Origin of the sequence: Paenibacillus sp. FSL R5-0701 (genome assembly GCF_037973995.1) — a bacterium.
In the GTDB taxonomy this organism is placed as follows: domain Bacteria; phylum Bacillota; class Bacilli; order Paenibacillales; family Paenibacillaceae; genus Paenibacillus.
On the sequence record NZ_CP150230.1, the window covers coordinates 4,669,165 to 4,726,835 of the forward strand.

General features: G+C 47.0%; 48 protein-coding genes (2 of these 48 only partly in view). 12 read left to right on the forward strand and 36 right to left on the reverse strand.

Annotated elements, in window-relative coordinates; genetic code table 11:
- The 9 genes from priA to MKZ13_RS20650 all read right to left on the reverse strand — a co-directional run.
- Positions 1 to 1,916, reverse strand: partial view of a primosomal protein N' gene (gene priA / locus MKZ13_RS20610; RefSeq protein ID WP_047843685.1) — the 5' portion only. Its footprint begins 634 nt before the window's first position; 1,916 of the gene's 2,550 nt are visible here — the first part of the coding sequence; the start codon lies at positions 1,914 to 1,916; its stop codon lies beyond the left edge, outside the window.
- Between the two features lie 3 nt (positions 1,917 to 1,919).
- Positions 1,920 to 3,155, reverse strand: a complete 1,236-nt coding sequence (coaBC, locus tag MKZ13_RS20615; RefSeq protein ID WP_221825318.1) for a bifunctional phosphopantothenoylcysteine decarboxylase/phosphopantothenate--cysteine ligase CoaBC — start codon at positions 3,153 to 3,155, stop codon at positions 1,920 to 1,922.
- Positions 3,156 to 3,293: 138 nt separating this feature from the next.
- Entirely contained in the window at positions 3,294 to 3,506 is a 213-nt protein-coding gene (gene rpoZ / locus MKZ13_RS20620) for a DNA-directed RNA polymerase subunit omega (RefSeq protein WP_036614619.1), read from the reverse strand.
- 157 nt (positions 3,507 to 3,663) lie between these two features.
- A complete protein-coding gene (gmk, locus tag MKZ13_RS20625) occupies positions 3,664 to 4,236 on the reverse strand; it encodes a guanylate kinase (protein ID WP_024631121.1) in 573 nt (190 codons plus the stop codon).
- 13 nt (positions 4,237 to 4,249) lie between these two features.
- Positions 4,250 to 4,510 carry a DUF370 domain-containing protein gene (locus tag MKZ13_RS20630; protein ID WP_006209218.1) on the reverse strand — a complete coding sequence of 87 codons (261 nt, stop codon included), beginning with the start codon at positions 4,508 to 4,510 and terminating at the stop codon, positions 4,250 to 4,252.
- Positions 4,511 to 4,561: 51 nt separating this feature from the next.
- Positions 4,562 to 5,461, reverse strand: a complete 900-nt coding sequence (locus MKZ13_RS20635) for a YicC/YloC family endoribonuclease (RefSeq protein WP_339177810.1) — start codon at positions 5,459 to 5,461, stop codon at positions 4,562 to 4,564.
- A gap of 19 nt (positions 5,462 to 5,480) precedes the next feature.
- Positions 5,481 to 7,370 carry a bifunctional homocysteine S-methyltransferase/methylenetetrahydrofolate reductase gene (locus MKZ13_RS20640; RefSeq protein WP_339177812.1) on the reverse strand — a complete coding sequence of 630 codons (1,890 nt, stop codon included), beginning with the start codon at positions 7,368 to 7,370 and terminating at the stop codon, positions 5,481 to 5,483.
- A gap of 214 nt (positions 7,371 to 7,584) precedes the next feature.
- Positions 7,585 to 8,418, reverse strand: coding sequence for a diaminopimelate epimerase (gene dapF / locus MKZ13_RS20645; RefSeq protein WP_339185421.1), 834 nt, complete (start codon positions 8,416 to 8,418; stop codon positions 7,585 to 7,587).
- A gap of 183 nt (positions 8,419 to 8,601) precedes the next feature.
- On the reverse strand, positions 8,602 to 11,460 hold the full coding sequence (locus tag MKZ13_RS20650) for a cation-translocating P-type ATPase (protein WP_339177814.1): 2,859 nt from the start codon (positions 11,458 to 11,460) through the stop codon (positions 8,602 to 8,604).
- 356 nt (positions 11,461 to 11,816) lie between these two features.
- Here MKZ13_RS20650 and MKZ13_RS20655 point away from each other — a divergent pair, with 356 nt between their 5' ends.
- Together MKZ13_RS20655 and MKZ13_RS20660 are read left to right on the forward strand one after the other, a co-directional pair.
- Positions 11,817 to 13,589, forward strand: a complete 1,773-nt coding sequence (locus tag MKZ13_RS20655) for an NFACT RNA binding domain-containing protein (RefSeq protein WP_339185422.1) — start codon at positions 11,817 to 11,819, stop codon at positions 13,587 to 13,589.
- Positions 13,590 to 13,884: 295 nt separating this feature from the next.
- Positions 13,885 to 14,331 carry a GNAT family N-acetyltransferase gene (locus MKZ13_RS20660; protein WP_339177816.1) on the forward strand — a complete coding sequence of 149 codons (447 nt, stop codon included), beginning with the start codon at positions 13,885 to 13,887 and terminating at the stop codon, positions 14,329 to 14,331.
- A gap of 146 nt (positions 14,332 to 14,477) precedes the next feature.
- Here MKZ13_RS20660 and MKZ13_RS20665 read toward each other — a convergent pair whose 3' ends face one another.
- The 8 genes from MKZ13_RS20665 to MKZ13_RS20700 form a co-directional block, all read right to left on the reverse strand.
- A complete protein-coding gene (locus MKZ13_RS20665) occupies positions 14,478 to 15,341 on the reverse strand; it encodes a PHP domain-containing protein (protein WP_339177819.1) in 864 nt (287 codons plus the stop codon).
- Between the two features lie 66 nt (positions 15,342 to 15,407).
- Positions 15,408 to 16,331: a selenium metabolism-associated LysR family transcriptional regulator gene (locus MKZ13_RS20670; protein ID WP_221825328.1), complete on the reverse strand. Its 924-nt coding sequence runs from the start codon at positions 16,329 to 16,331 to the stop codon at positions 15,408 to 15,410.
- Positions 16,332 to 16,463: 132 nt separating this feature from the next.
- Complete coding sequence (locus MKZ13_RS20675; protein ID WP_017687436.1) at positions 16,464 to 16,901, reverse strand: hypothetical protein; 438 nt, start codon at positions 16,899 to 16,901, stop codon at positions 16,464 to 16,466.
- Positions 16,902 to 17,066: 165 nt separating this feature from the next.
- On the reverse strand, positions 17,067 to 17,330 hold the full coding sequence (locus MKZ13_RS20680) for a YlbG family protein (protein WP_026080981.1): 264 nt from the start codon (positions 17,328 to 17,330) through the stop codon (positions 17,067 to 17,069).
- 30 nt (positions 17,331 to 17,360) lie between these two features.
- Complete coding sequence (locus MKZ13_RS20685; RefSeq protein WP_036614642.1) at positions 17,361 to 17,798, reverse strand: YlbF family regulator; 438 nt, start codon at positions 17,796 to 17,798, stop codon at positions 17,361 to 17,363.
- 152 nt (positions 17,799 to 17,950) lie between these two features.
- Positions 17,951 to 19,669, reverse strand: coding sequence for a helicase-associated domain-containing protein (locus tag MKZ13_RS20690; protein WP_339177824.1), 1,719 nt, complete (start codon positions 19,667 to 19,669; stop codon positions 17,951 to 17,953).
- 36 nt (positions 19,670 to 19,705) lie between these two features.
- Positions 19,706 to 21,400, reverse strand: a complete 1,695-nt coding sequence (locus MKZ13_RS20695; protein ID WP_339177826.1) for a DNA repair helicase XPB — start codon at positions 21,398 to 21,400, stop codon at positions 19,706 to 19,708.
- A 194-nt stretch (positions 21,401 to 21,594) separates the two neighbouring features.
- Entirely contained in the window at positions 21,595 to 22,764 is a 1,170-nt protein-coding gene (locus MKZ13_RS20700; protein ID WP_076318910.1) for a M20 family metallopeptidase, read from the reverse strand.
- Positions 22,765 to 22,974: 210 nt separating this feature from the next.
- On the opposite strand from MKZ13_RS20700, the gene MKZ13_RS20705 reads away from it, so the two are divergent.
- Positions 22,975 to 23,322, forward strand: coding sequence for a YugN family protein (locus tag MKZ13_RS20705; protein ID WP_074095774.1), 348 nt, complete (start codon positions 22,975 to 22,977; stop codon positions 23,320 to 23,322).
- A 13-nt stretch (positions 23,323 to 23,335) separates the two neighbouring features.
- Positions 23,336 to 24,625 (forward strand): putative lipid II flippase FtsW, encoded by a 1,290-nt coding sequence (gene ftsW, locus MKZ13_RS20710; protein ID WP_339177830.1) that lies wholly within the window; start codon positions 23,336 to 23,338, stop codon positions 24,623 to 24,625.
- Between the two features lie 129 nt (positions 24,626 to 24,754).
- On the opposite strand, the gene MKZ13_RS20715 is transcribed toward ftsW, so the two are convergent.
- Positions 24,755 to 25,117, reverse strand: a complete 363-nt coding sequence (locus MKZ13_RS20715; RefSeq protein WP_017687428.1) for an Asp23/Gls24 family envelope stress response protein — start codon at positions 25,115 to 25,117, stop codon at positions 24,755 to 24,757.
- Positions 25,118 to 25,300: 183 nt separating this feature from the next.
- On the opposite strand from MKZ13_RS20715, the gene cax reads away from it, so the two are divergent.
- Entirely contained in the window at positions 25,301 to 26,371 is a 1,071-nt protein-coding gene (gene cax / locus MKZ13_RS20720; RefSeq protein WP_036674882.1) for a calcium/proton exchanger, read from the forward strand.
- A 234-nt stretch (positions 26,372 to 26,605) separates the two neighbouring features.
- On the opposite strand, the gene MKZ13_RS20725 is transcribed toward cax, so the two are convergent.
- The 5 genes from MKZ13_RS20725 to MKZ13_RS20745 form a co-directional block, all read right to left on the reverse strand.
- Entirely contained in the window at positions 26,606 to 26,899 is a 294-nt protein-coding gene (locus MKZ13_RS20725) for a YlaN family protein (protein ID WP_017687426.1), read from the reverse strand.
- Positions 26,900 to 27,124: 225 nt separating this feature from the next.
- A complete protein-coding gene (locus MKZ13_RS20730) occupies positions 27,125 to 27,370 on the reverse strand; it encodes an HPr family phosphocarrier protein (RefSeq protein ID WP_036614658.1) in 246 nt (81 codons plus the stop codon).
- A 96-nt stretch (positions 27,371 to 27,466) separates the two neighbouring features.
- On the reverse strand, positions 27,467 to 28,582 hold the full coding sequence (locus tag MKZ13_RS20735) for an aminopeptidase (protein ID WP_076211404.1): 1,116 nt from the start codon (positions 28,580 to 28,582) through the stop codon (positions 27,467 to 27,469).
- Between the two features lie 111 nt (positions 28,583 to 28,693).
- Positions 28,694 to 29,584, reverse strand: coding sequence for a hypothetical protein (locus MKZ13_RS20740; protein ID WP_339177833.1), 891 nt, complete (start codon positions 29,582 to 29,584; stop codon positions 28,694 to 28,696).
- A gap of 100 nt (positions 29,585 to 29,684) precedes the next feature.
- Positions 29,685 to 31,676: a GGDEF domain-containing protein gene (locus MKZ13_RS20745; RefSeq protein WP_339177835.1), complete on the reverse strand. Its 1,992-nt coding sequence runs from the start codon at positions 31,674 to 31,676 to the stop codon at positions 29,685 to 29,687.
- Between the two features lie 465 nt (positions 31,677 to 32,141).
- Here MKZ13_RS20745 and rpsD point away from each other — a divergent pair, with 465 nt between their 5' ends.
- From rpsD to MKZ13_RS20760, 3 genes are all read left to right on the forward strand, one after another.
- Positions 32,142 to 32,741 (forward strand): 30S ribosomal protein S4, encoded by a 600-nt coding sequence (gene rpsD / locus MKZ13_RS20750; RefSeq protein ID WP_062835377.1) that lies wholly within the window; start codon positions 32,142 to 32,144, stop codon positions 32,739 to 32,741.
- A gap of 188 nt (positions 32,742 to 32,929) precedes the next feature.
- Positions 32,930 to 35,035 (forward strand): methyl-accepting chemotaxis protein, encoded by a 2,106-nt coding sequence (locus MKZ13_RS20755; protein ID WP_339177838.1) that lies wholly within the window; start codon positions 32,930 to 32,932, stop codon positions 35,033 to 35,035.
- A gap of 229 nt (positions 35,036 to 35,264) precedes the next feature.
- Positions 35,265 to 38,360: a transglycosylase domain-containing protein gene (locus tag MKZ13_RS20760; RefSeq protein ID WP_339177842.1), complete on the forward strand. Its 3,096-nt coding sequence runs from the start codon at positions 35,265 to 35,267 to the stop codon at positions 38,358 to 38,360.
- Positions 38,361 to 38,600: 240 nt separating this feature from the next.
- Here the strand turns inward: MKZ13_RS20760 and acsA are convergent, their stop codons facing one another.
- A complete protein-coding gene (gene acsA, locus MKZ13_RS20765) occupies positions 38,601 to 40,325 on the reverse strand; it encodes an acetate--CoA ligase (RefSeq protein WP_339177847.1) in 1,725 nt (574 codons plus the stop codon).
- Positions 40,326 to 40,623: 298 nt separating this feature from the next.
- Here acsA and MKZ13_RS20770 point away from each other — a divergent pair, with 298 nt between their 5' ends.
- A complete protein-coding gene (locus tag MKZ13_RS20770; protein WP_101313583.1) occupies positions 40,624 to 41,256 on the forward strand; it encodes a GNAT family N-acetyltransferase in 633 nt (210 codons plus the stop codon).
- 110 nt (positions 41,257 to 41,366) lie between these two features.
- Here MKZ13_RS20770 and MKZ13_RS20775 read toward each other — a convergent pair whose 3' ends face one another.
- The 4 genes from MKZ13_RS20775 to MKZ13_RS20790 all read right to left on the reverse strand — a co-directional run bounded on the left by MKZ13_RS20775 (position 41,367) and on the right by MKZ13_RS20790 (position 44,180).
- Positions 41,367 to 42,062 (reverse strand): 5'-methylthioadenosine/adenosylhomocysteine nucleosidase, encoded by a 696-nt coding sequence (locus tag MKZ13_RS20775; protein WP_339177851.1) that lies wholly within the window; start codon positions 42,060 to 42,062, stop codon positions 41,367 to 41,369.
- Positions 42,063 to 42,190: 128 nt separating this feature from the next.
- Positions 42,191 to 43,204: a catabolite control protein A gene (gene ccpA / locus MKZ13_RS20780; RefSeq protein ID WP_169481547.1), complete on the reverse strand. Its 1,014-nt coding sequence runs from the start codon at positions 43,202 to 43,204 to the stop codon at positions 42,191 to 42,193.
- Between the two features lie 92 nt (positions 43,205 to 43,296).
- Positions 43,297 to 43,644, reverse strand: a complete 348-nt coding sequence (gene ytxJ / locus MKZ13_RS20785) for a bacillithiol system redox-active protein YtxJ (protein ID WP_215078203.1) — start codon at positions 43,642 to 43,644, stop codon at positions 43,297 to 43,299.
- A gap of 122 nt (positions 43,645 to 43,766) precedes the next feature.
- Positions 43,767 to 44,180 (reverse strand): hypothetical protein, encoded by a 414-nt coding sequence (locus MKZ13_RS20790; protein ID WP_237174437.1) that lies wholly within the window; start codon positions 44,178 to 44,180, stop codon positions 43,767 to 43,769.
- A 276-nt stretch (positions 44,181 to 44,456) separates the two neighbouring features.
- Here MKZ13_RS20790 and MKZ13_RS20795 point away from each other — a divergent pair, with 276 nt between their 5' ends.
- Positions 44,457 to 44,981: a type 1 glutamine amidotransferase domain-containing protein gene (locus tag MKZ13_RS20795; protein WP_036674874.1), complete on the forward strand. Its 525-nt coding sequence runs from the start codon at positions 44,457 to 44,459 to the stop codon at positions 44,979 to 44,981.
- Between the two features lie 120 nt (positions 44,982 to 45,101).
- Here MKZ13_RS20795 and ptsP read toward each other — a convergent pair whose 3' ends face one another.
- The 4 genes from ptsP to aroA all read right to left on the reverse strand — a co-directional run bounded on the left by ptsP (position 45,102) and on the right by aroA (position 50,726).
- Complete coding sequence (gene ptsP, locus MKZ13_RS20800) at positions 45,102 to 46,862, reverse strand: phosphoenolpyruvate--protein phosphotransferase (protein WP_339177856.1); 1,761 nt, start codon at positions 46,860 to 46,862, stop codon at positions 45,102 to 45,104.
- Positions 46,859 to 48,739: a glucose PTS transporter subunit IIA gene (locus MKZ13_RS20805; protein WP_221825358.1), complete on the reverse strand. Its 1,881-nt coding sequence runs from the start codon at positions 48,737 to 48,739 to the stop codon at positions 46,859 to 46,861. The genes ptsP and MKZ13_RS20805 overlap by 4 nt, the downstream gene beginning before the upstream one ends.
- A gap of 197 nt (positions 48,740 to 48,936) precedes the next feature.
- Positions 48,937 to 49,371 carry a CoA-binding protein gene (locus MKZ13_RS20810; protein WP_237174435.1) on the reverse strand — a complete coding sequence of 145 codons (435 nt, stop codon included), beginning with the start codon at positions 49,369 to 49,371 and terminating at the stop codon, positions 48,937 to 48,939.
- A 59-nt stretch (positions 49,372 to 49,430) separates the two neighbouring features.
- Complete coding sequence (gene aroA / locus MKZ13_RS20815) at positions 49,431 to 50,726, reverse strand: 3-phosphoshikimate 1-carboxyvinyltransferase (protein ID WP_017687408.1); 1,296 nt, start codon at positions 50,724 to 50,726, stop codon at positions 49,431 to 49,433.
- Between the two features lie 105 nt (positions 50,727 to 50,831).
- On the opposite strand from aroA, the gene MKZ13_RS20820 reads away from it, so the two are divergent.
- Positions 50,832 to 51,137 (forward strand): rhodanese-like domain-containing protein, encoded by a 306-nt coding sequence (locus tag MKZ13_RS20820; protein WP_017687407.1) that lies wholly within the window; start codon positions 50,832 to 50,834, stop codon positions 51,135 to 51,137.
- A 123-nt stretch (positions 51,138 to 51,260) separates the two neighbouring features.
- On the opposite strand, the gene MKZ13_RS20825 is transcribed toward MKZ13_RS20820, so the two are convergent.
- The 4 genes from MKZ13_RS20825 to MKZ13_RS20840 all read right to left on the reverse strand — a co-directional run bounded on the left by MKZ13_RS20825 (position 51,261) and on the right by MKZ13_RS20840 (position 56,090).
- Positions 51,261 to 51,770 (reverse strand): shikimate kinase, encoded by a 510-nt coding sequence (locus tag MKZ13_RS20825; protein WP_223868845.1) that lies wholly within the window; start codon positions 51,768 to 51,770, stop codon positions 51,261 to 51,263.
- Positions 51,771 to 52,362: 592 nt separating this feature from the next.
- Complete coding sequence (gene gndA, locus MKZ13_RS20830) at positions 52,363 to 53,772, reverse strand: NADP-dependent phosphogluconate dehydrogenase (protein ID WP_237174432.1); 1,410 nt, start codon at positions 53,770 to 53,772, stop codon at positions 52,363 to 52,365.
- A gap of 172 nt (positions 53,773 to 53,944) precedes the next feature.
- Positions 53,945 to 54,544, reverse strand: a complete 600-nt coding sequence (locus MKZ13_RS20835) for a hypothetical protein (RefSeq protein WP_036614719.1) — start codon at positions 54,542 to 54,544, stop codon at positions 53,945 to 53,947.
- 253 nt (positions 54,545 to 54,797) lie between these two features.
- Positions 54,798 to 56,090, reverse strand: a complete 1,293-nt coding sequence (locus tag MKZ13_RS20840) for an MFS transporter (protein ID WP_339177860.1) — start codon at positions 56,088 to 56,090, stop codon at positions 54,798 to 54,800.
- 176 nt (positions 56,091 to 56,266) lie between these two features.
- Between MKZ13_RS20840 and MKZ13_RS20845 the strand changes: the two genes are divergently transcribed.
- Positions 56,267 to 57,671, forward strand: partial view of an aminotransferase class I/II-fold pyridoxal phosphate-dependent enzyme gene (locus MKZ13_RS20845; protein WP_047844430.1) — the 5' portion only. The gene runs 71 nt beyond the window's last position; the window shows 1,405 of its 1,476 coding nt (coding positions 1-1,405); its start codon is at positions 56,267 to 56,269; its stop codon lies beyond the right edge, outside the window.

Below are 57,671 nucleotides of genomic sequence, written 5' to 3' on the forward strand. Positions count from 1 at the left end.
TCCGCCTTTTTCTCACGAAACTGTTTCAGCAGCTTCTCGTGCGCCCCTTTTTCTGTTGTTGTATCCACATCCATCCGAATGACCCGAATGCCCGGAAAGAGCTTTGCAAGTTCTTCCTCGACCCGTTGTGTACCTGTACCAAAGTATCGAATATGCTCACTTCCACAATCCGGACACACTTCAGGAGCCGCTTCCGCATATCCGCAGTAATGACAACGGAGATTATTCGAGCGCTGATGATACGTTAATGAAATATCACATTCGGGACAACCTGCCACATATCCACAACTTCGGCACATGACAAAGGTCGAATATCCACGGCGATTCAGCAGCAGTACCGTCTGTTCACCACGCTCCAAGCGCTCCTCCAGCCCTTTGTGCAAAGCCCTGCTGAACATGGAACGGTTGCCATCCTTCAACTCTTCACGCATGTCAACGATCCGCACTTCAGGCAACTTGTTACCCAGCGCCCGTGTTGGCATCTCCAGCAAGAGTGGTGCAAAATCATCATTACTCTGCGAGCGTGCCGCGTAATAACTTTCCAGCGAAGGTGTCGCTGAACCCAGAACAACCACGGCTTGGTGCTGCTGTGCTCTTTTTACCGCCACATCACGAGCATGATATTTCGGCGTTTCCTCCTGTTTGTAGGAAGTCTCGTGTTCTTCATCCATAATAATCAACCCAAGCCGACTGAATGGAGCAAATACAGCTGAACGCGCCCCAATCGCAACCTTGACCTGACCCTCACGAATCTTGCGCCATTCATCATAACGTTCACCACCAGACAGACGACTGTGCATAACAGCAACTTGGTCTCCAAATCGCCCTTTAAAACGTTCTACCATCTGTGGTGTGAGTGCAATCTCGGGCACCAGTACGATAGCCTGCCGATCCTGTTCGATGCATTGTTGAATGGTTTGAAGATAGACTTCCGTCTTGCCACTTCCCGTAACACCATGTAGCAAAAATACCCCATGGCGTTGTTCCTGCAATCGGCCATTGATATTATCGTAGACAAGTTTTTGCTCATCGGTCAGAACCAGCGGTTCAGTCGCTTTGAACGTCCTGCCCTGATAAGGGTCACGGAAGACCTCAACGTCCTCGGTGACGATCAGTCCCTTTTCCTCAAGACCTTTAATTGTTGCGGCCGATACCTGTAGTGTAGATAACACTTCTTTCATCGGCATGGGTAGCAGTTCTTTCATTTCCAGCAAAAAAGCCAGAATCTCCTTCTGCCGCTGTGCTTTCGCCGGGAATGAAGCAAGTGCTTCCTGAGCAGCAGCAATATCTACAGCCAGATCAACGGACTTCATCGTTTTTTTATTTAACTTGTCCTTGATGGCCTGACTTTCCAGCAGCACGCCACCAAGCAATAATTTTTTAATTAGTGCAGCATGATTGGGATACTTTCGACTCAGTTGTTGCAGCGGTACCTGACCCCGACTTTTGACAAAACGGATGATATCCTGCTGTACTTTCTCGGTCGTAGACTCTTCTCCCCATACAAATAACACCTCATCATCCGGTTGTGCACCCGCCATCTGTCCATCAAGTGCATCTCCCAGCGAGATGTATCGCTCTGCTTTCCCTTTCAATGCCGTCGGCACCATGACCTGTAATGACAAAATCCGGTTACTGGCGTAACGTCCACTCATCCATTCGGCCAACTCAACCAAATCCTTTGACAACGGGGGAACAATGTCCAGCAACTCCTGAATCTGCTTAAGCTTGAATGATTCCTCACCGGTACGCGGCACAAGATCAATCACGAATCCCTGCACCGTCCGATGACCAAAAGGTACACCCACCCGGCTGCCAATCTCGATCCATTCCCTCATCGATTCAGGTACCAGGTAATCAAACGGCCGGTCTGTTTCCTTCACGGGAACATCGACTATGACCTTGGCAATCTCCATATCCTAATTCCTCCCGGCAATGCGCTCCGCCGCAATCCGGAGCAACCGATGAGCCACATCGTCCTTGGCCATCACTGGAAGCTCCTCCACCAAACCTTCCCGGTCATAGATATGTACCGCGTTGGTGTCTGTTCCAAATCCTGCACCCGTGCGGGTTACATCATTGGCTACGATCAGATCACAGTTTTTCCGTTCCAATTTTTCACGTGCATACATCTCAACCGACTGAGTCTCCGCAGCAAAACCAATCAAAAACTGATGGGTCTTCTGTTTGCCCAGCGTTTCAAGAATATCTATATTTTTAACAAGTTCGAGCGACAATGTGTCGCCTTTCTTCTTGATCTTCTCCGTATAAACTTCCTTTGGACGATAATCGGCAACTGCAGCCGCCTTAACCACGATATCAGCATCGTCCCACTCGCGTGTTACGGCTTCATACATATCCTGTGCAGACTGTACAGGGATCAACTCAACGTTCTCCGGTGGCTTGGCTTGGGTATTGCCCATAACCAATTTCACATCTGCCCCCAGATCACGCGCAGCTGCAGCTATGGCAAATCCCATTTTGCCAGATGAATCATTCGTAATGTATCGTACTGGGTCAATGCGCTCAATCGTACCGCCAGCCGTAACAACAACCTTCTTGCCTTTTAACAATGAAGCTTGTCCCTGCCCACTAATGTCTGCAGAATCGCGCTGTTCGAAGAAACGTTCCACCACATCCACAATGCTCTCCGGTTCTTCCAGACGTCCCTTGCCCACATATCCACACGCAAGCAGACCTTCACCCGGTTCAATCATCATGGCTCCCCGTTCAACAAGCAGGTTCATATTATGCTTTACAGCTGGATGATCATACATATGTACATTCATCGCTGGAGCAATCATGACAGGGGCTGTCGTGGCAAGAAGAGTTGTTGAGAGCATGTCGTCTGCCATGCCATGTGCCATCTTGGCAATCACATTCGCAGTAGCCGGGGCAACCAGAACAAGATCCGCCAGATCGGCCAGATGAATATGAGATACGACTGCGGGTTCACGTTCATCAAATGTATCGGTATATACGGTGTTTCGGGTCAACGTTTGCAGCGTCAATTCGGTAATAAACTGTGTAGCGGAAGCTGTCATGATCACATGAACATCCGCTCCCTTTTGCACCAGTCTGCTGCATAATGTTGCCGCTTTGTAAGCGGCTATGCCGCCAGTCACACCAAGCACGATTTTTTTACCGTTCAACATGTTTATTTCCCCCGATATTTATACGACGTCTAAAGAAGATTCCGTTAAAATATGCTTATTCGTAAAAAAATAACAACCTCGCGGTTGTCAATTAATCCGGCTTACGCCGTATGCAGTTGAAGAGTAGCCGCAAGCGGCTTACTCTTCTTCTTCGTCCTGTCCTTTGATGACAACGAGCAGGTCTCCATAGATTTCTTCCAGTGCAACGCCAACTTGTTTATGCGATCTCGCACCTCTTAAATCCGTTTTTTCACCTTCACGTAGCTGTCTAGCCCGGCGGGAAGCAGCAACAACAAGGGAATACTTGCTGTCGACTTTGTTCATCATTTCATCAATAGAAGGATACAGCATATTAACAAACACCTCTTCGCATTAGTATAATCGCAAGTTGCCGCCTGACAGAACTGATGTGGCATGTCTTCACACCCGGGCATTCCGAGAAGGAGTGCTTCAGTATATGATATGACAACTGCCCCACTTATATCGCATTCTGCAGCGGCAAAAGGGATTATTTATTGATCTTACAATGTTCGGCGATTATGATGCTTTCTATTCTCTTGCACGCCAAATCAATTTCATCATTAACAACAGCGTAATCATACTGCTCCAGCAGACTGATCTCATCAACCGCCACGGACATCCGGTGATCAATGGTCGCTTGGCTTTCGGTACCACGACCCTGAATGCGATCTTTCAGCTCGTCCAATGAAGGAGGAAGCAGGAAAACAAAGATGCCTTCTGGGAATTTCTCTTTCACTTTTAACGCGCCTTGAACCTCAATCTCCAGAATGATGTCGCGGCCTTCGTTAATCGTTTTCTCCACAAAATCACGCGGTGTTCCGTAATAATTACCAACATACTCCGCATGTTCCAACAATTGATCTTCAGCAATCATGTTCAGGAACTCTTCATGACTTCTGAAGAAATAGTTCACACCATGTTCTTCACCAAGACGAGGCTGACGGGTTGTTGCCGATACGGAATAGATCAATTCCGGCACCCGTTTGCGCAAAGCGCTGCATACAGTACCCTTCCCGACCCCAGATGGGCCGGACAACACTACCAGTAATCCCTTAGACATATTACACTCCATTTTATTCGTCGTTATCATCATCTTTCGAAGAAAGACGATGGGCGACCGTCTCAGGCTGAACTGCAGACAAAATGACATGATCGCTATCCGTAATAATTACGGCACGAGTACGTCTTCCGTACGTTGCATCAATCAGCATGTGACGATCTCTTGCCTCTTGTATAATTCTCTTGATCGGCGCCGATTCCGGACTCACGATGGATATAATCCGGTTCGCCGATACGATGTTACCGAATCCAATGTTAATGAGTTTGATTGCCATAATCAGGTTCTTCCCCCTATACATGCGACTCTTTTGCCGAAATGTGGCCGTTCATTCGATATTCGCAGCTTGCTCACGAATCTTCTCCAGCTCCGCCTTCATCTCGACAACACGATTCACCAGAGCCAAATGGTTGGCTTTTGATCCAATCGTATTGACTTCCCGATTCATCTCTTGAATTAGAAAGTCCAACTTACGACCTACGGGTTCATCACTCTTCAGCAGTTCCCTGCTCTGTCCAAAGTGACTCTGTAGACGCGTAAGCTCCTCTTCTATGTTAGAACGATCGGCAAACATTGCAATTTCCATACCCAATTTATGCTCATCAAAAGGGAAAGAGCCTTCTTCCTGCATTTCCGTAAGCCTTTGTCTTAGCTTGTTGCGATAATCACTTACCACAGTCGGTGCAAGATCAAGCATTTCGGTATGCAGTGACTCCAGACGGGTAATCCGCCGTTCCAGATCACTGGCCAGATGAAGACCCTCGCGAGCGCGCATCTGTTCAAGGCTGGACAGAGCCTCTTTCAATCCTTCCTGCAGAACTCGCTCCCATTCGTCCTTCTGCTCTTCGGGAATGGAACTTGTCCCATCCGAATGAACCATGACGTCCGGCAGCCCAAGCATATCCACAATACTTGGTTTGCCCTGCAATCCATATTGGGTCTCCAGTTGCTCTGCAGCCTGCAGATAGGCCCTGACCGTCTGTTCATTCAGAACAGCGGGAAGAGCCTGGTCTTCCACTTTTTCTTTCATTACATAAACATCAATCCGCCCGCGTTTCAAACGACTCTGTACGATCTTCCTCAAACCGTCTTCATAATACGTCCACTCTCTTGGCAGACGCATCATCACTTCGCAATAACGATGATTAACAGATTTGATCTCTAATTGTACCTTATAGCCGCCAAAATGAAAGGCGGATTGACCGTATCCGGTCATACTGAATGACATCGGCATCACATCCGTTTTACTATTGTAATTGATTATTAGGGTTGAAACAAGTAGGACATTGATGCTCCGACTTCTCCCATACGTATTGAGTCAGTTCGGCCGTCATGCCATAGAACATAAACGGTGTCATAAGATAGATGCCTTTGAAATGCGCTGTTGCTACGTCCAGCAATTCCTTGGCAATTTTCACCCCCATCGCACGGCCTTCTTCGCCTTCCAGACCTGCCATACGGGAACGCACTTCGTCCGAAAGCTGAATTCCGGGAACCTCGTTGTGCAGATACTCTGCATTCCGTCCACTTGCCAGTGGCATTACACCTACAAAAATGGGCACATCCAGATGTTTGGTGGCTTCATGCATTGCTACAATCAACTCAGGATCATAGATCGGTTGTGTCATGATGTAATCTGCACCAGAGGCAATTTTCTTCTCCAGACGTTGTACAGCTTTCTCCAAATATTTCACATTGGGATTAAATGCTGCTCCGATGACAAAACCAGCTTTTTGCTTCAGCGGTTTACCTGAGAAAGCCACTCCATCGTTCAACTGTTTGATCATGCGTATGATTTCAAAAGAAGTCAGATCGTACACCGAGCTTGAACCCGGCAGATCACCAAACCTTGCAGGATCTCCTGTTACAGCCAGTACATGATTAATACCCAGAGCATCAAACCCCATCATGTGGGACTGCGTTCCAATCAAATTCCGGTCACGGCAGGCAATATGCACCAGTGGACGGAGGCCCGTGCGATCCTGAACGAGGTGACCCAGCGCCATGTTGCTCATCCGTGTAACCGCGAGTGAATTATCAGCCAGTGTCAGGGCATCTGCTCCTGCTGCTTTTAATGTCTCGGCACCTTTCATGAACTTGGCAATGTCCAAGTCACGCGGCGGGTCAAGTTCAACAATGACCGTGTGACGCTGCTTGACCAGATCAACGATTGTAGGCTGTCCTCCACGTCCGGAACGCTCATCCACATGTTCATGCAACACAATACGCGGTTTGGATTCTGACGGATCAGGCTCCAAAATAGGCGAAGGCACATAGTCAGCAAGCGCCTCTTTCATAGCGGTAATATGATCAGGTGTCGTACCACAGCAACCGCCGATAATACGAGCACCCAGTTCAGCAAATTGCACTGCCGTCTGACCAAAGTACTCCGGAGTCGCACCATAACGGAACTGACCATCCACATAATCTGCTGCACCCGCGTTCGGGTAGACGGACATTGGAATACCAATACGTCCGGAGACGGTTTCCATGGCACGCATAATCCCGTTTGGACCTGAGCGACAGTTAAAACCAATGACGTCCGCACCCTGCTCCCGCATGATCCGGAAGGCTTCAGGCATTGTATATCCATCCAGTGTATGCCCTACATCCTCTACCGCGAACTGTCCAATCACCGGCAGATCACTCAGCTTGCGCGCTTGCAAAAGGGCAATATCCATTTCCTCGATATCATAGAAGGTTTCAAGCAAAATGCCATCCACGCCTTCATCAAGCAGTGCAGAGATCTGTTGTTGATAAAAGCGTTTCAGTTCACTCGTTGACACGTTTGTCCGCTTGCCACCTCGAATGGAACCAACTGCACCAAGCACATAACCGGTATCCCCAGCTACCTCTTTGGCAATGCGAACGCCGGCACGGTTCACGTCCTCCACCTTGGACTCCAGACCGAACTTGGACAACTTGTCGTAATTGGCAGAATACGTATTTGTTTCAAATATTTCTGTACCTGCATCCCGATAACGGCGATGTACATCCGCCACCACTTCAGGTGAAATCAAGTTTAATTCTTCATATGAAATCCCTACCGGGAACCCCATTTGGTACAGAAATGTTCCCATGGCCCCATCTCCAACGAGAACCCGTTCCTGCATAACTTTGCGCAAATCCGCCTTCATCCCATTTCCCCCCGCCTAGCTGTGATCATTTACATACTAATGTAACACAAAAAACGCTAAAAAACGAAGAAAAACACAGGTTTTTAATGAGTATCCAGCTCATATGGACTTTCTTGCCATACAGCCCCCAATATGTCTCTGTACAGGAGACACGACCTATCCTTTTTGACAAAAAAAGAGGCCCACAGGCCCCTTTGGTTAAACCTTTCACTTTTTATGAAGTGATTCCTTTAAAAACAACTTCAGCAGGTCCAGTCATGTACACATGATTGTCAGCTTCATTCCACTCAATGTGCAGATCCCCACCCTTGAGGCTGATAACAGCTGTACGATCTGTATGTCCGTTCAGGACAGAGGATACCAGTGTCGCACAAGCTCCGGTTCCACAAGCGAGTGTTGGACCCGCTCCGCGTTCCCATACACGCATGTCCACATATCCACGGTCACGAACTGTGGCGAATTCCACATTGATTTTTTTTGGAAACATCGGATGCACTTCAAGAAGTGGTCCCCAAGTTGTGAGGTCAAAATTCACAGCGTCATCTACATAGATAACCGCATGTGGGTTACCCATGGATACGGCAGTGAATTTGAACGCATGTCCATTCGCTTCAATGTAGTGATCAACCACTGGGTTGGCATCCACCGTTGTAGGCACTTGAAGACCATTCAGGATCGGCTCACCCATGTCGACACGTACCGTTTCCACTTTACCATCACGAATGTTGAGACTCACAGGTTGTACCCCTGCACCAATCGTTTCAATGGTGATCTGCTCCTGGTTCACGTGACCATGATCGTATACATATTTGGATACACAGCGAATGGCATTACCGCACTGCTCTGCTTCCGAACCGTCCGAATTCATGATACGCATCTGAAAGTCCGCCTTCTCCGAAGGCAGTATATAAACCAGGCCGTCCGCACCAATGCCAAAGAAACGGCTGCACCATTTCACAGCCAATTCTGCTGCATCTGCCGGAAGCTCCTTTTCACCAAATACAACGATAAAATCGTTACCAAGTCCATGCATTTTCGTAAATTCCATAATCTTGCCCACTCCTTTTGGCAGTCTGCTGCCAAAGCTATATTCTTGCTCTTCTACAGGATTACCATAGAAATTCATATTCAATATTTACACAAAAAAAGCTATCCTGCAAAATGCCAAAGCTGCCGCTTTGAATCATTTTGAGGATAGCATAACGAAATGGGTAAGGAAAAGGTATTGATTTTATGCTGAAAACTTTGTACTTTTCGGTACGAAGCGGCCAGAACCACCCATACGGCGGCGGTTACGACGACCACCCCACACGCTGCCTGCGCCCATAAGGAACGTTGGAATGCCCGCAGCAACGATACAGAGCGCCCATTCACGCAATCCCAGAGGTACGGTTTTGAAGATTGGCTGCAATGGTTCAACGTACATGACAACCAGCATCAGTACAACCGATGAAATCACCGCAAGAACCAGATATTTGTTCTGTAAAGGATTCCGGTGGAAGATGGACCGTGAACTACGGCAATCAAAAACATGGATAAGTTGCGCCAAAACGAGTGTAGCAAAAGCTACAGACTGTGCCTTGATGAGTTGACCCGGATTCTCCGGTGCAGCCTGTAAGGTAAGCCAGAACGCTCCGAGTGTGCATAATCCAATCAACACACCCCGGCTGACGATTTTCCAACCCAGTCTGCGGGCAAAAATGTTTTCCTTTGCTCCACGGGGTTTGTGTTCCATCAGATCTTTTTCAGGCTGATCTACCCCCAGCGCCATTGCAGGCAAACCATCCGTCACCAGGTTAACCCACAGAATCTGAATAGGCACGAGTGGCAGCGGCAAGCCCATCATCATTGCAAAGAACATTGTCAATATTTCGCCCACGTTCGACGCCAGCAAATAACGGATAAACTTGCGAATGTTCTCATAAATATTACGGCCTTCTTCAATCGCAGCCACAATCGTTGAGAAGTTATCATCACTCAGAATGAGCGCCGAAGCTTCCTTCGTCACATCTGTGCCTGTGATGCCCATCGCAATCCCGATGTCAGCCGCTTTAATCGCCGGAGCATCGTTCACTCCATCACCCGTCATCGCGACGACATGCCCTTTGCGCTGTAACGATTTCACGATGCGAAGTTTGTGTTCAGGAGACACTCTTGAGAACACATATATGCCCTCTACCTGTTTATCCAGTTGCTCGTCTGTCATGCCTGCAAGTTGCTGACCACTTAACGATGCGCCTCCGCGTGGAAGAATCCCCAACTGATGCGCAATGGCTTCTGCCGTTGTTCCATGATCACCTGTGATCATGACGGTACGAATGCCTGCTTTGCGGCATGTTGCAATTGCATCTCGCACTTCACGACGCGGTGGATCTATCATACCTGCAAGTCCTACGAAGACAAGCTGACTCTCGGCGGCGTGTTCGTCAGCCACTTTTTCTTCCGGTCGCACTTCACGATAGGCCATTCCGAGGACACGCAGTGCCGCTCCGGCCATGCTCTCGTTAGCTGCCATCACTTTCTGTCGCAGCGTTCCAGTGAAAGGTACGACCTTGCCTTCCCACAAAATATAACTGCAGTGTCCGATCAACACATCCGGGGCACCTTTGGTATAGATCATTCGGCCTCCCTGATGATGAACCAGGACCGACATGCGTTTTCGCTCCGAATCAAACGGGAATTCCTGCTGGCGGGCATACAACTCTTTGAGTCCGGCAGGAGTAAGCCCCATTTTGGAGGCCAGTGTGACGAGTGCCCCTTCCGTCGGATCACCTTTCAGCTCCCAGAGTACATTATCTCGTTGAACGGTTTCTTCTTGAAGATCACCTTTTTTCGTGTTTTTCTTGCTGTCCTTTTTGTTATCCTTGCCCTTTTTCTTGCTCCCCACCTCGCTTGCAACACTTTCCACAATACTCGCATTGTTGCAAAGCGCACTAATCTGAAGCATTCTGCGCAGGGACTGGTCACTCTTCAGTTCCACCATGCGACCGTTCTCCAGCATCTGTCCTTCAGGTGTGTAACCATCCCCGGTAACCTTGATGTTACGTCCCTCCAGCCACACATCCGTTACTGTCATCTTGTTCTGGGTGAGCGTACCTGTCTTATCCGAACAGATTACAGATGCACAGCCCAGAGTTTCGACGGAAGGCAGTTTGCGTACAATGGCCTTACGTTTGATCATACGCTGTACGCCTAGTGCGAGTGCAATGGTTACAATGGCCGGCAGACCCTCCGGTATGGCAGCCACCGCGAGGCTGACCCCAGCCAGAAACATGCCAACGGCTGGTTGTCCGTGCAATATCCCTGCGACGACAACCATTATGGTTAATCCCAATGCGACAAAAATCAGAATTTTGCCCAATTGCTCCAGCCTGTGCTGCAAAGGTGTTTCTTGCTCCTCCGTATTTTGGATCAGATCGGCGATTTTCCCCATCTCCGTCTCCATCCCTGTACGAATGACCACACCTTTGGCTGTGCCACGAGTGACCATGGTACCCATAAAACCAATATTCTTCTGATCACCCAGCGGAACGTCCTCGTCCGCAATCGGCAAGCAATGTTTGCTTACAGGAACCGATTCCCCGGTAAGTGCCGACTCCTCGACATCCAGACTGTTCGTTTGCAGCCAGCGCACATCCGCGGGTATACGGTCCCCACTCTCCACCATGACAATATCCCCGGGGACAAGTTGTTTGGCGGCAAGGTGTACTTCCTGGCCTGAACGAAGCACTTTGGCAAGAGGTGCAGACAACTGTTTCAATGCACGAAGAGATCGTTCAGCCCGGAATTCCTGTACAAACCCCAGAATTGCATTCAGTACGATAATAGCCACAATCGTTACTGCATCCAGATACTCACCCAGTAATCCGGATACCAACGTTGCTCCCATCAACACCAGCACCATAAAATCCTTGAACTGATTCAAGAGCAATGTAATTGGAGAAATGCGTTTCCCCTCGCTCAGTTCATTCGAACCGACCACTTTCCTCTTCTCTGCTACAGCTTCATCCGTCAATCCTTCCTGCGGGCTGACGCCAAGAGTGTTACGAAGCTCTTCATCACTAAGTTGATGCCACTTGGTATGTTCCATGCTTCAAGTTTCCCTCCCAGTCTGTATTTCATCTGCAAAATAAGCTCACATGACTCACCGGCGCGCTGGTCGACAGGCTGTACACTATGCCGGACAAACTACCTGCTCTATATGTATTCGGACAGGTCTGTGATTAGCACCCGGAAGGTGAATCCTTTCCCTGATGGACAGAATAGGCTAAAATAAAAGTCTGCGATGTTCTGCGCAGTACCAATTCAAGCGTTCAACAGGCAAGCAACGAAGAATCTGTAGCCAGTCCTTGTTTTTTTACATACCTGGTTGCACGTTTCAGTTATATAGATGAAGCATTTGGCATGATAAATGCAGATGCTCGATAGAGAGAGGAAGTGGAAAAAATGGCATTGGACGGCATTGTAACACGGGCCATTGTTCATGAACTGCAAGGCTGCATTGGTGGACGTATCAGCAAAATCCATCAGCCGAATGGCCATGACGTAGTTCTCACCCTGCGTGCTCAGCGCGGAAATAGTAAATTGCTTGTTTCGGCTAGCCCAACCTATCCCCGTGTGCATTATACAGAAAAGACTTTCCTTAACCCGACGGAAGCACCCATGTTCTGCATGTTGCTCCGTAAGCACTGTGAAGGTGCAATCATTGAGGAGATCCGTCAGATTGGCATGGAGCGTATTATTCACATCAATGTGCGCCAGCGCGACGAACTCGGGGATGTATCGGTTAAACGGATCATCATTGAATTGATGGGGCGTCACAGTAATATTATTTTGCTTGATCCTGTAACTGGAACGATTCTGGATGGTATTCATCATGTGACTCCGTCCATCAGCAGCTACCGGGTAATCATGCCTGGATTCTCGTATACCGCTCCCCCCGAACAACATAAAAGTAATCCGCTCGAAGTAAGTCGTACGGCATTCGAGGACAGCTATCATGCCGCTGAAGAAGAGGCATCACGCTGGCTTGTGAACTCCTTTAGCGGTCTTAGCCCGTTAATTGCGGGAGAGATTGCTGCACGTGGGATTGCTGCTGAAGGCCCAGTGAGCACTCAGGCTGTGGTGGAGGGTGAGAGCCAAGTTGAGGCTGGTGCACTCTGGAACGCTTTTGAAGCCGTGATGGGGCCTGTCAGAGATCATATCTACACGCCTGTAACCGGAATGAACGCCAAAGGCAAAATGATTTTCTCGGCCGTTCATCTTCAGAGCATTCAGGACGTGGAGAAAACCTATGACACGATGAGCAAGTGCATGGAAGATTATTACGGAGACAAGGCTGAACGGGACACGGTAAAACAAAGAGTAAGTGATCTGCTCCGTTTTCTGCAGAATGAGCGAAGCAAGAACATCAAAAAGCTGGACAACTTGAACAAGGACCTTCTGGAAGCGGATGATGCGGACAAGTTCAAACTATGGGGTGAGTTGCTGTTTGCCTCCCTGCATCAGGTCCACAAAGGGGACAAGAGCGTGGAGCTTGTGAACTTCTACGATGAAGACCAAGCCAACATTACCATTCAGCTTGATCCGCTGCTTACACCATCTGACAACGCACAACGTTATTTCAAGCGGTATAACAAATACAAGAACAGTCTGGCTGTCATTCATGAGCAGCTTGGCAAAACCAAAGACGAGATTGACTATCTCGATAACCTGTTACAGCAGCTCTCTATTGCATCGATGAATGACATTGAGGAAATACGGGACGAGCTTGTGCAGCAAGGATACCTTCGTGACCGCAATAAAAAGGGTAAAAAGAAGAAGAAAAGTGACCGTCCAACCGTACACCAGTTCACCTCCTCCGAGGGGATTGATATTCTTGTGGGCAAAAACAACCTGCAGAATGAGTACGTGACCAACCGTCTCGCTTCTTCCAACGACACCTGGTTGCATACCAAAGACATTCCAGGTTCACATGTTGTTATTCGCAGTACGGACTTTGGTGAAGCTACATTGGAAGAAGCAGCACAGCTTGCTGCCTATTTCAGCCAAGCCAAAGAATCAAGCAGTGTACCTGTGGATTACACGTTTATCCGTCATGTGCGCAAACCAAGTGGTGCGAAGCCCGGTTTTGTCATCTATGATCATCAGAAGACCTTATTTGTTACGCCAAATGATGAATTGATCAAAAGTCTGCCATCCACGATTAAAAATGGATAAGGCTATATAAGTTGAACTAAAGATTATTTACACTGACACTACGATGACAGAACAACCTTCCAATCGCTGTTATCCTCCGTTATCGTGTAAATGATTAGTTCAACTTATATAGATGTAAAAGTAACAAAGACAGAATCCCCTGACCATTAACGGTTCAGGGGATTTTTGCGGTTGCAGTACTTGTTTGAATGATATGTGAAGCTCAGCTTATTTAGCTTTCTTTTTGAATGTTAATTCATTTATATGTATAATAATTCAATTGATGAATAAAATTTGTCGTTAAAGGAAGTGTACCATGACCATACATATTCGAGAAACTCAACCTGATGATCTGAAACCCCTGATGGCATTAATGCATGACTATGTAGTGGGATTCTACAACAACCCCTGGCCTGGTGATCAATCCATCCAGCTTTTGATCAACAACCTGCTTAATCAGCAGATCGGTGCGCAATTCGTGGCAGAAGAGGACGGGAAGCTTATTGGATTTTCCACCCTGTTCTTTACATACAGCACGATGAAAGCAGAGCGTTTCGCCATCATGAATGACCTATTCGTTACGGAAACATTCAGAGAAGGCGAAGCGGAAGCCAAATTATTTGCACACTGTCAGCAATATACGCGTGACCATGGATGTGCATATATGTCTTGGATCACAGCAGTGACCAATGAGCGGGCACAGCAATTATTCGAACGTCTTGGGGCTACACGTGGCGATTGGGTAAACTATTCGATCACGTAGACTTTTTTTAACAAAAAAAGGACATGAATACATGTAGGTTTAGCCTACTATGTTTCCATGTCCTATGCTCTTCCTACCTTAGAATGTATCTCTATAAACAACAAAAAACTCATAGCCCTATAAAGTGTTAACCTGTCTAGATTAGACTACCTCTTGCTGTTTGCAGCCGCCTGCAATCTTTTCAACACATCGACCGTTACGGTCTTGCTACCAAGATCCCCGTGGAAAACAACACCTTGCCGTTTACCATGATAATCAGATCCACCTGTTTCAATGAGTTCGTATTCCTTGGCCAGCTCACCATACCTGCGTTCCTCTTCCGGGCCATGGTCCGAATGAAACACCTCAATGCCATCTGGACGAGAGTCTTCGATGATACGTCGCACCAATTCATCATCATTATATAGACCCGGATGGGCAATTACAGCGGCTCCACCTGCGGCTCTGATCCACTCGCACGCATCCTCTGGTGCAACGCGGGGTACAGATACAAAACCTGGCTTGCCTTCAGCAAGATACTGATCAAATGCATCCCGCATGTCGACCGCATATCCCTTCTTCACCAGCACATCGGCCATATGAGGTCTGCCAATACTCTCATCCGGCTCTAACGGTCGTCCTAGCTCATTCAGTACCTCCTGCCAGCTTATATCAAGCCCAAGTTCTTGGAGCTTGGCGATAATCAGATGATTGCGCTCATCTCGCGCTTCTCGTAATCCGCGCAACCGTTGCAGGAACTGCTCATCCTCTGTATTCACATAATACCCAAGCACATGAATATCTTTCCCACCAGCCCGAGTGCTGATCTCCACTCCGGCAACAACATCAATATCGTACTCTTTTCCCGCTTGTTGCGCTTCCGCTACACCGGCTACTGTATCATGGTCTGTTAGGGCAACCGCAGATAGCCCTTTTTGTTTGGCAAGCTTCACATTATCAGCAGGTGGCTGCATTCCATCTGAAGCCTGACTATGCGTATGAAGATCACAGCGTCCTTGGCGCTGATCCATGAACAACAGCTCCTTTGTGTAAATTGATTATGATTCAATCTTATCTATCATTGATGTTGCCAACGATTATGCCTTTCCCGTCTTATGTACCGACTTAGGCTGCTCCTGCTGACGCAGATAATTCAGGAAAGCGACTGCTGACAGGGGCAACAAGGACGATTTTAGATGGATGGCATAGAACTGCCTTTTGAATTCGAGTCCGCGGATATCCACAATATGAACAAGTCCCAGAGCCAGTTCATGCTGCACCGAAGAAGGAGATAACATCGTAATGCCTACCCCTGCCTCTACGGCCGATTTTACCGCTCCTGTACTGCCAAGTTCCATTACAACATTCATATCCTGTGGATCAATCTTTTTCTTTTGCAATTGGTCTTCCATCACCTGACGAGTACCCGAGCCCTTCTCACGCAACACAAAAGGATAATTCATTACATCCTCAATATTCACTTTGCTGCGCTTAGCCAAATCATGCCCGGCAGGTACAATCAGTTTCAGCTCGTCCTGCATGACAGGCTCTACAATCATGTCCGGGTGGTTCACTGGCGCTTCAATCAGACCAAAATTAAGCTGGTGCTTCAATATATCATCCATAATTTGCGTTGTATTCATCACTTTCATGACGATGGAAATATCCGGATATTGAAGTGCAAATGGTCCGAGCATGCGTGGAAGCACATATTCCCCGATTGTTAAACTGGCTCCCAACTGGAGTCGGCCCTGTAACATCTGGGTAAACGCCGACATCGCTTCGTCCGTCTGTCTGACCAGCTCTACACTCCGTTTCGCATGAGGTAATAACGTCCGGCCCGCCTCGGATAATTCTATTTTTTTGGTGGAACGATGCAGTAACTTGGTGCCAAAATAGTCTTCCAATGATTGAATCTGCATCGTTACTGCCGGTTGAGTCATATGTAATGCTTGTGCAGCAGCCGAGAAACTCCCCTTCTCTGCTACCGTATAAAAAATATGCAATTGGTGAAAATTCATATCTTCGCCCCTCTTCGATTACACTCTCTACATTGTAGCCGATTTCCCGCTTGGCAACAAAAAAAGCATGCAGCTTGTCTGCATGCGATAATACTTGAATCTATGAGTTCAACATATTGAATCTACTCCAACTTACTTATGCTTACGGCTATTTTTGACCAGCGTCATTCTTCTTGAATGTCTTAACCATGAATAATATGACTTCAGGTCCCTTAATTCAATGGTCTCCGACATACGTCCCAGAAACGTAACTACAATCATTTTGTGCAGCGGGTTGCCCGCAATATCATATTCTCCTTCAAGTTCGGAAAATTCGGCGACCACCACCAGATCCTCATCAATCAGGTAGACGTCCTGTTCATTACGGTAGTATGGTGTTATTCGGTCCTGCTTCAGACACTCCCATAACCACGCCGCAATATGGTCATCATCACTACGTGCAGGCTCAATACGGTCTGCATACCGCATCTTGGCATGATGGGTAATGACGATGTCGGCCACTTTCTTGTCTCCAAGAGCCACGAAAAACGGCTCGTAGGTGCTCCAACGTTGCATCACCTTATCACGCATGGGAATCACTCTCCACCAGATAGGACTTTCTATCTATTTATTACCAAATATATTACAACATTAGTCCCGCAACCTCAAGGCGTAAGTTTAACTTTTTTTCACAATAGCCAATTTGTGTATAATTCAAGAAAAGAGCGACCCCAAAGGGTCCCTCCAGTTTCTCGTCTATATTCCGTAAAAGCTCGTTTTGTCCATCGTTTTGCTGGCATACTCGGTTTTGATCTCATTACGATACGAGCGTTCGATCTTGCGCACATAGGAAAGTCGCTTCACATTTTTCATCGTATCATCAGCCCGTTCTGCATTAACATACATGACTACATAATGCATACGGCGGGAGATATAATGCACGGTGCCATATTTTTCGAGATTACGGGCAGCCTTCAAATCACTGACCCAAATAATGAATCCTGTCCTTTCCGCAAACATCATCGTTCCCCGCCCTTCTATAATGATTACTTAACTGCAACCACACTTGCCGCCACTACCGCAGCCGCCCTTCGGATTCGGATCATTGCTCGGTACCTTAATGGTCGTTGACACTGCAAATGCAATGGTCTCTGACATCTGGAATAACATATCATCCAGGGACTTCTCTGCCTGTTTGAAGCGGATTACCGCCTCGAAATTTTCCAACTCCTGTTCCAGAGCCTTCACCTGGTCTTTTGCTGCATGATAATCCGGGTGAAAATGACCGAAACGTTGTGTTTCTTCAAACAATTCCTTCTTGGCATTCAGCTTCCGAATCCCCATCTGAATCTCAGGGGTAGTCTCGACTTGCTGCTTCCAATATAAATAATCCGATACTTCGGCAGATTGGTTAATCATGTCGCCCAGTTCATATGCGCCCGTTAACACTTGGGCCATATCGACCGTGTTCATTTCCGCTACGCTCATGAAATATTCATCCTATCTATATATAAAGTTCTACTTAACGTAGACTACCTCATCATAGCATATCCATGAATAGTTAAGAAGAGTTTTTCCTGCAATTAGAAATACGGGGAACTCGAAAATTCGCCTTTCAACCTGATATTCACGTGAAATAGTCAGGTTATGACATCATCTGGCAGGATAAGACGCATTGTATCCCACTCTGACGGGGAGAATGTACGCCATTCCGTCTCTGATGTATTTTCACTTGAATCCAGCATACACCAACCGCTTAAAGTCCATTGTTCATGACCCTCTACCTGATGTGGAATGAGGTATTGCGTACGATTTTCCTGTTGTATACCCAGCTTGGTCTGCCACTCAATGGCTTTGGCAGCAATCTGTCGTGCGGTTGAACTATGATATCGACGCCACCCCCTGTACCAGGTCTCCGGTATCTCCTCAAATCCCAACAGAGAGAACTTCTTCTCAATGACAGAATGATCACGCTCCAACCCATGCAGAGAAGCAGGAACATCAACCAGACCTTGATTATCGGGTGTGTAGAAAGAAGAATATACACCGCTCAACATATCTTTTTCTGATAACTTCGGATCATCTGTGGGGCCTGTACTTGCCTCCATTACCTTCATACTCCGATCTACAGTCAACGGTGTAGCACCCGTCCCCTTTCCCCAATCTGCTAACGCAATCCGTACATTCTCCGGTATGCCTGTCAGAGCATATTGATCCAGAAACTCCATCACTTCATGTAGTCCATACCCTCTGGCAATGGCCGAAATGAATCGTTCTCTTGTCAAACGGTAGATGGACATTTGATCACGTGTCACCCGTTCTGCGTATTGCTCAAGCATCCAGATCACATCAGGCCCTGCTTCCGGCGGCACCAACATTTCAAAATCAGGCTGCATGTAAAATCCAGACGGCTCCGTCTCACTTACCATCTCTTGTTCCCGATTTAACAGGCTCTGCGGTTCGATCAACCAGCGGAATGCCAGCTCTCCCGACTGATCTTCTCCTACTTCACCATAACCCCAGCCAGCCAGTGCGCAGAGCCAGCCCCTGACTCGTGGTTTCAATTCCGAATTCTCTATATGGCACCATATGTTTTTTTCTGGAGCAAGCACTGCCAATTGATAACGGAAATGCTGCAACGCGGGTTCAGCTTCACCGTATCTTTCCATACACGCTTGATATATTTCCCGATGCATCTGTCTCCACGAAAGCTTCAACCATTTTTGTAATCGATGATCTACAATTTGAATTTGGCCATCTGACTTCTGAACGAGATTCAGACTGAGCAGTAGATCGAGAAGGATTGCTACGTGGGTCGGATACAAATCCGAATGTTCATATTGGATACCCAGACCTTCAAAGTCTGTCGAAGATAATACCGTGATCACACTTAATTTTTGAACACTTTTTTTATGTATAGTGCCTTTACCTGTCAAAGGAAGTCCTTCTCTTTCAATCCACGCGACCAAATGAAGTAACTCTGCAGCAATATCCGGCTTTCCCTCCTGTAGTACTTGAGCATGTTGTGTTATCTGTTCAACGGTTATGCCCACTCTTTGTGCGTAAGCACTCGTCAATGTCTCCATCAGTGAAGCAGGAATATAGAATAATTGCTCCCCCCAGCTCTTATATGCAGATTCAATCCATCTTTGCTGCCTAAGGTTGACGAATGAGGATTTGACTTCTGCGACACTTAGTCCTTCGATGGCCCACTGTTCTCGCGACAGGAGGGAGGAAAAAGGCTGACCGGCATGTTTGTGAAAAATTGCACCAAGCACTTTTTGCTCCACCAAAGCAAGCTTTGACCATGAATCAAGATTCAGTACCATAGGCTCATCTATTGGTTCAAATGAAGACATATCCCAATCCCTCCTCTTTTCGCGAGTATAAATGAACTATTCGTTCTCATGCACGATGGCATATTCATATCCTTGCTCCACCAAGAACATCTGACGATTTAATGCAAACTCCTGTTCCTTACTATCCTCTGATACCAGTGCATAGAAATATGCTTTGTTTTCTCCAGCTTTCGGTCTCAGAATTCTCCCCAAACGTTGTGCCTCTTCCTGCCTTGACCCGAAACTTCCGGATATCTCAAGCGCAACAGCAGCATCGGGTAGATCCACAGCAAAATTGGCAACCTTGGATACAACAATCGTTTTAATCTCCCCTCGTCGAAAAGCGGCAAACCATTTGATTCGCTCTTGCTGTGACATGGTTCCCGAGATCAGAGGTGCTTCAATTTCCCGGGCAATCAACTCGAGTTGATCCAGATATTGTCCAATCACTAACGCAGGTAAATCTCGATGACGTTCCAGCAAACGCTTGACTACACGTACTTTTGCCGGATTCTCGGCAGCCAATCGAAATTGGTGCTTAACCTCAGCTTGCAGATAATTCGATCTTAGTTCCGGGGAAAACGGGATACGTATCTCCTGACATTGTACATCAGCAATCCACCCTTGCTGCTCCAGTTGTTTCCACGGCATATCATAGAGCTTTGGACCAATCAGCGAGAAAACATCCTGTTCACAGCCATCTTCTCGAACCAATGTAGCCGTTAATCCCAGTCTTCGCGTAGCTTGAATATCCGCAGTTGCACGAAACACTGGTGCTGGCAGCAAATGTACTTCATCATATATGATCAGCCCCCATTGCCGCTCACTGAGCAGTTTAATGTGGGTAAAATCAGCATCCTTTGATTTCCGGTGTGTAAGAATCTGATATGTAGCTACAGTCACAGGTTTTACCTGTTTTTTCTGACCTGAATACTCACCAATCTGTTCGCTGGTAATCGTGGTTTTGTCTTGAATTTCCTGAATCCACTGTCGCACAGACGTTGTATTGGACGTTAAAATCAAGCATTCACATTGAAGCCGCTCCAGCACGGCCATGCCAATGACCGTTTTGCCTGCCCCGCAAGGAAGTACGAGTAAACCACTTCCTCCCATGCCCTCACTACCTTCGAATGCATCCACAGCCTCTCTCTGGTAAGAACGCAGCGCAAATTGCTCAGAGTGGTCCCCCGGACCATTGGTTCGCCATTGGAATGAAAGCTTGGTTCCCTCCCGATACCCCACGTAATCAAGTACGGGGTAACCTAACCTTGTTAATTCCCTTTTTAATAACCCTCGCTGTTCTCCTGGAAGCAGTAGTTCATGAGCGTCCTTGCGTTCCATGCGAAAGGCAGCTATCGTTTTCAATCCACTTAATTCATCCAGCAACCGCTCATCCTCACTGTAAAGACGCATTCTGGTGTGATCTGCTTCGGAATGCAGCCTTAATTTGCCATACTGATCCATGATTCTCCGAACATCCTGTATGAGTGCAGCAGGTACGTTCCAGCGGGATACCAGCTCCAAACTTGCGATGACCTGATCTGCATTCCATCCCAGCGCAGCCGCATTCCAGAGCGATAACGGAGTGATTCGGTAGGTATGAAACGCTGCCGGTGTCTTAACCAGTTCTGAATACATCCCAAGCTGCTCTCTTGCTCTTTCGAATCCGGGGTGGCCAACTTCCAGCAAAACTGTAAAATCTCGCTGAACGATACAAGCATCTGTCCTTACCATATGTTCTGTTCCTTCCATTTGGAGCCTTCCTCCTATCACAAAAAAAGTCCAGTTCCGGCAGCTTCCGAAAATGAACCTCTATAATTGCGAGTTCAAAAAGTCTGGTTTTCAGTACCGAGAAGATGGACTTTTTGAACAACATCTATAAAAATCCACAAAAAAACATCCTGCCCATACCTCGGTATGAACAGGATGCCCAACTGGCTATAAAGTCATTCGGCTGTGTAACCCTTAGCCATGGCGATAAATAATCTCACGGCTGTCTGCATCGCGTCTTCATCAAAATCAAACATCGGATGATGATGCGGATAGATCGCATTTTTATCCGGGTTACCTGCTCCAACAAACATAAAGCACCCTGGAACCTTCTGTAGATAATAAGCAAAATCTTCCGCTGGCATCAGCATTGGGGAAGCTTGCACTCGTTCTGCCCCAAATAATTCTGTAGCTTCTCTGAAGAAACGTGCTGTCTCCTGTTCATCGTTCACCACAGGCGGATATCCCATAATATATTTCACTTGCGTTTCTGCTCCATAAGCTGCCCCTGTCTGGGCTACCATGGTAAGCACACGCTCTTTCATCCCGTTTCGGGTCTCTTCATCAAACGTTCTTACCGTACCGCTCATTTTGCATTGCTCTGCAATTACATTCTGAGCCGAGCCCGCCTGCATTGTACCAATGGTCAGCACCGCGGGTTGCAATGGATCAACCGAACGACTGACAACGGTCTGAAGCTGCATCACAAGCGCAGAACCCGCGATAAGACTATCTATCGTGGATTGTGGCATCCCGCCATGTCCACCTTTGCCTTTGATCTCAATGTAAAAATCGTCCGCCGCCGCCATCATCGGTCCTGCTTTACTGGCAACAACACCTACAGGCAGCGGGGTCCACAGATGAATTCCGTATATGACATCCACGCCTTCAAGCGCACCATCCGCAATGACCTGAACTGCACCGCCCGGCAGCAGTTCTTCTGCTGGCTGGAACAAAAAACGAATCTCGCCTTGGATCTCCTGCTTGTGACGGCTGAAATACAATGCCGTACCGAGCAAGATTGAGATATGACCATCGTGGCCGCATGCATGCATCGCCCCTGCTTGTTGTGATGCATACTCAATATTCTTCTCATCCTGAATTGGCAGTGCGTCCATGTCAGCTCGCAGCATGACGACAGGACCCGGCTTGTCCCCACGAATGGTACCGATGACCCCGTGACCACCAACATGACGCCTCACTTCCACGCCAAAGCTCTCCAACATATCCGCTACAAAAGAGGATGTCTTCTCCTCATGAAAGGAAACCTCTGGATTGCGATGAAGGTGACGCCGCCATTCCACCATGTGGATCTGCAGATCTTCCCACCATATATTATTAGTCATGTCTCTCCACCCTTTCAATCTTAAACGGGACTTGGATCAAGCCCGAACCTTCCTCTTCAAACCTATTGCTGTATATTGTAGCAGAATTGGAAGAAAACCGATACGAAACGCCTTTGGAAAGCTTGCACGGGAAGGGGAAACATACTATCATGAACTAGAGAAATACTCGAGAAATTATACTCGGAAGCTTATGAGGAGGATCAAACGCTTATGATTTTTGAGAATACAGGCTTGGATGGCTTGAAGAGCGACTTGGCATACCTGGATGAGAGCGCCGAGAAAGTCGGATTTGTCCGGTGGCAATGGGAATATTACCGTGCTACATATGACTACAAAATTGAAGATGAACAAACCAACTCAGAATACTTTGTACGCATTAATACCCGCGCTGTGGAAGGCAAATTGGAAAAACCGGATACCGTTCTTGCTGTTGAAGCAGTATACCTTGGCAAAGCCACTTTCCCTCACGGCCTGGATTATGACTCTTCCGTTCCGCAACCAGTCGTGAAGCTGGCAGCCGAAAAATTACAGCAGCTCAAAGAACTGCTGGAAGCATAGGCTGGGCCAAACGATGAAACAACAAACGGCCCAAACGAAAACGAAGAGAGGCACGCCGGATTTTCAACTGCTAATCCTCACTTTATTGTTGGTGGGCTTTGGACTGGTGATGGTATTCAGCTCCAGTTCCAGCATTGCAATCGCAAGCGAAAGATTTAACAATGATGCCCTTTACTTCACGAAAAAACAACTTATGTGGGCGATTATCGGTCTATTTGGCATGTTTTTTGCCATGAATATCCGCTTCAACAAGTACAAAAAGCTCTATGCACCCTTTTTCCTGTTCACTACGGTACTGCTTCTCATTGTGTTGGTCGCAGGTAAGAAGGTAAACGGTGCCCGAAGCTGGATTGAAATTGTCGGCTTCAGTCTTCAGCCTGCCGAGTTTGCCAAAATTGCTATTATTCTGTACCTCTCTGCTCTGATTACCAAAAAAGGCGAGAAATTTAGAGTTCTCAAGACAGGGTATTTTCCCGTCCTGTTCATCGTTGGATTCATCGCAGGACTGATTATGCTGCAGCCAGACTTCGGTACCACCTTCATCCTGGTGTCCACCTGTGGTCTCTTGATCTATGCCGGTGGAGCCAGTATGAAACATATCCTGGGTTCGATTCTCCTGGTTGTGCTCGGTGGGGCACTGGCGTTTGGAGCAAATTCCTTGTTTTCTTCCATGTCTCCTTCCGACACAACAACTGCTACAACAGCAGTCACTGCGGAGCAGAACTACAAGATCGGACGTATTCAGGCTTTCTTGAATCCATTATCCGATATTAATGGCGGAAGTCTTAACCTCTACCGTTCTCTTGTTGCCATTGGTGATGGCGGCATGACAGGTTCCGGGATTGGACAAGGTACGATGAAGCTGCACTATTTGCCAAATGCGTATAATGACTTTATTTTCTCCGTAATTGGGGAAGAACTCGGATTCATCGGAAGTGCATTATTCCTGCTTGTTTACCTGTACTTCATCTGGCGAGGAATTATTGTCTCTCTGCGCTGTCCCGATCCATTCGGAACACTGGTTGGCATAGGCATCATGGGACTGATCGCGATTCAGGCATTTATCAACATCGGTGGTGTAACTCAGACCATTCCGGTGACGGGGGTCACGCTTCCGTTTATAAGTTATGGAGGTACCTCACTCTTTGTGATGATGGTTGCCATGGGCATTCTGCTCAGTATCTCACGCACCAACAATCTGGACGTGATTAAGGAAGAGAAAACCAAGTCCGTGACTGTACAGACGCAGACTCGCACCTCTCCTGCTCTTCGTTCACGGGAGTCCATCCGTCGGATTCGATAAAAAAACAACACAAAAAAGGCTGTGCACCCAATGGATGCGCAGCCTTTTTCTGTGTACTCGGTACAATTCTGTCTATCAAGATGAAGAACAGGTCAATATCGCTCTGTCCTCCATTGCGGATTGCGAATTCTACAGATCGTCGCCTTTGAAAGATACGCCTTCTACCTTTACATTGACTTCAACCACGCGTAATCCGGTCATGGTCTCTACCGCTTCTCTTACATTCTGCTGAAGCATACGGGAAACTTCATGAATCGGGGTTTCGTACAGGACGATGATGCGCAGGTCAATGGCTGCTTCCAGCTGGCCGACCTCAACGCTCACGCCTTTCTGTACGTTTTTACCGCTGAGTCGCTTCGCCCAGCCCTCTGACAATCCTCCAGACATTGCGGCAATTCCGGGCGTTTCCATTGCAGCCATTCCGGCAATTTTTGCAACCACGTCATCGGCAATCCGGATGTTTCCGCTCTCCAGTTGAAGTTGTTCTGCCATGCCACATCCTCCTTCACTTCGTTACTCGTATTTTAAATCCTTTCCACCCCAAAAAGCAAATTAAACTCAAAAAGATGCGTTTACAACCTACCACCATTTGGTTATATTGAAATATGAAAATAATCTCATAAGCGATTTACAGTGTAATTCAAAACAAAATAATTTATAACCGAGGTGTTTGTTGTGAGAAACCGGATTTCATCCATTTTGCTGATTGCATTCTTTGCACTCAGTGCCATCGCCCACTACTTGAAATGGGATTCGATTCTACAGTTCGTGATATCAGCCATTTCGGTTATTTTTGTGGCCGGTTTTTTAGGCAAAGCCACCGAAAATGTGGCCCACTACGCCGGACAGCGGCTGGGTGGATTCTTGAATGCAACCTTCGGCAATGCCGCCGAATTGATCATCGCCATTTTCCTCGTCAAAGAGGGACTGTTCGACATGGTCAAAGCAAGTCTGACAGGTTCCATCATCGGAAATCTGCTGTTAGTGCTCGGGTTAAGTATTTTTGCCGGGGGACTCAAGTTCAAAATTCAGAATTATAATGTTTCACTTGCAGGTCTGAATGGTTCTCTGATGATTGTTGCCATCATTGCCCTGTTTATTCCAGCAGTCTTTCTCAATACACATTCCATTACACAGAAAGACACCAATACACTTAGTCTCATCGTGGCCGGATTGCTCATTCTCGCGTATATTGCGTGGTTGCTATTCTCCATGGTTACGCATAAGAACTACCTTGCAGACGTCACTGAGGATCGCGATGAAGAGCTACCTCATGAGCATGCTCCGGCATGGTCCAAGAAAAAATCTATTCTCTACCTGGTGCTCGCAACAGTCATGGTTGCCTTCGTCAGTGAATGGCTGGTGGGCACGCTTGAAGTCTTCACTTCGGAATTTGGACTTAGCGAACTGTTTGTCGGTGCATTCCTTGTCGCCATCATCGGTAATGCGGCCGAACACAGTGCAGCCATCATGCTTGCCATGAAAAATAAAATTGGAGCCGCCGTTGAGATTGCGGTTGGAAGCAGTTTGCAGATCGCACTCTTCGTTGCTCCTGTTCTGATTTTTGTCAGCTACTTCACAGGCAGAACCATGGATATCGTATTTACAACGATTGAGTTGGTCGCCATCGGCGTATCCGTATTTATTGCAAAGTCCATTACCCAAGATGGTTCAACGAATTGGTACGAAGGTTTACTCCTGCTCGTGGTATATATCATACTCGGTGTATCCTTCTTCCTGGTGTAACCAGGCCCTCACGTAGCGATATAAGTTGAACTAAAGAATATTTACACTGAACACTCCGATGACAGAACAACCTTCCGATCTAAACTATAAGAGGCAGCCCGAATATATATTCGGTGCTGTCTCTTTGTTTGTATACGCCTTCCGCCTGGCTATATCTCCATCCCCGTTCAGACGCACAAAAAAAGCATGCATAAACGCCTGCATGCCTTCTATTCTGACCCGCGCATTTGCAGGCTATTGCTCATTCTTCTTGTTCAAGGCTTCATATAGAATTGCCAAATTCCGCTCAAGCGCGCTAACCAGCTGCTTACCTGCACCTTCTGGAAGGAGCCCTGCACGAACAGCAAAATCAACTTCCTTGGAGAACCCATACATCTGTGTATCCAATACTTCCTCATAGAGAGGGCAGTAGCGGGTAGCCAGATTCTCCATCTGTACTTCAATAAGCTTCTGTATTTTATCTGCATCTTCTTGAAGAAGACTGATCGCTTTCAAATTCAGCTGGTCCTGCAGATCAGATGAAGTCATGCATTTTTCCCCCCTATGTCCCAAAAATCGCGTAAAGACGTTCTACCTCTAATATTAGACGAAATGAAGAGCTAATACAAGAACCTGACCAAAATAAGCCCGCAAAGTTAAGCCTTTTGTTGAAGCTTAATCCACCTGTTCCAGTCACGTCCAGACGAGTATTCAGATCATTTCATGCCAAAAAACACCCCTGCCTAAAAAGGCAAAGGTGCTTCTTGAGAGCTATTACTCAGATGCGATGCTTACATTCAGTCCATGCTTGGCAAATACTTCTGACATGGCTGCTTTTGCTTCAACTGCATCTGGACCATGAACATGCAGTTCATAGCTGTGCGTGCTGATCAGCGTTGTAAACAATCCGAGAATACTTTTTACATCGATATACTTGTTCTCCGAATGAAGCACGATTGAAGAAGTAAACTTGCCTGCTGTTTGAGCAATTTCCACTACAGCCGCGTTATTACTCGACATAGGAATCCCTCCGTCTTTTTACTATTGGTATCATCTATTAATTACCACTACATGATACCGTGAATCCGCTTTCCTAGCAACAGCAAAATCCTGCTCCTACTTCAAACGGTCCGGATTCAGGCATTCCAGCTCAGGAATAACAAAGATACCGTCTTTGCGAATCAGCACATCGTCAAAATAAATCTCCCCGCCGCCGTAATCCGGACGCTGGATCAATACCAGATCCCAGTGGATGGACGAGCGGTTGCCATTGTCCGTTTCTTCGTATGCCTGACCCGGTGTAAAGTGCAAGCTGCCTGCGATTTTCTCATCGAACAGGATATCTTTCATCGGATGCAGAATATGCGGGTTAAATCCAATCGCGAATTCACCGATATGACGAGCACCCTCATCCGAATTCAGGATTTCATTCAAACGCTCTGTATCGTTACTTGTCGCTTCAATGATTTTTCCATTCTCGAAAGTGAACTTGATATTTTCAAATGTCACTCCGTTATACAGCGTTGGTGTGTTATAACTAATCGTTCCGTTCACGGAATTACGCACAGGGGCACTGTACACTTCGCCATCCGGGATATTTTTTTGGCCAGAACATTTCTCTGCACCGATATCTTTAATGGAGAAGCTCAGTTCTGTTCCTGGTCCGGTGATACGAACTTTGTCCGTCCGCTTCATCAGGTTAGCGAGCGAGTCCTGCGCTTTGTCCATTTTGGCATAATCCAGGTTACATACGTCGAAGTAGAAATCTTCGAACGCTTCTGTACTTGTATTGGCAAGTTGCGCCATACTTGCGTTAGGGTAACGAAGTACAACCCATTTCGTATGTTTGACACGTTGTTCGCTATGTACCGGGTGGGAGTACAATGAATTGTACATTTTCATTTTTTCTTCCGGCACATCGGACAGATCATTCACATTTTCTCCCGCACGAATACCGATATAACAATCCATCTGTTTCATCCGGTTCAGATCAATCTCTGCCCATGTTTTCATCATTTCTTCTGTGGCATTTTTCAGCATCGCACGCTGTACGGTTTTATCAGTCAACTGTACAAAGACGTTACCACCTTTTTTGCCTACCTCTTCAATAATGGCGTTAATCAGATCACGTTCCGATCCAATCATCTCAACCAATACATTTTCACCAGGCTGTACATCTACTGAATAGCCCACCAGGTTTGCTGCAAGCTTTTGAATTCTTGGGTCTTTCATCTTGGTAAAATCCTCCTGTCATCTGCCATACTTGAATTGAACAACGGTAAATTACGATACTATTGTAGCACGCGAACAGTCATCCCGTCAGCAGGCAGTCCCTCACTTCGTTTATTGATATGACTTGAAGTTAACATCGGTGACAAGGGCTTCTTTGTTACTTTTACGGTTGTTGTCCGTATAACTCATCTGACTTTCAGAGGATAAGCGAAGAGGCAGACTGCTCTTCCGATCTACCGTGAGATGATATACCGTCTGCACGCTCGCTTGTTTCATCATCTGTTGCATTGTTGTTTCACCCTGTTTCCAAACTTTCTCCAGATCCTTCTCAAGCTTCTCCTTACGCGCCCCTTTCACCGAAGCTGCCTTATGCATATATTCTGACCGAATGGCGTTCATCTCGTCGTTTAGCTGGGTTACAGCCCATGATTTGGCGTCTTCCGGTGCAAGTTCAATCCGCAATGTTCTGGTTCGACGACCGGCACCATACTCGGATTGAATGGTTTTGTGCATCCCATCGATCTTCTCCAATTGGGCAATTGGATTAAAACGAGAAAGAGACCCACGGAGTGGCTCATGCTGCGCTGACAATGCCATCCATTGCCCTTGTTTCCGCTCGAAAGAGGCGCTAAACCCATTGGGCTGTCCATTATTTTTTACGGCAGTTGTTTGAATGCCTGTGCCCACAGCGGTCACTTCTCCTGGTAACCGAGTCTGAAGGGTCAGACGATCATGATTCTCCAGCTTGCCTTCAAATTTGAACTGATTTTCGAACAGCCCACTGTTCTCCCGTCGAAGTCCTGCCTCTCCTTCAAAACTCAACGTTTCTTTTCCCGCTATCCCCGATAAGGCCAAGGAAAAAACCTCTTCAGGCGTTTGATCTCGCTGGATTAATCCACAACCCGGAACACCAATAATCACGATGCTCACAAATAACCATAATGTACGTACCGAATGGCGGTTAAACATGTCTATCTTCACCCTTCCGTGAACTTTCTCCATAGATTGCCCCGCCCGTATATGCTTATACTTCCTTCTATACACAACTTGATTCTCCCATGCACAAAAAAAAGAGAACGACTCCGCAATTGGAATTGTTCTCTTAACGTGTTACATTCTGTTCCTCTACAACGATTCTGTTCCGACCACCATTCTTGGCGCTGTACAAAGCCATATCAGCCCGATAAAACAAGGACTCTACACTGACCTTTTCATCCATCCAATTCCACTCTGCGATGCCACTGGATACTGTAACGGGCGGTCTGGTCTCTTCTTCGACTCTCTTTCGAATCACTTCCGCATAATCTAACGCCTGCCTTACACTCACCTGTGGCATATAGATCGCCAGTTCTTCTCCACCCCATCTGGCACAGACATCCTCTGAGCGAACAGAGCTGGTGACGATCTCACTCACTTGCTTCAATACTTGATCCCCCGTCTGGTGTCCGAATGTGTCATTCACCTGTTTGAACTGATCAATATCCACCACAATGAGGGAGCCACAGAATTCATGAGCCTGTCTCTCGTGAATCACACTGTCCAGATAATGCCTCACATACAGACCTGTCAACATATCCAGATTAGCCAAGCGCCGAACCTCGGCATGCAGCGTGGCATTTGACAGAGCAAGTCCGATATGGATGGATAACATCTTCAAAAGCCGATAGTTATCATATGAAAAGTAGTGCTCTCTACTGTGTCCCAGCAAAATGGCACCCTTCACTTCACCATTAACTCTGATCGGTGATGCAATCAGTGACATGGAGCCCGTATCTTCCATGAAAAAGGAGGACACTTTATCATACTGTGCATAATTGACTATAATAAGCGGTTCCTCTGTTTGGTACACCAAACCTGCGATACCGTAGTCTACAGAAAAAGATCGGTGAAAAACATCTTTCACGTTTGATGACATGACTTCGAAGTCATTTGTACTGTCATTGAGTTGAAGAATGCAACACGTTTCAGCCTGGAATATTTCCTTTAACTCTTGCTCGGATAATTGATAGATCTCCGAAAGATGCAGGCTTTTGTTCAACCGCTGTGTAAGATCATTAATTAAACGAAGTTCCTGAATTAACATATTGGATTGTTCATGCAGCTTGGCGTTCTCAAAGGCCGTTCCTGCAGTGTCTACCATCATCGTAATCAATTGCAAGTCCGATTCTTCCATAATCTCTTCATTCATTTCGATATGGAACACACCGTATATGCCTTGTTTGCCTTTGAGCGGAATCCCTATATCTACAATGCGGTTCTCTGCATCATCTGAGCGAGCAACGATCAGCTTACCTTCCATAAATGAACGCACACAAATATCTTCTCCTCGCTCGTGGACAAGCAACGGTTTAATCCGTGGATCAGAATTGCTCTGATCCTGAGACATATACAATTTGATATAAGTGGCCGGGTACAAGTAGTCCATACTGTCAAATACCTCATCCAATATGGCCTCGACATCCATTTTGTCATGCATTCGCTGAACAATCTGAAAGAGGATGGACCTCCGGTGTTCCTCACGAGCTGTTTGTTCATGAGCATGTAACAGGTCCGTCATAAATATGTATTCAAATCTTCGGTAAAAGCAGGTGCGATAATGCAATGCCTCAGATTGAACCACAGCTTCAGACGTTTCATATCCATTGGATTCATAGATCACAGCAGTGAATACGGCAAACATATCCTTGTTTGTTCTGGAGAATAAGGGATGTGTTATTATAAGATACTCTCCGTGTTCGCTTGTCCCTTTAAGGGACAGGACCTGTCTCTTATCCAAACATTCCAATACCAGCCTGCGTGCATTTACACCCGGATCAGCTTCATGATCGCTATCGTATCCTATGCAATCGCCTTCCGTGTTCCAAACGCTGTAAAAGGTTGATGTTCTGGTCAGCCTTGAACCCACTCTGGAGTTCCAGTCACTGTATGCCTGCTCTAGCAAGCTGCCCAAATATGAAAAATCAAAAGGTGTGATATCCATTTTTTGCATCCACAACACATGCTCTTCATGAGAACGAGGAGCGGCAAAAGATGCGGAATCGCCCGAACTTCGTGAATTCAAGCTGGCAGGTAAACTTCTTAGATGTTCTAACATGTCAGGCGCTCCTTTGCACCGTTTTTGCATCCACCAGGATGCATTAATCTGCAGACGTTATCGCAAACCTGCAAATTCGTTGCGATAACCTTGTTACATAAAGATGATTTAAAGTTAAGATACAATCTATTTTACTCTGTTTATAGCTTTTTTGCATCCATATTTCAGAAAATTGTCCCATTATTTTAGGCCCAATGACCTATCGACAAATTTAGACGTTTTTTTGCTTTTATTCTATGCTTGACTTTGTTTCTCTTAAACTGTAATATAAATTGTTGATGAAGACTACTAATGGGTCTTTAAATTTGGGCATTACCGGTTGTGTCACCCTCATTCTTTTTGTTGCTTTCAGGACAGCGGCTGAACTTTCCTGATCGTTCTATGCGAGGCCAAGCCCGCATCAACAAATTGGAGCGCAAACAGAGCCCTAATATGAACTTTAACTAAAAAGGAGCTACTTTAAACATGGCACGTTACACTGGTCCTAAATTTAAATTGAGCCGTCGCCTCGGCATTTCCCTTAGCGGAACAGGCAAAGAATTGAAACGCCCTTTCCCTCCAGGTCAGCACGGAGCTAACCAACGCAGAAAAATGAGCAACTACGGTATGCAATTGCAAGAAAAACAAAAATTGCGCCACATGTACGGTTTGGGCGAGAAGCAATTCCGCACACTGTTCTCTAAAGCTCAAAAAATGCAAGGTATTGCCGGTGAGAACTTCATGTTCTTGCTTGAGTGCCGCCTTGACAACCTCGTTTACCGCCTTGGGTTCGCTAACTCCCGCGCTGGAGCGCGTCAGTTGGTAGCACACGGTCACGTAACTGTAAACGGTAAAAAAGTCGATATCGCTTCTTACCAAGTAAGCACTGGTGATGTAATCGGCTTGCGTGAGAAGAGCCGCGCTCTTTCTTCCGTTAAAGAAGCTTTGGAAGGCCGTTCGCATCTTCCAGCATACGTTGAATACAACGAAGCAGCTGTAGAAGGTAAATTCATCCGCTTGCCTGAGCGTGCTGAATTGTCCCAAGACATCGATGAAAAACAAATCGTCGAGTTCTACAACCGTTAATCGTTGCAATCACATTAAAGTTTCAATCCAAACAGCTGTCGAGATTTTCTCGGCAGCTGTTTTTCTATGCTTTTTTTTAATTATCTTCATTATAGGAACGTAAATAACGATATAAAATATAGACTCCCTTCAGGAGAAGCACACATCCATATATACATCACAAGAATGACATCGAGGGGGATTAAAACATGCATTTTTTTCGCAATCGCAAGCTCGCTGTTAAGCTTGGACTTTTACTCGGGATCGTATTACTCTGTTGTATTGGAGCCCTGATTGCATTTAATACCAAATCCATTTACGACAAAAGCCTCCAGTACGGCGAAACTGTTGCTGGACAAGCAGCAAACCGGGCTACGAATGAGTTTATGACAGACATTAATCAGGTCAAAAACACATTGGACACCATGAGCACCACGTTATTGGATGCCGCTCAGAACGGGTCTCTCAACCGCGAAGAAGTCGTTAGACTCCTTGAACAGTATCTGAAAAAGGACGAGAAAGTTTTTGGCTTTTATACGGGCTGGGAACCAAATGCCTTTGATGGAAACGATGCGGATCACGTGAATAAAAATGACTATGATGATGCTACAGGCCGCTTCATCCCCTACGCCATACGGGACGGTAACTCCCTGCATTTTGAGCCTCTGACTACCTATGAGGGAAACAGTGAAACCAGTACATACTATCAACAGCCGAAGAAAACCAAATCCATCTATTGGTCCGAGCCAGTTACCTATACAGTTGGCGGAAAAGAAACACTACTCGTTTCGATTGTCCTCCCTCTATTAGATGAAAACAAAACTTTTCTGGGCATTGTTGGGGCCGACTTTACCATTGATCGTTTTCAGCAAAATATAGCATCACTTAATCCGGATCAGGGTTATGCCATGCTGATTACTAGTGGAGGACAGATTGCTGCACACGGCTCCAAACCGGAACTGGCTAATGAAGGAGCCGTAATTCCATCTGAAATGAAGACAATTATTCAGCGTATACAATCTGGCGAGTCTCAGTTTTACGCCACTGACCCTGAAGTAGGGGAAGAACTATTTATTGCCGAGCCCGCCAGGTTACAAGGAACGGATTCAAACTGGTACCTTGTATCGGCGCTGCCAAAGAGCCATATCCTTCAACCCTTCTATGACAGCTTGAACTGGTCCATTCTGATTGCCGCACTGGCTGTCCTTCTGCTTGCAAGTGTGGTTACCTACACTATCGTCTCCATTGTAAGGCAGTTGAATCAAGTTAATATCGTCGCTGGACAGCTGGCTGGCGGGGATTTGACACAAAAGTTACCTGTACGATCCAAAGATGAATTTGGCGTCATGGCGGGTCATATGAATCAGATGATGGATACACTGCGGCATACCATATCGGTTATATCCGAACATGCTTTATCTGTCGGCTCTACTTCTCAACAATTGACCGCAGGTGCCGAAGAAACAGGTAAAGCAGCCGAACTGATTGCATTAACAGGAGTCGAAGTTGCAGATAAAGCAGGTAAACAGGTGCAGGAGCTGCAAGAGTCCTCCCGTTCCATGAATGAAATATCTGCAGGGATCGGAAGAATTGCAAAGGCCGCCTCCGATGTATCGGATTCATCGCGAGCTGTGGCTGAGCGAACAACTGTCGGAACCGATAAGATTCAGTCCGCCATGCGTATGGTCGATAGTGCCACCTCTTCTGTGCAGACGTCCATGACCGCACTGGAGAATTTCCGTCAACGTTCGGAAGAGATTGGCCATATTACAGGCATGATCACAGAAGTTAGCCGACAAACCAATCTTCTTGCCCTTAACGCTTCCATTGAAGCATCACGAGCAGGTGAACATGGGCGCGGCTTTGGTGTTGTTGCTTCCGAGATTCGTAATCTTGCTGAACAATCCAGAATATCGGCAGCGCAGATTGCAGCATTAATTCATAGTGTTCAGCAAGAGGTCCTTTCTCTCGTTGAAAATATGGAACAGGGGAATGCCGAGGTTAGCCATATAGCGGAAGTGATTAATGAAAGTGGTGAACTATTCCTCTCCATTTCATCACAGATCACAGATGTTAATGAGCAGATTGAGCATGTATCAGCCATTGCGCAGCAGATGTCAGCTGGATCACAGCAGGTGGATGCCACGTTAGTGCAACTCAAAACCATTGGTCATGAGACGGCAGATCATGCAACTCGTGTTGCCTCCGCCTCTGAGGAACAACTCGCATCCATGGAAGAGATTACGGCGGCATCTGCCTCACTGGCTAATCTTACCCAGGAACTATTAGAACTGATTCAACGATTCAAAACCTAATGTAGAAGACCTCCATTACGACACATCATTCAGGTCACCCTATGCACCTCAGCATGGAGGTGGCCTGCTTATTTTGGCTTACAACTCATGAAATGTGCTTCAATATCGCATGATATATAGCATAATGCATGGCAGAATGGCAAATTTCGACCATTACTTGTATTTCTCAGGCATGCAAACCCGCCTTTTTATGCTATAATAAGTGCTGTTAAAAGGAGGAAGACACTGAATGGTTGATGTTAATAAGAAAAAGCCCGATGAACAGCCTGTACGCAAACGCAGCTTTGCCCGCAGACTGGGAAGTTTCGTCAAATGGATGGTTGTCCTAGGATTTATGGGGGCACTATTTGTAGGCGGTGCTTTGATGGGATACGTCAGTTCCATTGTGAAAGACGAGCCTGTCCGTTCAAGGGCCCTGATTGAACAAAAAGTCAGCGAAAACTCCATCACAGGCTTTGCTTACTTTGCCGACGGCAGTCCGATCGGTCAATTACGTACGGAAGAAGACAGGCGTCCGGTCACTACGGACCAGATCCCACAGAAGGTTATTGATGCTGTCATTTCGATTGAAGACAATCATTTTTACGAACATAAAGGTGTAGACATGAGCGGAACACTACGTGCCGTGAAACAGAAAGTGCTGAAAGAATCAGTACAAACCGGCGGTAGTACACTGACTCAGCAATTGGCGCGTCGTGTGTTTTTGAATCTGGATCGCACGGAAGATCGGAAAGTGAAAGAAATTTTGCTCTCACTCCGACTCGAACGTTTCCTGACCAAAGACGAGATCATGACAGCCTATCTGAACAAAGTTCCTTTTGGTAATGGTTCCAGCGGATACAACGTTTACGGAATTAAAGCGGCCGCCAAAGGATTGTTCAATATTAATGATCTAGAAAAAATCAACATCGCTCAAGCTGCTTATCTTGCTGGATTACCACAACTCCCCTCCTCTTACTCCGCTTTTAACGGTAAAGGTGATTTTGTAGAGGAGAATTTTGACCGCGCAATCAACCGTCAGCATCTGGTACTGCGCCGTATGCTTGAACTGGGCAAAATCAATCAGTCCGAGTATGACAAAGCTCTTGCTTTTGATATCAAAAGCTCACTCGCTCCGAAGACCATCAAGGCTTACAACACTTATCCATATCTTATGATGGAAACGGAACGACAAGCTGCACAGATTTTGATGAAACAGTTGAATTCCGACACAGCTGAATCTACAGACAAAGCTACGGATGCAGCCACACCTCAGAAGGAAAGCAGTGCATTATTAGAGGAAGCTCAGACGCAACTGCGGACAGGTGGATATCGGATATACACGACCATCAACAAAAGTATCTACAAAACGATGCGTACCATTGCGGAAGATGACAGCAATTTCTCAGCAGATGATCCTGTCAAAGGAAAAGAACAAACTGCTGCCATGCTGATTAATCACAAAACCGGTGCTATTCTGAGCATGATTGAGGGTCGGGATTTCCAGGACGAACAGATGAACTATGCAACGCAGATGATACGTCAGCCAGGTTCAACGATGAAACCTATTGCAGCTTATCTGCCAGCTCTGGATGAGGGTCTTGTCCAACCTGCTTCTATTATTGATGACTCACCGATCATTCTCAAAAATGGTCCGAGCGGCTACCACATCGCCAAGAATGCCAACAATCGGTATCAGGGACTGGTCACTGCCCGCAGAGCACTGAATTATTCTCTTAATATACCGGCTCTGAAGTTGTTTAATGAAGAAGTAGGGATCGAGAAAGCTTGGACCTTCGCCAAGAAACTGGGGATTACCACCATCCAGAAGGAAGACTATCAGGCTCAGACAGGTGTTCTCGGAGGTCTCCAATACGGTGTAACCGTTGAAGAATTAACCAGTGCCTATGGTGCTATCGCCAATAAGGGTGTATATAACGATTCTTACATGATTAGCAAAATTGTAGATTCCAAAGGCAACATCGTTTATAAGCATGATACTGAACCTGTCCAAGCCTTCTCGGAGCAGACAGCATACCTGATGACCGATATGCTGCGGACCGTTATTACAGAAGGAACGGCAGATAAAGTACGTGAAAATTACAAATATTCAAAGAGTGTGCCAATCGTAGGTAAAACGGGTTCCACTCAAAACTACGCAGATGTCTGGTTTGAAGGTTATACACCAGATGTCACACTTGGCGTGTGGGTTGGATACAAACAGCCGGTGAATACGCTGGAAAGTAAATCACAGAGAAAACGTGCGCAGCAACTATGGTCGAAAATCCTGAACGAAGTGATCGATACGCAAAAAGATCTGTTCGTCACGGATTCGTTCAAAAAACCATCTGGCATCGAAACGCGCACGGTGTCTGCATACAGTGGCAAGTTGCCAACATCCATGACTGATAAATTTGTTACGGATATTTTCAACAGCAAGTTTGTTCCGAAGGACAGCGATGACGGTGTAGCCAAAGCCAGGTACATCACTTACAATGGCGTAAACTATATTCCGCGTGACGGAACACCTTCGGACATGTTGAAGGAAAAAACAGTAATCAAGCGTAAAAAACCAATCTCGGATCTCATCAAAGAATTGCAAAATGCATTCTCACGTATGAGTCGACATGAATCACTCGCTTATTATCTTCCTGAAGATGCGGATGCAGACATGCCAACACAGATTGATCCAAGAACAGATAACGGCAAAGCTCCTGATGCACCAGGCAACGTACGGATCTCAACCTCGGGTGACAGAGCAGTCATTACATTTAATGCCACACCTGAAAATGATGTCGTGGGTTATCGTCTGTACCGTTCGGTAAACGGTGGAGGATTCCAGAACCAGGGTCAGGTTGTCTTGGCCGGTGAATCCAGATCATTCTCTGCATATGCTGCGCAAGGCGGTAACTTCGCCTTCTATGTAACGGCAGTGGATGTTGCCGGTAGAGAGTCTGCTCCTAGCGCTACAGTAAATAGTGCTGGTGTAGCTCCTCCTGTGGAAGAAGAAATTAATGAGCCAATTGAAGTTCCAGGTACAGTCATTACACCAGGAGAAACGCAGACCGATAATACAACAACGACAGCCCCAGGCACACCTGGTCAAGTCAGCGTATCTGCCCTCTCTCAAGGACTGCGTATTCAATGGGCGTCCAGTCCAAACGCAGATAGTTATGCTGTATATTACAGTGAAACAGGCTCAGCTCCTTACACCAAAATTGGAACAACAGCGGGAAATACCATGGATTATGGAGTACCCGCGTCGACCAGTGGATGGTTCAAGGTATCTGCCAGCAACAGTGCGGGTGAATCCGAACCTTCTGCAGCCATACATTTTCAACCCTGAATCAGGCATAACGTTCCAAAACAAGCCGCATCCTCAGACTGTATCTGAGTGTGCGGCTTTTTATTTGTATTTACAGTAAGCCAAAAAGCCTGCTTCATGCCATTGGCATAAAGCAGGCTTTTACAATCCATTTTAATGGGTAGAGTCACCGTATTTGGCTTCGTAGATTATTAACTTCTTCCCCACTACTCAATGTATCGGTATCGATAGCGCCACATTGATGATCCTAGCACTGCCGCGTTAGTCTTCAATGGTGGATAGATCTCCTGTTGGCAGATCAAGCTCCCAGGCTTTCAGGACACGGCGCATGATCTTGCCGGAACGTGTCTTGGGCAGTTTATCCTTAAACTCAATCTCACGCGGAGCAGCGTGGGCAGACAGGCCCTCTTTGACAAAACGATAGATCTCTTCTTTTAGCTCCGGTGTCGCCTCATATCCTTCACGAAGCGCCACAAAGGCCTTGATGATCTCCCCACGTGTCACATCCGGCTTACCAATTACGCCCGCCTCTGCTACCGCAGGATGCTCCACGAGCTTACTCTCCACTTCAAAGGGGCCGATACGCTCCCCTGACGAATTAATCACATCATCAATCCGTCCCTGGAACCAGAAATACCCTTCTTCATCCATATAAGCGGAGTCACCGGATACATACCAGCCCGTAAGCCTGAAATACTCCTCGTATTTCGCAGGGTTATTCCAGATCTTCGCCATCATGGATGGCCAAGGTGTCCGTATGGCCAGATTACCCATACTGTACGGCGGCAATTCCTGCCCGTGATCATCAATAATGGCTGCTTCGATTCCAGGCAACGGACGTCCCATGGAGCCAGGCTTGATTGGCATTCCGGGATAGTTACAGATCAGCTGTGCACCTGTTTCCGTCATCCACCATGTATCATGAATTCGCTGACCATAGGCTTTCCATCCCCAACGAACAACCTCGGGATTGAGCGGTTCACCGACAGACATGACATGACGCAGACTGCTCAGATCAAACTGTGCAATGGTCTCTTCTCCCGCTCCCATCAGCATACGGAAGGCCGTTGGTGCACTGTACCAGATCGTGACCTTGTTCTTCTGGATGGTGCTGTACCAATCTTGAGGACTGAAACGACCGCCTCGTATCACATTGGTTACTCCGTTGAGCCATGGAGCAAAGATACCGTAAGAGGTGCCTGTCACCCAACCAGGGTCAGCAGTACACCAGTACACATCATCCTCACGTAAATCCAGAACAACCTTACCTGTATAATAGTGCTGAATCATGGCATTTTGAACATGGTACACCCCTTTGGGTTTACCCGTAGAGCCTGAGGTATAATGAATAAGCAAACCATCCTCACGATTCAGCCACTCTACTTCCATCTCATCCGAAGCGGTAGACATCTCTGCATCAAAATCGATGAGTCCTTCTTCAGTCTGCACGCCCCCACCCACAATAAATATATGTTTGAGTTCGGGCAATTCGGAACGTTTGATGCGTTTTAGCAATTCCGGAGTGGTGACGAGTGCTACTGCTCCGCTATCCTCCAGCCGATCCTTCACTGCCGTTTCCATAAAAGCTTCGAACAACGGACCCGCGATGGCTCCAGCTTTCAATATGCCCAGAAGACTAAAATACAGCTCAGGACTTCGAGGCATAAAAATAAACACCCGTTCCCCTTTGGCTATGCCATATTTGCGGAGAACGTTCCCGAACCGACTCGACTGTTCGCTCAGATCAGCAAAAGTATAGGCCTCTTCACGTGAAGCATCGCTATACAATAAAGCGGTTTTCCCGCCCCTTCCTTCCAGTACATGACGATCAATCGCTTCATGCGCCATGTTTACTTTTCCGCTGGCGTGCCACGTAAAGTGCCTTTCCACCGATTCCCAATCGAACCGGCTTCTCGCCTCCGTGTAATCGCCCAGGTTAGATTCGGACACAACCGTTTGCAGCATCTCACCATGTGCTTGACTCATGCTTGCCAGCCTCCTTCAACTCGACATTTCGATTCCCGTTAGGGGTCAATCCTCATTGCCTTTGTGTTGACTGAACTTCCAGTTAGCGCTTACATTAGTAGAGAGAACTTCTCATCATGTACTTGCTCGGCCAAACAGATGTTAACTATACTGTATTGAATTGTGAACATTTTTTGTCTACGCAATTATAGCAAATCTTATCAATTGTCGTCTATGGCTTTTCAATTTTTTGGATTTTTGCTATAGCGTTCTTTTTGAATAACAACCTCTATAAGTAGGAAAGAGAGGAGCATGAACCATGGAACATATCAAAGAACATCATATGCGTTCCATCTTCAAGTCCGGCCACCGAATTACTGTTGAAGGCCCTGTGCAGGCCGAGGAGATAACCCGTCTTGCCTTCCATCCGGATCTGGATGCCTTTCGGCGCCCAACGGAGCAGCAAGAAGCTCTGGCCGAGATCGCAGCGTTGCCTGAAGGGCGAATTATCATTGCACACGAAAATGAAACGATTATCGGCTATGTAACCTTTCACTATGCGGATGATTGTGAACGCTGGTCTGAGGGTAATATGACTGATCTGATTGAGCTTGGGGCAATCGAAGTTGCGGATGACTATCGCTCCCTTGGCATTGGACGTGAGATGTTGCTTACTGCTCTGGAAGATAAATACATGGAGAACTACATTATTTTCACCACAGAATATTATTGGCATTGGGATCTGAAGGGCAGCGGACTAAACGTATGGGATTATCGCAAAATGATGGAGAGGCTGATGGAAACGATCGATATGACCTGGTATGCAACAGACGACCCCGAAATCTGTTCACATCCTGCGAACTGTTTGATGGTGCGAATCGGAAGTCAGGTGCCCATCACATCAGAAGAACAGTTTGATCGTGTACGCTTCCGCCATCGGTTCATGTACTAAGTCAATGATCTGTTCGACAAACGATATACATAACAAAAACCGCCTCTCGCAGCGTTGCTCCATACTTCATGGAACAGCTAATCGAAAGGCGGTTTTTCAAGTTACTGCCATTACATATTTTCTAACATATGCTCCACAATACGGTGTGAACGCTGAGAAGATTCCACAGTAAATTCAGTAAAGTTAACATGCGCCGAACCATCCGCTTTATCTGACATCCCACGCAGGACAACAAATGGTACTCGATTCATGTAACAGACCTGAGCAACTGCTGCCCCTTCCATCTCGGCACATGCACCGTCCATTTCAGTATATAACATGTTAACCGTATCTTTATTCGCAATAAATTGGTCTCCAGATAACACTTTACCGATCAGGTAATTGGCTCCCTGTGCTTTACACGCTTCTTCAGCCAGTGTAATAAGCGAAGCTTCGGCAGGGAATGCAGATGTCTCCTGGTAAGGAATAACCCCGCGTGCGAACCCCAGTGGCGTTACATCCATGTCGTGCTGAACACATACAGACGATATAACCATATCTCCAATGTTCAGTTCCGGGTTAACTGCACCCGCAACACCTGTGAAGATAATCCGATTAACCTGAAAACGATCAATCAAGATCTGCGTTGTAACCGCTGCATTTACTTTACCTACGCCGGATTTGCACACGACAATCTGCTTGCCCAGCCACTCCCCGGCAACGTATGTTATACCGGTTTGTTTGACCGTCTCAAGCTGTTTCATACCTGCCAGCAAAAGCTCAACTTCCTCATCCATCGCTCCGATGATACCAATCGTTTCACGCATCTTCTGATACCTCCTATTTTCACTTTTAGCCTCATTCAGCACAAAAGCTCCGTCTCCGGAGCTTTCGCATGTCCACTATGTAGAGAGAATAATGACTTCTCCCTTAATGTATCTGTATATAATCCCGATTAAACTACATCTGCGTGACTTACAGACAGACGAAGAATCGTTTCATGCGGCAAAATAACCCGTGGGTTCTCCACATTTTCTTTCTTCATCAACTTGGTCAGCAAACGCATCGCTACTGCGCCAAGGTCGTACATTGGCTGAGCCACTGTTGTCAACTGAGGACGCACCATGGAAGCCATACGGATGTTATCCACACTAATAATGGAGAAATCATCCGGTACTTTCAGGCCTTCATCCTGAATGCTGTGAATGGCACCAATCGCCATTTCATCTGTTGCAGCAAAAATCGCCGACGGCTTCTTCTTCAGTCCGAGGAAATATTTCATCGCTTCCACACCGGATTCATAACGATAGTTACCGATACGTACCAGATCCTCCTGGTATTCCATGCCTGCTGCTTCCAGTGCTTTCTTGTAACCTTGGAAACGTGCATATCCATTCGCTGGATCTTGCAGCGTACCACTGATCATCGCAATTTCCTTGTGTCCATGACGAATCAGGGTGTTTACCGCGTCAAACGCAGCAGCCTCATGATCAATATCCACTGAAGGGAATGAGCCCTTCTCATCACTCGTTGCACAAAGTACGATCGGCACAGCCGCAGACTGGAACGCCTGAATGTGTTCATCCGTTACTGTTCCGCCCATGAAGAGCAGTCCGTCTACTTGTTTTTCGAGCAACGTGTTAATAACACGAATTTCTTTTTCTTTCTTCTTATCTGCGTTACACAAAATAATATTGTAGTGATACATATTCGCAATATCTTCAATTCCGCGGGCAATCTCCGCGAAGGTGGAGTTCGAAATATCTGGAATAACAACCCCGACCGTGGTTGTCTTCTTGCTTGCCAGACCTCTGGCTACCGCATTCGGACGATATCCCAACCGTTCGATGGCTTCATATACTTTTTTCCGCGTTTGCGGTTTGACATTAGGGTTATTATTAACTACCCGTGATACCGTTGCCATAGACACTCCAGCTTCACGTGCCACATCATAAATGGTTACCGTCACAGTACTTCTCTCCATTACCAGTAAATTTTCATACCATTTTCATTAAGATTTATATTACGACAATTTTTTGCATTAATCAATTAAAATAGGCTTTAGGACTCACTCAAAACATTCGCAAGTGTGGTTCTAGTAATATCTGAATGGGAAGTATGCCATACAGGAATTCCCTTTTTGATCAGGATTGCCTGTGGAGATTCGTGCTTAACACCCAGCTTGTCTGCTGCTTCATTCGATACCGGGCGATCTTCCACAACATAGATGATGCCATATTTCACTTGTTCATTGGCATTGTTAAGCAAATAATCGTTCATCTCCTGATAAGCATTCGAGCTGATCGGACAGCGCGTGCTATGCTTAAACAGAAGCAAGGGTTGATCCTTGGTAGCCTCCACTGCGGAGTTTAGCTGTTCAATACTTGTCATTTTAGTCATGTCAGCCATTAGATATACATCCCCCTTTACCAGGAATACCGCTATGTTGAGCGTTTTCACTCTTCGATATCTTAACAAAAAGTGCGCGAAAAAGCCAATTTTCATGAAAACAAGCATTTTACACGTCAAAATTAGACAGCATTTGAGAAGTACTCCTGCCACACAAATCCGGATAATTGACTTAATCTGCGCTCCGTTGTCTCAATCCACGCTGCATCACCAGACTTCGTTGCGTAACCCATAATGTCCAGCAGCAGATTGATACGCTCCTCCACTGCTTGTTGCATTCGATATTCCATCTCCCGATCGGTCGCATCCGGCCAGGCCAGCAGTAGCTCATGAAACAGGTCTGCCAGTTCATTACGTTCACCAAAAGATACGTCTTGCTTCACGGGCTGTTCACCCAATGTGCTTATGCATGCTGTTAAGTCCGGCTTGACCGGCGGAAGCACTTCGTATGATACACAGTCTGTACACGCAAATACGGGTACGTTTCGAATCTCCACTTTTTTGGCGTATACCACTGTTCTTAATTCCAACTCCATTACATGTCCACATCTGCACGACTTGCGCACCACCATCACCTCATTCGTTCTATACTCTATATAAGTACCATTCGACCTATTTCGGCTCAAATCCTGCTATAAACGAAAGGTTGCACAAATTACCACTCCCACCAGATGAAGGTTGTCGAATGCAGGCAGTTACTGACTTGTAATCGCTTCCTCCAAACTGAATATGCACTTCCATGAAGTCCCTTGGAGAATCTGTTACAATTAAAGACGCAACAGATCTAATCACCGCAAAAAGGAGAGATGGACATGAGATTAACCGGTAAAAAAGTCATCGCTCTGGTCGATGAAGAATTCGAGGATTTGGAATTGTGGTACCCTGTACATCGGGTTCGTGAAGAAGGTGCAGAAGTGCATCTTGCTGGAGAGAAAAAAGGAAAAACCTATATTGGCAAATACGGTGTACCAGCTGAAGCCGAATACAGTTTCGATGAACTCGACAGTTCAGATTACGATGGCATTCTCGTGCCAGGCGGCTGGGCGCCAGACAAGCTGCGTCGTTATCCGAAAGTACTGGAGCTTGTGAAGGAAATGAATGCAGACCGGAAACCGATTGGACAGATCTGTCATGCGGGCTGGGTGCTGATTTCTGCCAAAATTCTGGACGGGGTTACAGTAACCTCTACACCAGGCATTCGGGATGACATGGAAAATGCAGGTGCGATCTGGAAAGATGAAGCCGTTGTTGTTGATGGACATATCATCTCAGCACGTCGTCCGCCTGACCTTCCCCCTTATGGCAAGGCTTTCTGTGATGCACTCGCTGACAAATAAAAACAACCCCATTGTGCTCTCATGCACAGTGGGGTTATTTTATATAACAAGGTGTCCAATACATAATTATCACAAATGTAAATATATTAACTTAAAGGTATTTATATCCATTTTCCCCAATTATGATGCGTTCGATCCACTTTGTTCATCCGGACTTCCCGTGGAGTCATTAAAGACTTGCAGTCGCTCCTCAATATCTCCGCTGGTCCGTAAGGCGAAGCACTTTCGCGCTTCTTCTTTGGCGGCCGATGCTGTTGTGTTCAGCACTCTGTGCTTCACACGTAACAGGGATTGCGGAGACATACTCAAGTGGCGAATGCCAAGCTCCAACCAAAGCGGAATGGCACGTTCGTCCCCTGCCATCTCTCCGCACACACTGACATCAATTCCAGCCGTATGAGCCGCATCTGCTGTCGCACGAAGCATCCGCAGAACAGCCGGATGATAGGGGTGATACATATGAGCAATCTGCTCATTCATTCGATCTACTGCCAGTACATATTGAACCAGGTCGTTCGTACCAATACTGAAGAAATCAGCTTCCTCTGCGAGCAGATCAGCAATCATCACCGCTGCCGGAACTTCAATCATAATTCCCACCTGAATGTGAGGGTCGTATGCTAATCCGCGCTCGTCCAGATCGGACATCGCCTCACGGAGAATCTCATTGGCCTGCTGAAGTTCTTCCACCGAAGAGATCATCGGGTACATGATTTTGACATTTCCGGCAGCGCTGGCACGGAGAATGGCTGTAAGCTGTGTTTTGAACAGATCCTTGCGATCGAGACTAATCCGAATAGCTCGGTAACCCAGAAACGGATTGTCTTCCTCCGGCAGTTCAAAGTAATCGAGTTGCTTGTCACCACCGATATCCAGTGTACGAATAACAACGGATTGTCCTGCTGTTTTCTCTGCCACAAGACGGTACACCTCATACTGTTCTTGCTCACCCGGGAAAGTCGCACGGTCCATGTACAAGAATTCTGTTCGGAACAAGCCCACACCTTTGGCTCCTTGTTTCAAAGCAAGGTCCAATTCTTTCACCGAACTGATATTGGAAGCCAAGTGCAAAACAGCCCCATCTTTGGTTACAGCATCCACGGTAGCAAGGACTTGAAGTTGTTCCTTTTTCTTCAGTTGTTTGCTGCGAAGCATCGTATACCGTTCAATCGTCTTACGATCCGGGTCCGTAAATACCAAGCCATTGTCACCATCCACGACAAGCATATCTCCTGTCTCTACCGGCATGCCAAGACTCGCTTCCAGACCGGAAACGAGAGGAATGCCAAGGGCACGAGCCATAATCGCGGAATGTGATGTTTTCCCGCCAATCAAGGTTACAATGCCTAGCACATGGGTCGGATTCAGATGTGCCAGTTGGGATGGCGATAATTCTTTGGCAACGAGCACATACGGCTGGGTATCCGAAGGAAGTGTAATCTCCGGTGCACCGAGCAAATGCTTGAGCAGACGGTTACCCACATCCTTGATGTCAATGGCCCGCTCCTTCATATACTCGTCTTCCAGCAAGTCAAACATCGTGACAAAGTGGTCAATGGCTTCTTTGACCGCCACTTCTGCTGCCTTATATTGACGCTCGATAATGCCGCGAATTTCGTTCATGAATACCGGATCTTCCAAGATGGCCAGATGTGCATCAAAGATACTGGACTCCTCTGGACCAACAACTTCCTTGAACTCATTTTTGATATATTCGATCTCATCCTTTGATGTCCGTATGCCCTCATACAGCCGTTCGAACTCTTGGGCAAGATCCACCGAATCCATCTTTTGATCCGGCAGATCCCATTCCCAACTGGGCAGGACAAATGCTTTGCCGATGGCTATGCCTGCAGCTCCGTTGATGCCTTGTATCTTCATTCTACCCCTCCAACGTTCCTGTCATAGAGCACCACGGACATAACGGATGCCTGACCTTTCTTAACTTGCTTAAATGGAGCAAAACTCCATGATTTTACACGATCCGGATTCGTAATTACCATGGGTGTTGTTAGTGATGCCGCTTGCTCGCGGAGTACTGCCAGATCAAACTTGATCAACAACTGCCCTGGCTCCACCGTATCGCCCTCCTGAACAAAAGCTTCAAAATGGCCTTTCAACTGAGAGGTATCGATGCCGATATGCAGTAATACCTCAAGCCCCTCACGGGTAGAAATACCCAAGGCATGCATGGTCGGGTACAAGTGCATAATCGTTCCGTACACGGGTGAGACCAGCTCTCCCTTTTCCGGAACAAAGGCTACACCATCACCGACAAGCTTGGCTGCAAAAATCTGATCCGGTACCTCTTCAATCGGGAGCATTTTGCCCTGAACGGGGGCACAGAACAGAACCTGTTGCAGATCTCTTTCCAGCAACTTCGCGATTTCTTCCCGAATCAATTCCGAGTAGGTCCCGAATACCACCTGTACGTTACCGCCACCCAGCTTGATCAGTCCTGCGGACCCCATACTCTTCATGGCACCCGTGTCGATCAGCCGGTCATCATGCACAGTGAGGCGAAGACGTGTAATACATGCTTCAACCTGTACAATGTTACTCTTCCCACCCAATGCTTCGAGGATTAAAGGTGCCTGATAAGGAATGTTACCTACCCAATCTTCCAGCATGGAGCCCTCTTCACGTCCTGGTGTTGGAATCTTGAACGTACGAATCGCCCATCGGAACAGGAAGTAGTAAAGCAGCCCATATAGTATGCCAATCGGAATGAGCTTCCACGCATTCTCCGATAGATGGAAATTGAGTATGTAATCAATAATACCTGCGGAGTAAGAGAATCCATGCCGGATATCCAGCCAGTAACTAATCCACATGGCAACGCCGGACATCACTGCATGCACGATGAACAGATAAGGAGCCGCGAACAAAAAAGCAAACTCAATCTGTTCCGATACCCCGGTTAGAAAACAAACGAGTGCCGATGTCAGAAAAGTTTTCTTGATTTTCGGTTTCAGATCTTCCCTGGCTTCCTGAATAATAGCAAAGGCTATCGCCGGAATGGCAAACATCATGATGGGAAACAAACCTGCCATAAAGAATCCTGCTGTTGGATCACCTGCAAAAAATCGGGGCAAATCCCCTTGCACAATGTTACCATCAGGCGTTTCAAACGTCCCTAACTGGAACCAAAACACATTGTTAAGCAGGTGATGAAGCCCAAAAGCGACCAGCACCCTGTATAACACCCCGTAAATGAACAGTCCAAAACCCCCGAGACTGTATTCCCAAGTAGCAATGCCGTTCAATCCATGCTGTAGGATCGGAGCGAGCCATAACATAAAACAGGAGAACAATGCCGAACAGAGTCCGACGATGAGCAAAACAAACCTTGAACCTCCAAAAAACTGTAAAATTTCAGGCAGTTTAATGCTTTTAAACCGATTATGCATCCCACCGGCAAGCGCGCCGAGTATGATTCCGATTAAGGAAGCGGGCTGAACGGTGCCATCCCCGAAGTTCCGAGTCACCTGATCATATATCACGATACCAGCCAGAGCAGCAAGTCCCGCTTGTCCGGCCTGGTTGGAGAGTCCCAGTGCTACACCGACAGCGAACAAATACGGTAAGAAATAAAAAATACCGTGTCCGGCCACGGTAGACACTTCACCGACAATATCCAATCCCCAGGCGTCCCAAGGCAGACTGCCAACACTGAGCAAAATTGCGGCGGCGGGCAGGACCATTGTAGGCAGCATTACCGCTCGTCCGAGCTGCTGCAAGGATCCGAGCCAATTCATGGCGACCTCTCCTTTCTATCCTAGATGGTAAGCTTTACGCAACGTTTTGTCAAAGCAAAACAGTAACCAATTGGTAATTAATAATGGCAAAAATAGAACAGAAAAAATCCCGTCAACTTCAAGTTAACGGGATTCATCCTATGTTCATTCATTTGGGTCAGATCAGGAGATCAACCGATCTTAGGTGAACGAGCCTCTCAGCCGCGTCCAGCGCCGCGCAGAACGATGGAATCCTCTACCTTGATACAACGATTCGTTACCGCTGTCATGCCGTTCTCTGCAGCAATCTGGACCGCTTCATCACTATGGATGCCAAGCTGCAGCCACAGCACATTAGCTTTGATGGCAGCGGCGTCACGAGCGACATCCGCGCAAAACTCTTCGCGACGAAACACATTGACAATGTCTACCGGCTCTGGAATATCCGCGAGTGTGGCATATACCGTCTCACCCAGGATTTCACCTTGCGCCTGTGGATTAACCGGGATAATGCGATAACCTCTGCTCTGCATGGCTTCTGCCACCATATAGGAAGTGCGATCTGATTTGTCTGATAAGCCGACAACTGCGATGTTGCCTGCCTTGCGCAAAAGTTGTCCAATTTCATCACGAGTAGGGTTGTTAAATTCCATGTTCAAGCACCATCCTTTTCTGATTAAAGTGCGTGTTCAAAAGACAGGTTTCAGTTATTTTACTCTTTTACCCATTGAACCGAGGCGCCAAGCGCCTGCAAATGATCGAAATATTGCGGATAAGACTTGGCTACATGGTGTGCATCCCGAATACGAAGCGGCTCCTTGGAACGCAGACCAACGACAGTGAGCGCCATAATTACACGATGATCGTAGTGAGCGTTAATCTCCACGCCGCCTTCAACGCCTTCCGGACGTCCGTGTACGATAATCTCAGCTTGACGCTCTTCAACGTTCGCTCCTGCCTTCCGCAGTTCGTTCAAGTAATCGGTGATTCGGTCACATTCCTTGTAACGCAGGTTCTCTACATTATAGAACCGTGACGTGCCTTCCGCAAACACAGCTGCGGCTACCATAGCCAAAACGGCATCCGTCGCGGCATCCCCATCGAATTCAATTGCTTTCAGTCTGCCATTACCTTGAACGTGTACGACATCGTTCTCATGTGTCAAAGGCACTTCCATCATGCGCAGAACGTCAACGATGGCACGTTCACCCTGTTTGCTCTGCTCCATCAGTCGCAGAATTTTCACATCAGACTGTGTAACCGCAGCTGCGGCAAGAACGGCTGCCGAGCCCGGGTAGTCCCCTTGAACCGTGTAGGTTGTCGGCTGGTAAGCCTGTCCACCTGGTACACGGAAGGACATGTAATCATCACTTGCATGGATAACGATGCCTGCCTGCTCCAGCACTTCCAACGTCTGTCCGATAACGACCTTGGACTTCAGGTCATTCAGTACTTCGATGGTGCTGTCTTCTGCAAGCAACGGAGTTACAAACAACAATGCACTCAGATATTGGGAGCTGACGGAGCCGGATACACGAATGTGTCCACCCTTGGCATTGCCACCCTTAATTGTAATCGGTAAGCGTCCTTGTTCATGCTGTACATCTACACCCAATTGGCCAAGCGCATCGATCAGGTCATCATGGGGGCGTTTGCCCAGCGAATCCGGGTACGTATTCACAAAAGTAACTTCAGGGCAGAGCGCTGTAACGCCCATCAGGAAACGAAGTACAGCACCCGCATTCCCAACATTCAATTCACGCACATCACGGGGATGACTGCCAAAGCCCTGGATCACAATCTTGCTGTCGTCTTCTTCAAGTACTGCCCCCAGATCGCGAATACATCTGCGCATGGCGTCACTGTCTTCACTGTGTGCCGGGAAATGAATGGTACTTGTGCCTTCTGCCAGTGCAGCAGCCAGCAAATAGCGGGTAGTGTAGTTTTTGGAGGACAGAGCCCCGATTTCCCCGTTCAGAGTGGGGGTTGGTTTAACAATAACGTCCATGGATGAAATTCTCCTTCGTTGATTATATTGTGGCCAAATTGACATTCCGTGCATCGCTTGGGTATCATTATAGCGTTAAGTCCATACAGAAAAGAGGACCTGAATATGACACAAATAGCTGAAATTGAAACGTCTGAGCTGCGCCGCCGTTTACAGGCGGGAGAGAAGCTGCAGATGATAGACGTCCGCGAGGACGATGAAGTCGCGCAAGGCATGATCGAAGGAGCCAAGCATATTCCGCTTGGACAGATTCCGGACCGACTGTCTGAGATTGAGAAATCAGGCGAGATCGTGATTATCTGTCGTAGCGGTTACCGCAGTGAGCGTGCCTGTGAATATCTGCAACAACTGGGGTATGAAGGCTGTACAAACATGGTCGGCGGTATGCTTCAGTGGCAACAGGAAGACTAGAGAAACCCGGAGAGAAGCGAAGTCATTTGTAACCTTGTGAATTCGCTCCACTCCTAGAAACGGGCCTATATGGCCCGTTTTGTTATATCTGCCACCACCTATCAAACTTCGATGATAACAAGCTTAGACGCGGTAATGCGCTAAAATTAAACGAGTCACTTCGGCAGCGGATAACTCGGTTGTATCCACCGTATAATGTGCGAACCGATATGCGTCTTTCCGTTCTTCCATAATTGCCTGAATGCGTTCCTCTGCATTGCCTGCGAGAAGTGGACGGTTGTCACAGCCACTAACACGCTCTACAATCACTGCCGGATCAGCAGTCAAGGCAACAACCCAACCATTTTTCAACATCACGTCACAATTATCCGAACGCAGCACCACGCCACCTCCGGTCGCTATGACCTGTGACTTCTTCTCCAGCATCGAGCACAACATGCGGCTCTCGGCATCACGGAAATACGTCTCTCCCTTGCCAGTGAACAATTCTGGAATCGTACAGCCTTCCTCTTTTTCCACCGCGGCGTCTACATCAATCAATCGATAACCAAGCTCACGTGCAAGCATGTCAGCGACGGTTGATTTGCCGGTTCCCATCATGCCGATGAGAATAATATTGTTAGACTTGCTCAAGGTGTACACTCCTTTAATTCAAGCAATTCGTGAGCACTTTTGTCCTATCATAACACAGCCCTGCGGACTGGGAAAGACCATCTCCTAACCGACTTCCTTTCGACCTTCCGCAACCTTCCAAGACAGATCAAGTAACTTCCGGCATCTAAGCCTACGTCAGATCACCTTCTAGCAGTTTTGAGCCTCGAAGCATCTCAATCAGTGACCAACTATTAACCTAACGAACTCCAATGAGCTTATTTACGGTAAATAGGCGCAGTTAAACTTCTAAAGAATCTGAGTAAGCTTATTTCCAAAAATCACCGTCAAAACCTCGACATCTCGCTACGAATTATCGAAATAGTGCCTTCTGAGTTCGTTAAAAAATAGAACCGGCTCATTTTGCCAAAATAGAGTGTCTCCTGTTCATTAGGTCTAGAAATCAGCTACATATCTTCTCCATCAACATTATTACTGTATAACACAGTAGAAAAAGAGGCCCAGCGTTGACCGGTAATCACCGGAACGCCAAACCTCTTTTGAGCCCCTTAGCAGGCCAAAACTCCTGCTTAAGGGCGCCTTGGCCAAATCTAATAGACTTGTATATGTGGTACTACTCCATCCAGTTGTGGTGGAAGCTGCCTTCTTTGTCCACACGTTTGAACGTGTGAGCACCGAAGTAGTCACGTTGTGCTTGCAGCAAGTTGGCTGGCAAACGCTCTGTACGGTAGCTGTCGTAGTAAGAAAGAGCACTGGAGAAGCCAGGTACCGGAACACCTTGTTTTACAGCAGCCGCTACAACTTCACGCCATGCGTCTTGATAAGACTCAACGATGTTTTGGAAGTACGGATCCAAGAGCAGGTTTTTCAGAGCTGCGTCTTTATCATAAGCTTCCTTGATGTTTTGCAGGAACTGCGAACGGATGATGCAGCCACCACGGAAGATCATGGCAATGTTGCCGTATTTCAGATCCCAGCCATACTCATCGGAAGCTGCACGCATTTGTGCAAATCCTTGTGCGTAGGATACGATTTTACTTGCGAAGAGGGCTTTACGCACGCTCTCGATGAACGCTTTTTTGTCGCCAGAGAATGCTTCAGTCGCTGGTCCATTCAGGATTTTGCTAGCTGCTACACGCTCGTCCTTCATGGCAGACAGGAAACGGGAGAATACGGATTCCGTAATCATGGACAATGGTACGCCGAGATCCAGCGCGCTTTGGCTTGTCCATTTCCCTGTTCCTTTTTGTCCAGCCGCGTCCAGAATGACGTCAACCATTGGTTTCCCTGTTTCTGGATCGTATTTGGAGAAGATATCTGCTGTGATTTCGATCAGGTAGCTATCCAGCTCTCCTTGATTCCATTCCGTAAAGATTGCATGAAGCTCTTCAACAGAAACGTTCAATACGGATTTGAGCAAGTGGTATGCTTCACCAATCAACTGCATATCTCCGTACTCGATACCGTTATGCACCATTTTCACATAGTGTCCGGCACCGTCTGGTCCAATATATGTACAACATGGATCGTCACCGACTTTGGCCGAGATCGCCGTCAGGATCGGTTCAACCAGTTTATAAGCACTTTCCTGTCCACCTGGCATGATGGAAGGGCCTTTCAGTGCGCCTTCTTCACCACCGGATACACCTGTACCGATGAAACGAATGCCTTTGTCTTCCAACTCTTTGCTGCGACGTTGCGTGTCAGGGAAGTATGCGTTCCCTCCGTCAATGATGATGTCGCCCTCATCCAGGTGAGGAAGCAGTTGTTCAATGGTAGCGTCGGTTGCTTTGCCGGCTTGTACCATGATCAAAATTTTGCGCGGGGATTCCAGGGATGCTACGAACTCTTCAATGGAGAATGAGCCTGTCAGGTTTTTACCTTCAGCTTCTTTCAGAAGATCATTGGTTTTCTCCGGGGAACGGTTAAATACCGATACTGAGAAACCTTTGCTTTCAATGTTAAGGGCCAAATTTTTGCCCATGACAGCCAGGCCAATTACGCCAATTTGTTGTTTTGTCATCTGGTCCTCCATCCTTTGCTCCAATTAATTTTATTGAAATAAATTCTCAACAATACTCCCATTTTAACGGTTTTATGTATAGAAGTGAACCCCGTGGCACAGCTGCGCAACGAGAAAACACCCCAATCTGCTGAGGTGTTCATCGTATTTTCATAAATACGGCCTTATCTTGTCATCCTTCCAACATTAACAAATGTCCAGACAACTGTTTTAAGACTTGACGGCAAGCATTTGCTTTTTCGATATTATCCATCTGCATGGCCGTGTAGAGGCGCTCCAGTTCATCGTCCACTTCCATGCGCAGCAACATGAGCCTTTCCTCACCTTCACGCGAGAGGAACATTTCTTCCATCTCTTCCGCCGTCGGCGCAGGTTCCTTTTGAAAAATGACACGCTGTTTGAATCCGGAAACTTCCACGAGCCGAATGACTTCACCGAATAAAATGTTCTCCACGGTCATCTGCTGATCCTTGAACCGCTTCACAACTGCATGCCCGCGTGTATCTCCAATCAGCTTCTCCAGCCACTCTGCAAGTTTTGCATCCTTAATGATGTAATCCCCAGTCATCTTGTAGTTCCCCGTGCGTGTCTGTTGAAAGCGGAGCTTTACCAGCTTGCGGCCGGTCCGGACTGACAGGATAAAAAAGGATTCGTCCTCGCTCCAATATAGTGAATATCCCTCACGAATAAGGTCTCTGATCAAATTTTGGATATGCCGACGGTTGAACCGCAGCTCCAGATTGCAATATTCAACTTCATAACTCTTATTCACGGCACTCCCTCCATCTGTACCGGATCAACTCCGGCCCTCGTCTTCAATCGCTTCTACTCAATCGGCTTACCCTATTTTATACTTCATTTTATGTAAGGGTACTTGGTTATTTGACTATTTTTCACCGAAAGGACCGCAGGATTGCAGCTTTCCGCAGACGCACAGGGGCAAGCCCCCGATTATCGTGATATAACGGACGCGAAAAAGGGAGCTCCACGACCAAGACGGTTGGTGGAACTCCCTTTTCTTTTGCTTATTTGGCTGGAGCGGTGCGAAACGGATTGCGGGATAACACAAAGTGCACAACGGCAAGTCCTGCCATGACGATGGCACTGCCAATGAATGGGGCCGGATGGCTCACGTGGTCCCACAGCAGTCCGGAAACAATGGGGCCTACAACCATGCCTGATCCCTGCAATGTAAGGAAGAATCCCCAGATTGCTCCCCGCTCTCCTTTGGGAATCAGAGTGGCTACAAAAGCATTCCAGGCGGGCAAAATCATGGCATAACTGATGCCCACCAGCATGACAATACCAAACACCACCGGAATGGATGTTATGGAGGAGAATGCGAACAGACTCGCCGCCGCCATCAAAAAACCAACGTTCAGGAACGGTTTCGTGCCAAACCTGTCTACCATTTTACCTACAGGCAGCAAGGCAATAACGGTTATTCCACCTCCCGCAATCAGCAACAAACTGTAAAGGTTCGGTGAGATGTGCAGGTCTGTGCGTGTATATAGCGTGATTACTGGGCTAAGAAGCCCAATGACAAACGATTGCATAAACAAGGCAGGATACACGAGCGGATTAACATTAAGTGTGCTGCGTACCCGTTGCAGTGTGCCCTTCACACTCTTTTGCAGCCGGATGAACGGCGTGAGCAGATTCGGTTTGGCTGGATATTTCACATCACTATTCTTCGCTGCTTGCTCGGCATGCTCACCTTCAACAATGACACGTCCAGGAAGAATCATGGCCACCAGAATAACGAGAATGGCACAACCCATCAGCACGAGGAATATGGTTCGATAATCATGATGCGTGCGCTCCAGCAGCCAGTTCATGCCTATAGGTCCAAGCCCCGTTCCCCCTAGAGCAGCCATCTCCAGCGCCCCCATTGCTGTACCATTCTTGTTCTGTGGGCCTGACATCGCAGTCACTCCTGTCATGGCGCAAGGCCATAGTGGTGACGTACCAATGCCAAGAATGAGACAGGCCATGGCCAGTCCAAAGGCACTTTTGAGAAAAAGGATCATAATAACAGCGATTAAGGTACAGATTAGTGCTGTAACCATCGTTGCGCGGAACCCGATCCGTTCTGCTGCCCAGCCGGAAGGCGCCCGGAACAGATTATCACCCAGATATTGAAGAGCAAATGCCACACCAATGACGCCTGCAGACAGACCCAGTATATTGTCCATATACACGGGCAAAACAGCTACCAACAGGGCTCCTTTGATAATTTCAACTAGAAAAAGTGTCAGCCACATCGCGATAAAAAATGGTGATCGCAAAATTTTGGCTGGTTTTGTGTCGGTTTGCATTCTTTTTCCCCTTTCGGTGTTCATTTGCCTATTCCCTATCCTTAGTGTAACCGTGGGGAATGTGCCCAAATCTCGGCAATTTAAAAAATTGTCGATTATACTGTTGCATTCGGTTCTTAATTTGCTATACTCATCTTTGTTTACCAATTTTATTAGGAAGGGTTGTGACAGCACTGATGAATCACCACCGTACGCCGCTGTTTACCGCTTTAAAAAATCATGCGGCACTCAATCCGGTACAGTTTCATATTCCGGGCCATAAAAAAGGATTGGGAGCGGATACCGAATTCCGTGAATTTATTGGCGATAATGCCTTCTCCATAGATTTGATTAACATCGCACCGTTGGATGACCTGCATCAGCCAACCGGTGTCATTCAAGAAGCACAGATTTTGGCAGCAGATGCCTTCGGAGCCGATTATACCTATTTTAGTGTACAAGGCACAAGCAGTGCCATTATGACCATGATTCTGTCTGTATGCTCACCGGGTGACAAAATTATTGTGCCCCGTAATGTGCATAAATCGGTTTTGTCCGCCATTATTTTCTCAGGTGCGAAACCCGTATTTGTTTCTCCTTCTCAAGATGCCAATCTGGGCATTGACCATGGAGTGACTACACAGTCTATCCGTCGCGCACTTGAGCGTCATCCAGATGCCAAGGCATTGCTTGTAATTAACCCGACCTATTACGGCGTGGTTACCGATCTGAAAGAGATTGTAGAGCTGGCACACAGCTACCAAGTCCCTGTACTTGTTGATGAAGCACATGGCGTCCTCATTCATTTCCATGAGGATCTGCCGTTGTCTGCGATGGCAGCAGGTGCCGATATGGCTGCAACCAGTGTTCACAAGCTTGGTGGCTCCATGACACAGAGTTCCGTACTCAACCTGAACACAAAGAATGGGTTCGTGAATCCGCAGCGTGTACAGACGATCCTGAGTCTGCTCACCTCAACATCAACTTCATACATTTTGCTTGCTTCACTCGATACATCAAGACGTAACCTGGCACTCCACGGTCGTGAGATTGCACAGAAGGCGATTGAACTGGCTGAGTTTGCCAGACGTTCAATTAACGATATGGATGGACTGTATTGCTTCGGTAGAGAGTTGCTGGGTACAGAAGCGACCTTCAACTATGATCCAACCAAGGTAACGATCCATGTTCGCCATCTGGGTATTACAGGGTATGAGACAGAGAACTGGCTGCGTGAACATTACAACATCGAGGTCGAACTTAGTGATATGTACAATATTCTGTGTCTCATCACGCCAGGAGATACAGATGACAGTGTGGATATCTTGCTGAACGCTTTGCAGGATCTCTCCCGTACCTATTACCAAGTGAACCCGGCCCATGAACTGGTCGTAAAAGTACCGGATATTCCACAGTTGATGCTGACTCCACGCGATGCATTCTACGGTGATACCGAAGTGATTCCGTTTAAGGAATCCGCGGGACGTATTATCTCGGAATTCATCTATGTCTATCCGCCAGGAATTCCAATCCTGTTGCCGGGTGAGGTTATCACCCAGGAAAATATCGACTACATCATCGATCATGTCGAAGTTGGATTAC

What these genes read in the sequence shown, in the direction of transcription:
- coaBC (WP_221825318.1), bottom strand. Translation starts at nt 3,155, where the DNA reads ATGTTGAACGGTAAAAAAATCGTGCTTGGTGTGACTGGCGGCATAGCC.
- rpoZ (WP_036614619.1), bottom strand. Translation starts at nt 3,506, where the DNA reads ATGCTGTATCCTTCTATTGATGAAATGATGAACAAAGTCGACAGCAAG.
- gmk (WP_024631121.1), bottom strand. Translation starts at nt 4,236, where the DNA reads ATGTCTAAGGGATTACTGGTAGTGTTGTCCGGCCCATCTGGGGTCGGG.
- MKZ13_RS20630 (WP_006209218.1), bottom strand. Translation starts at nt 4,510, where the DNA reads ATGGCAATCAAACTCATTAACATTGGATTCGGTAACATCGTATCGGCG.
- MKZ13_RS20635 (WP_339177810.1), bottom strand. Translation starts at nt 5,461, where the DNA reads ATGTCATTCAGTATGACCGGATACGGTCAATCCGCCTTTCATTTTGGC.
- MKZ13_RS20640 (WP_339177812.1), bottom strand. Translation starts at nt 7,370, where the DNA reads ATGAAGGCGGATTTGCGCAAAGTTATGCAGGAACGGGTTCTCGTTGGA.
- dapF (WP_339185421.1), bottom strand. Translation starts at nt 8,418, where the DNA reads ATGGAATTTACGAAAATGCATGGACTTGGTAACGATTTTATCGTTGTA.
- MKZ13_RS20650 (WP_339177814.1), bottom strand. Translation starts at nt 11,460, where the DNA reads ATGGAACATACCAAGTGGCATCAACTTAGTGATGAAGAGCTTCGTAAC.
- MKZ13_RS20655 (WP_339185422.1), top strand. Translation starts at nt 11,817, where the DNA reads ATGGCATTGGACGGCATTGTAACACGGGCCATTGTTCATGAACTGCAA.
- MKZ13_RS20660 (WP_339177816.1), top strand. Translation starts at nt 13,885, where the DNA reads ATGACCATACATATTCGAGAAACTCAACCTGATGATCTGAAACCCCTG.
- MKZ13_RS20665 (WP_339177819.1), bottom strand. Translation starts at nt 15,341, where the DNA reads ATGGATCAGCGCCAAGGACGCTGTGATCTTCATACGCATAGTCAGGCT.
- MKZ13_RS20670 (WP_221825328.1), bottom strand. Translation starts at nt 16,331, where the DNA reads ATGAATTTTCACCAATTGCATATTTTTTATACGGTAGCAGAGAAGGGG.
- MKZ13_RS20675 (WP_017687436.1), bottom strand. Translation starts at nt 16,901, where the DNA reads ATGCGTGATAAGGTGATGCAACGTTGGAGCACCTACGAGCCGTTTTTC.
- MKZ13_RS20680 (WP_026080981.1), bottom strand. Translation starts at nt 17,330, where the DNA reads ATGTTTGCGGAAAGGACAGGATTCATTATTTGGGTCAGTGATTTGAAG.
- MKZ13_RS20685 (WP_036614642.1), bottom strand. Translation starts at nt 17,798, where the DNA reads ATGAGCGTAGCGGAAATGAACACGGTCGATATGGCCCAAGTGTTAACG.
- MKZ13_RS20690 (WP_339177824.1), bottom strand. Translation starts at nt 19,669, where the DNA reads ATGTCTTCATTTGAACCAATAGATGAGCCTATGGTACTGAATCTTGAT.
- MKZ13_RS20695 (WP_339177826.1), bottom strand. Translation starts at nt 21,400, where the DNA reads ATGGAAGGAACAGAACATATGGTAAGGACAGATGCTTGTATCGTTCAG.
- MKZ13_RS20700 (WP_076318910.1), bottom strand. Translation starts at nt 22,764, where the DNA reads ATGACTAATAATATATGGTGGGAAGATCTGCAGATCCACATGGTGGAA.
- MKZ13_RS20705 (WP_074095774.1), top strand. Translation starts at nt 22,975, where the DNA reads ATGATTTTTGAGAATACAGGCTTGGATGGCTTGAAGAGCGACTTGGCA.
- ftsW (WP_339177830.1), top strand. Translation starts at nt 23,336, where the DNA reads ATGAAACAACAAACGGCCCAAACGAAAACGAAGAGAGGCACGCCGGAT.
- MKZ13_RS20715 (WP_017687428.1), bottom strand. Translation starts at nt 25,117, where the DNA reads ATGGCAGAACAACTTCAACTGGAGAGCGGAAACATCCGGATTGCCGAT.
- MKZ13_RS20725 (WP_017687426.1), bottom strand. Translation starts at nt 26,899, where the DNA reads ATGACTTCATCTGATCTGCAGGACCAGCTGAATTTGAAAGCGATCAGT.
- MKZ13_RS20730 (WP_036614658.1), bottom strand. Translation starts at nt 27,370, where the DNA reads ATGTCGAGTAATAACGCGGCTGTAGTGGAAATTGCTCAAACAGCAGGC.
- MKZ13_RS20735 (WP_076211404.1), bottom strand. Translation starts at nt 28,582, where the DNA reads ATGAAAGACCCAAGAATTCAAAAGCTTGCAGCAAACCTGGTGGGCTAT.
- MKZ13_RS20740 (WP_339177833.1), bottom strand. Translation starts at nt 29,584, where the DNA reads ATGGAGAAAGTTCACGGAAGGGTGAAGATAGACATGTTTAACCGCCAT.
- MKZ13_RS20745 (WP_339177835.1), bottom strand. Translation starts at nt 31,676, where the DNA reads ATGTTAGAACATCTAAGAAGTTTACCTGCCAGCTTGAATTCACGAAGT.
- rpsD (WP_062835377.1), top strand. Translation starts at nt 32,142, where the DNA reads ATGGCACGTTACACTGGTCCTAAATTTAAATTGAGCCGTCGCCTCGGC.
- MKZ13_RS20755 (WP_339177838.1), top strand. Translation starts at nt 32,930, where the DNA reads ATGCATTTTTTTCGCAATCGCAAGCTCGCTGTTAAGCTTGGACTTTTA.
- MKZ13_RS20760 (WP_339177842.1), top strand. Translation starts at nt 35,265, where the DNA reads ATGGTTGATGTTAATAAGAAAAAGCCCGATGAACAGCCTGTACGCAAA.
- acsA (WP_339177847.1), bottom strand. Translation starts at nt 40,325, where the DNA reads ATGAGTCAAGCACATGGTGAGATGCTGCAAACGGTTGTGTCCGAATCT.
- MKZ13_RS20770 (WP_101313583.1), top strand. Translation starts at nt 40,624, where the DNA reads ATGGAACATATCAAAGAACATCATATGCGTTCCATCTTCAAGTCCGGC.
- MKZ13_RS20775 (WP_339177851.1), bottom strand. Translation starts at nt 42,062, where the DNA reads ATGCGTGAAACGATTGGTATCATCGGAGCGATGGATGAGGAAGTTGAG.
- ytxJ (WP_215078203.1), bottom strand. Translation starts at nt 43,644, where the DNA reads ATGGCTGACATGACTAAAATGACAAGTATTGAACAGCTAAACTCCGCA.
- MKZ13_RS20790 (WP_237174437.1), bottom strand. Translation starts at nt 44,180, where the DNA reads ATGGAGTTGGAATTAAGAACAGTGGTATACGCCAAAAAAGTGGAGATT.
- MKZ13_RS20795 (WP_036674874.1), top strand. Translation starts at nt 44,457, where the DNA reads ATGAGATTAACCGGTAAAAAAGTCATCGCTCTGGTCGATGAAGAATTC.
- ptsP (WP_339177856.1), bottom strand. Translation starts at nt 46,862, where the DNA reads ATGAAGATACAAGGCATCAACGGAGCTGCAGGCATAGCCATCGGCAAA.
- MKZ13_RS20805 (WP_221825358.1), bottom strand. Translation starts at nt 48,739, where the DNA reads ATGAATTGGCTCGGATCCTTGCAGCAGCTCGGACGAGCGGTAATGCTG.
- MKZ13_RS20810 (WP_237174435.1), bottom strand. Translation starts at nt 49,371, where the DNA reads ATGGAATTTAACAACCCTACTCGTGATGAAATTGGACAACTTTTGCGC.
- aroA (WP_017687408.1), bottom strand. Translation starts at nt 50,726, where the DNA reads ATGGACGTTATTGTTAAACCAACCCCCACTCTGAACGGGGAAATCGGG.
- MKZ13_RS20820 (WP_017687407.1), top strand. Translation starts at nt 50,832, where the DNA reads ATGACACAAATAGCTGAAATTGAAACGTCTGAGCTGCGCCGCCGTTTA.
- gndA (WP_237174432.1), bottom strand. Translation starts at nt 53,772, where the DNA reads ATGACAAAACAACAAATTGGCGTAATTGGCCTGGCTGTCATGGGCAAA.
- MKZ13_RS20840 (WP_339177860.1), bottom strand. Translation starts at nt 56,090, where the DNA reads ATGCAAACCGACACAAAACCAGCCAAAATTTTGCGATCACCATTTTTT.